This is a genomic window from Bradyrhizobium sp. Unk1 (genome assembly GCF_059512345.1).
Genome location: NZ_JCAMOP010000035.1, coordinates 1 through 56,424 on the forward strand (window position 1 = coordinate 1; position 56,424 = coordinate 56,424).

Sequence of the window (56,424 nt, forward strand, 5' to 3'; positions counted from 1 at the left end):
ACGTCCAACTCCACCGCATCGCCCCAACAACGACCGGCGAGGACGCTCCATTTCGAGGTTTTTCAGCAGACTGCTAGGGCTCCCTCCTCCGGTCCGATTCCGGATTCACGTTAACAACAGGGCGGGGCTGGCTTTTTGCCGGCCCGCCATGCATTGTCTTTGGTAAATTTTTCCTTGCTTTCGGAGTTCTGGCCCCATGGTCGAACCGATCATGTACCTGGCGATCGGCTTCCTGCTCTCGATGCTGTGCGGGCTTGCCATCGTGCCGCTGGTGCATAACCGCGCGGTCCGCCTGACCACGCGCCGGCTCGAGGCCGCCACGCCGCTCTCGATGGCCGAGATCCAGGCCGACAAGGACCAGCTACGGGCCGAATTCGCCATGTCGGCGCGGCGGCTCGAGATGAGCGTCGACCAGCTCAAGAACAAGACCACGAGCCAGCTCGCCGAGCTCGGCAAGAAGAGCGACGCCATCAACCGCATGAAGATCGAGCTCGGCGAGAAGAACGCCACGATCTTCGCGCTGGAGGCGCGCGAGAAGGCGGTGAAGGAGCAGCTCCGCGCCACCGAAGAGGAATTCAACGCCAAGACCGAGGCCCTGCGCGCCGCCGAGAACGCGCTGACCGACAAGCAGGGCGAGCTCGCAAAAATCAATTCCGAGCTGTCCGACCGCTCGATGATGGCGGAGAGTCGCCAGGTCGAGCTGGTCGTGGTGCGCGCGCAGATCGAGGAACTGAAAAATCGTGTCGGCGATGCCGAGAAGGAATTTGCCGCCACGCAGGTGCGGCTGACGCAGGAGCGCTCTGACTCGGAGACCGCCTCGCGCGAGCTCGGCGACGCACGCGGCCGTGTCGAGAATCTGAGCCAGCGCGTCACCGAGCTCGATCGCCAGCTGATCGTGCAGGTCAAGGAGGCCGAGATGCTGTCCGGCCGCGTCGCCGACCTCGAAGGCCGCCTCGCCACGCAGGGCAAGCTGCTCGCCGAGCGCGACTACGAGAACAACCAGCTCCGTCAGGCCAACGAGGGCAACGATCGTACCGTCAAGGAGCTGCGCGTCGAGGTCGCGGCACTGAGCGGCGGCAAGTCGTCGGCGGCGTTCGAATCGCTCCGCGCGGAAAAGACCGCGCTGGAGGAGCAGCTGCGCACCGCGCGCGACGAGCGCGCCAAGCTCCAGCGCGACATCAACGCGATCCAGCAGCAGGCGGAGAGTTCCTGGGCGACCGAGCGCATGGAGAATGCGTTGCTGCGCGAACGCATCAACGACATCGCGGCCGAGGTCGCGAAGCTCGCGATGCAGCTCGAAGGCCCGAACTCGCCGATCGAGGCCCTGCTGGCGGCCGAGGCCGGCCAGACGGCGAAACCGGCGCCGCGCCCGGCCAACGACGCCGCCGGCAATGGCGCGGCCGCAGCCATCCTGCCCGAAGGCGGCGGAACGCTCGCCGAGCGCATCCGGGCGCTGCAGGCCCACGCCTCCCGCGCCCGCCAGCAGGGCGCATAAGCGGCCCAAACCACGGTTTCGCGTGCGAATTGCGTGATTGACGGAAGGTTTTCCGGCCTCAACGCGCCTGGAAACTTGACACCTTTGGCCGGCACTTCTAAATCGCGGGCTCCGATGTGCCGGCCGGCCGAAAGTCCGGCCGTCGGCATGATGGTCCCGGGCGCATAGCTCAGCGGGAGAGCGTTCCCTTCACACGGGAGAGGTCCAAGGTTCGATCCCTTGTGCGCCCACCATCCATCTTCCCAAGCCATACTGGTTGCGGACGATCACCCCGGCCTGACGGCTGTCGGGGCCGTCTGATCAAAAAAACGAAAACAACCCCATGCACAGTAGCCGGCGTCAGTCGGATCAATGAGTTACGACTTTTCCGAAATTAGATTGACGCGTCGGGCAACACACGGGCATGATGGCATCATGACGTGGAACGCTTCCGATGGGAGAGCCCTGCGGCGCTCGCGCCGGGCAAGCATGCCGTCGCGTTTGATTTCAAGTATGACGGTCCCGGTTTCGGCAAAGGCGGCACAGGCGTCCTGTCGGTGGACGGCATGGAAGTCGCCAAGAGGACGATCCCGCACACCATTCCATTCGTCGAGACGATCTACGAGACCTTCGATGTCGGTGTCGACACGCGCACGGGCGTGGACGACAACGACTACCAGCCGCCATTCCGGTTCACCGGCAAGATCGACAAGCTAACGGTCAAGCTGGTCCCGATGAAGGCTGCGGTGGAAAAGCTCCACCAGCAAAAGGTCCAGGAAACGATAAACAAGGCGCAGTAAGTCGCTCCGCCGAGGTTGCCTGGCACTTGGCTTTGAACTCGACATTGCGACGGTCAAGTAAAAGGGATCACTTCCGCAGACTGAGATGCCGGGGCCGTTTGGAGGTTACCTTGGCGGTAATGGGGTCGCCCAGGTGGTCACGAGCATAGGAAAAACCGGCAATCAGTTCTGTCCACTTGTGCCCAAAGCGGTATAGTTCCAGATCGGGAACGGAACCGATCGCAATGAAAGACATGCAGGCTCAGTTGGAAAAGCTCCGCACGGATCCTGCCGAGTGCGCCTTGATCCGCGATCTGGCAACTGAACCCAAGAAGCGAGAACTGTTCACCAAGCTGGCCGAGCATCTAAAAATCCTGGCCGACGAGGTTGAACGAGCCATTGCGGCGGCGGGACCTGAGCTGAAGCGGAAGGAATGACCGAACGAGGCTGGGGTCGGCGTTTCGAGGATCCGATCAGGATCGGAGATAGCGTACTGGTGACGCTGCTCGACCCTGGCGAATACATCACTGCTTTGCCGAAGAAGGAGCACAACGCGCCCGAATGGCAAGCCGCGATGGAGGCCTTGATCCTGGTGGCGGAAGGTGGCGGCCCGACGATGTTTGCCCGCATCGGAGTCATGCGAGCATTGAACCGCCATTACGTCCCGAAGCTTAACCCCAAGGGAAAAGAACCGCATTGGGGCCGGCGCAGGCTGAAGAGAGATCAATAAGAGGCCGCGTCAGTTCGCGGCCTCAAAGCTTGAACAATAAGATTGCCACTAGGACGACGGGTAAAAGCCCGACCAAGCAAATGAAAAACCGGAATACCCATTCCTCACGCATCACCTAGCGTAACTGGGGCTATTTTCTTTGGCATGTGCAGTCTGTGCCACTGGCCGCCAACCCAGTGCGGCCACCCCGGAGTCAAACTGAGGCGGAGGGCTCCATGCCGCACGTTGAGAAGGTCAAGCACGTCGTTCAGATCGAACGTTGGCGTTTCGACTACATGTTCGGTATCGATGAAACGAGCCACCGAACCGGTCCTTATTACGATATCCGACACATTCAGTTTGCAGGGCCTATTCTCGAACCGAAGGGCGTGTTGAAGGCCACTCACGGCGAGGTCATCTGCTTCCCTGACAACCGTCTGATTGGAGCGTCAGAGCAGCCTATCCGAAAGTTTGGGGACAGGCTCGGCTCGCCGAAGCCGCAGGAAAAGATTCGACCCGCTGGGCGCGTCTCGTACCGCGGCAAGAACTACTCCGCTCATCTGGACTTCCCGAGCGACATGCTCCACCCGATCCTCACGATGCTGTCGGCCGGCAGATACCGCTACGTGATCTTCGAGGCTGCCAAGGGTTCGCGGGATGCGGAGATCTACAACTTCTATTTTTCCGATCGTAAGGACGAAGACGATTCCGCGGCCGGTTGGGATGATGTCTGAAGCCCAGAATTGCGCCGCGGAAGGCGCGCTTTGAACTTTCGGAAATTTCCGACACCACGATAACGCCCCCTAGATTGATTTGCCCCGGTTCCTGGGGAATGATGCCGGCTCCTTGGGCAGTCACCAGGTTTTCGCGTGCTGTCCGTATTTAACCACCAGATGTCCTAATTGATTGAATGACGTGAAATAGGCCGCTAATTTATTTTATAGGAGGAGCCCCGCATGTGGACCCTGGTTTTCATCACGGCTTTGGTGGGAATCCCCCCGACCAACGGAGTTCACTCTACGGTCACAACCTTCAAGTTCGACACGCAAGAACAATGCGATGTTGCGGCTAAACAATTGAACATCCCGAAGCCGTATCTGACTCAGCGGTCTGCGGCGATCATCGTGTCGACTGAGTGCATTGTGGGCGCGAAGTAGGACACTCCACGATTCAGCTTGGAATGCTGACGCCTAAATACGGACAGCACCTATGGGAAGCGCCAGCTAGGCGATCTCAAGCGGCTTACGAACCGCCTCGACCAGCGCATATCCCGCGGCCGTCAGATGAATGCCGTCAGGGAGGAAATAGGCACGGATCGGGATGATGCGGGCTTTGAATGGTGTCGAGCCGGGGTCGACTATGGTGAAGGTGCCGCCGAAGCTGATTAGAACATCGCGATCGAACCGTAGAAGTACCGAGTTGCTTGCGCGGCGCAACTTGGAGTAGCCATAAGCTTTGCTCGGGATATTTCAGCTTATGCCTTTGGAAAAAGTCATCTACGCAGCATGCGTTGTGGCGATTGCGGCGGCGCTCTGGTACATCGTCCGGCCGCTAAACGCAGAGGAAGACGAGCGGATCGCAAAGCTCAGCCGGTTTCAACGATGGAAAGAGCACGTCGATAACTGGTGGAACAGACAGTATTAGGCCGCTAGAATCTTCGCCTGATCGATCGCAGGAAAAGCAAGCATGGACGCATCCCACATCTCTTCTGCCCTCATGAGCGATAATTTCTATTGCCCATCGGTTTGGGACCAAGCCGCCAAATCTGCTTATACAGAGTGGCTTGCTCGGCAGCCGGAGTCGCACCCGTCGAAGAGAGATCCGACTCCCTGGAACCGAGAGCAAACGCGCTAGAACATTCGCAGATTGAACGCGATCACATCCCCGGTCGTGGTCGACCCGCTGAACGTAGCGCTCGTGGTCGTATAAGCGGTCTGCAAATGAGCGTTGGCAGGCGTAGTCTTGTCGAACGCCGACCCGACGTAGCCGTTCTCAGCGATGATATTGGACGTGCCGAACGGCGTCACGACCACAGTGCATGTGCCAGTGACATTCGAGGTATAGGTGCCGATATCGCCGTTCCCGGTGGGAGTGGTGCCGTTGCCGGAGATCGACGGCGCCGGCATGCCTTTATTGCCCTGGAAGATGCCAGTGATGGTGCCGAGCGCACTCACGCCAGCGCTGGCATTACCGGTGAAGTCGTTGTCAGCAACGAGCGCGCCGGTGACGGCGACGCCACTGGCGATCTGCAACCCAAACTGCTGCATCCCGGTGCCGTTATCATAGCAGCGATTGCCGCTGATGATGGCGCCGGTCTGAGGCGTTGCAAAGAGAATACCAGCGCGATTGCCGCCGACCGTTCCATTGTTGAAACAGGTGTTGTTCTGGATGGTCCAGTTTGTATTGGCCGTGGCAGGTCCGAGGGTGGAGCAGATGCCAGCGCCAGCATTGCCGAAACAGACGTTGTTTCGGATGTTGACGTTGTTCATCGCGCGGCTGGTGCCGTCCGCGTTGTTGTTGATCGCGATACCGCCCGTTGTCGACCTGCCCCCCTGCGTCACGAAGTTACCGTCAACTATGATGTCTTTGGAGCCGGCCGTCAGCAGGTAGATGGGGGTACCCATGCCGATGACGGTATTGTCGGCGATGCGCAGCGTCTGGCCGCCGCCAGTGTTGAAGGTGGTCTTGTCGCCCGCCGCCATGCCGATGCCGACGAACTGCGTCGTGTTGGCCGATGGCCCCTTGATCACGTTGCCGATGATCTGCGAGCCCCAGCCGCCCGCGTCTTGGATGCCGTAAACCATGGTATTGTTGGGCTGGAAGGCGTCATAGTAGATGTAGTTGCCGATAACGATCGCGTTGTCATCGCTGATCGTCGGGTTGGCTGACGTGGTGAAGAAATTTTCCCACATAACGCCGAAGCAGCCGGAATTGAAAATCTGATTGTTCGAAACGATGAAGCTTTCCGGGTCGCGCACATTCTCATTGAGCAAGAGCGCGATTGAGCCGCCCCCAGTCACACCGAGCCGTGCGCAATTCTCGAAAAGACAGCCAGTGATCAGCAGCCGCTGCGGATTGTCTACGCCAAGGCAGGTTGCCGGCGTGCCTACGAACTTGACGTCCCTGATGGTGACGTTGCGATTCATCACCAATCGCATCGCAGTGCCATTGTAGTTGTACGGACTGTCGATCGCCGCGCCCATGTCGATGGCGAATTTCTCGAAATTGCAGTCGTGCAGCGCCGCGGAATGAGCGCCATGGATGGAGTAGATCACGGCCCGGTTACCGGCGGTATCTGCCATCGAATTCGGCGAGGCCCAGCGAAGAACGCTGGCGGAACGGCTCTGTCCGGTCAGGCTGACATTGGACGGCCAGTTGCCGCTATTGTAAGCGACCGGGTTGATCTGGGTCGTGATCATGCTGGTGCCGTTACCGAGAACAACCAGGCCGCCGCCGTTCGTGCCGGCCGCGACGACAGCAGCGCCGATAGCCGCGGAGTCATCCGTGCCATAATACGCCCGCGTTGCCGTTACCGTGGTTGAAGCAGCTACGTTTAGCGTGGCCGTGCCCGCCCCTGCGCTCAAGATCGATGTGGGGACCTGATTGATGAAGGTCAGCGAGACGTTACCCGTGCCGCTTGCTTCCACCTCTTGGTTGAAGAACACGCGAGCGTTGGTCGTATCGACCGCAACAACGTAGGCACCAGCCGGAACGTTGGTACCCACCACGCTCTGCAAGGGCGCAATGCCCGTGGTACTGGCAAGGCCGGTGATCACTCGGCTTCCGCTGGCCGTATTGCCCGTCGTGGTCACGCTGGTGCCGATGTAGGCGTTGATGACTTTGCCGACGTCAGCGGCCGTAAAGCTTGAGCTGGTCACGTTCGCGCTGCCGTTCGTGGCGCCGAGATCGGTGACAGTCTTACCGTCGACTTTGGCGCCGTAGTCCTTGACGTTGAAAACGTCGGCAAAGCGGTCGCCAAGGGTGCGGGTGGTCGGGCTTCCAGTGGCCTTGATCGAGGCTAGTGCGAGATTAGTTGCCATTGTTTAATGCCCCGAGTCGTCGGTGAAAGATGTCACACCATTGTCGTCAACAAACGACGTGACGCTGTTGTCGTCGATGAAGTTTCCGTTGCCACTCCCTGGCCCTGTCTCAAGGACAGCGCGGCTGGTGAGTGAAAGACCGAGCCCCGGCATCTCAGTACAGAGCCCAAACGTCGGCCGCGCTGCCGAAGGTGACTTTCGTAACGCGCAACGGGTTGTAGCCTGCCTGCAACGGGATATTAGTGGCCGTATTCCCCTCGGAATCGATCACGGTAGCCGTGCCTGCGGTGCCGACTAAGAGGCAGCGGCAAGGGCCGGCCGGAAGGTCGACGTCGCTCGATACCTGAGCGACTTTTACGGCCGGCGAATCCAAGCCATTGCCGTATCCAGCAAAGCGATCAGCCATTGTCAGTTCTCCTTCAGGTCATGCCGCCAGGCAGGAAGCAACGAACGGCCCGGTGGCCGATCAGGTAGATCAGCCATTTTGCGGCCGGTTGTCCTCATTCATTCGACCGAAACCCGCGCGGTGCCACCCATGCCGATCGCGTTCACCCCTGCCCGTCCGAGGTCCACACAGCGGCCTTTGACGAACGGGCTAACTTGCTCCGTCGGGCAAAACAGGGGCATGATGGCATCGCTCAATCGCCTTGGCGCGTCAGCTTCTTGTTTTGCGCATGATCTCTCGTCGTCATTGCGAGCGCAGCGAAGCAATCCAGAGTCTTTCCGCGGAGGCAGTCTGGATTGCTTCGCTGCGCTCGCAATGACGGAGCGAGGGGCGAGACCGCACCGGCTGACGCGCGCGCCACATCCACCAAGGCTGGACCGTAGCCACGACGTCCGAGGCACGAGAGGCAAATGAGCTGTGCTCTGGTCGGAAAACCGCTTCGCACTCTTCCGGAGCAAGCCTTAAGCGACCCGGTCCGGCCGCCAGGCCGCGTAGAGGCAGTGCTGAGCGATTGGCCGTGGCGACTTCAAAAATTTGATGCAACGCGTTTGCCGCCGCCGAGCCGAGAAGTGCTGTGTGCGTCATCGATCTTCTAGAGGCTTTCCGGGAAGACGTAGTTTTTCCAGCTGCGCATACGCAGAAGGATTTTTCGCAGCAACGAAAGCTCATGAAAATGTTCAGTATAGATGGCGGCTTCGGCTGCCGAACCGAGTGGCAGCTGATAACCTGAGGTGTCATCGACGAGGTCAAAAACGACCAAAGCCCGATCTGCGGGCACCTCCGCCCCCCCAGGATTCAGTAGCGTGCCCGTGGTTTGAAGCTGGCCACCGGCAATCGCATCAATCACAAGGCGGACCTTGGCCTTGAAGACGCGACCGGGTATGGCCTTGAACAGAACCTCGGCCTCATCGCCAGCACGAACGCGCTGCAAAGCGTTTTGCTGAAACGCGGCCGCCAAAGACTGATCCTTCTGGCTGTCGTTAACGAAAATCGCCGCTGGACGGAATGGCGCCGGAACCACATACACGCCGGGCCGCAGTGCCAGCTCGGTGACAAAGCCGCTGGTGGGTGCGCGAACAACGGTCTGGTCCAGATCGTATTGCGCATCGGCAAGCTCATTGCGCAAACGCACGATGGCTGAGTGTTCACCGTCAACTGTCGCGCCATACGCTTGCCGGGCACGATCTTCCGCAGCAACAACCTCGGCCGTGGCTTGTTTTGACGCATCCAGATTGCGTGTCGCGGTGTCGAGCGTGGCCTGCGCGACAACGTTCTGCTTAAACAAGTAAGACTGCCGGTCGTAGTTTTCCTGGGCAAGCTGCAGTTGGGCCTTTGCCTTCGCGGTCGCCGCTGAGGCTTGATCAACTGACGCCTTGAGCTGGGCAACACTGGCCTCCGCGTCCGCCAGCCCCGCCCGCTTTTGCTCGACGATATATTCGTAAGGCTTGGGATCGATCTTGAAGAGAACTTCTCCGGCTTCGAGGTGCTCGTTGGTACGGTTCGCGACCGACACTTCGACCACCCGGCCTTTAACGGACGGTAATATCGGCACAGTGGTGAAATAAATTCGCCCGTTGGTTGAAAACGGGTGGTTGTAGGCCATCGTGATGAACAGCAGCGAAAGCCCGAAGATGCCACCGAGCGCAGCCGTCACAAGCGTCCATTGATTGACCGGGATTCTGAAAATCTTGAAGATGGCAACGCAGATCGCCACGTAGGTCAAGGTGAGCAAGATTTCCATTGGTGGCCTCCCGCTCCAAGCTTCGAGAGCACGTCAGTTATCGTCGGCCGCCTCGGCTCTCCAAAGCTACCGCATCTGTCGCAGGAGCGCTCCCCTCGGCAGCCGAGATCGCTGGTCCCGATTGCCCCACCGTAGGCCGAGGCTGTTCTTTGTTCGATTGAGCTGCTGGATCCCTGTTCTCTAGCCTTGCTTCGATCTCCGTCATTCGGCGCCTGAGCGCCTCGAGCTCGGCCACCGCCTCCTGCGGTGAGGCCGGCTCACCCGGCTTTTGACCGAAGCCCCAGCCTCGATCCGGCCGATACATCATTGCCCAAATCCAGAGGAACGGCCACAGCAGGTGCAGCATGAACAGGCTGATCCAGCCTGCGGCGTGGATCGCGTCCTGATGCGGATGATGACGCGCGTGAGCGATCCGAGCCGGAATGTCGTGGATCGCGATGATGCCGTAGACCAGCACGATCACCACGAAAAACAGCAAGCCAAGTGCGAAATAGTTCAGGAATGGATCTTCCATGCTATTCTCACATTTGGACCGATCAGCAACTCCGGCGCAATGTGCCCCTCTAGCAAGACTTCTCCCGAAATTCCCGGCATCCCTTGATCTAGATCAAGAATCGCCCTTGCCGATGCCGAAGGAAGCGGCGTGGGTGGACGCCATCAGCAGCCATTGCGCGTTATCGGCTTCATGCTCAGGCGCCTTTGACGGCGACAATCTCTCCCTTTCGCACCGCAGCCTTGAGCGCGGCATGATCGCGCTCCGCCTGGTCCGCATAAGCCAGCGCGAATTGTCCCATGGCTATTTCGAATGCATCGTTTGAAGATCCGAGATAGCCGCTGATCGTCGCCGATATCTCGCTGGCCTTCGCATGCGCGCGAGCGAGTACCCAGCCGCACGCCTGCGCATAGGCGTCCAACATCCCGGCATTGAACGTCTCTACCAAGGGCTTGATCTTGGCATCGTGCAATTGGCGGACATAGAACTGTCGTCCGTTGGGCGCGGTGACCCAGCCGAGAAAAATGTCCGAGGCCGGCTGCATCAGACGTTGTCCTATCACAACGCGCTGCCCATGATGGCCGAATGTGCTTTTTCCGGCGTAAGGCTCGAGCACAGAGCTCACCGCTTCCTTGAATTGCAAGAACAGAGGGTGGTTTCCCTCGGACATCAGCAGGGCGATCCAGCATCTGCGGCCCACGCTGCCCACGCCAACCACCTTGATGGCCACATCAACGAGCCGATAGCGATCGAGCAGCATCCGCCGATCATCAGCCAGCGATTGTCGGTAAGCGTGAAGGAGCTGTTCAAGTGTCGCTTCAGCTTCGGGGGCACTGATCGATCCCGGATGAAAAATCAATGGCGGTTGATCCGTAATGCGGATCTGCCCGGCAACGGAGCCCGCGAGCTTGGGAAGGTCAAATTCCGAACCGCTTCGGCCCGCCGCCTTCTCGATCCGCTTCCTGACGCTCCGTTGCAATGCCTTTGGCAAGGAGTCGATGAAGTCGGACGCTTTGGTTTCGGCATACCAGACTGCAAGCGGGTCCATGTCGGCGAATTCACGCATATGTTCGCGATATCTGCGCGCGCAATTGACGGCACAGTCGCAGCCACGAGCATCGGACAATCCGTTCGATCTGGCAGCAAGCACGATCGATGCGACAAGCCTCTTGACGTCCCACTCCCACGGCCCCCGGGAAGTCTCATCGAAGTCGTTGATGTCGAAGATGATGCTTCGTTCAGGTGTGGCGAATCCGCCAAAATTGAGAAGGTGACAATCGCCGCACGCTTGTACCTCTAATCCAGTGATTGGCGTTCGCGCCAGGTCAGCCGCCATGATGCCGGCCGAGCCCCGATAGAAGGCAAACGGCGATTGCAGCATTCGGCCATACCGGATCGGTATGAGCTTTTTCAACCGATCATCGTCTGACTTGCGCAGAAGCTCGATCGGGTCCGCTCGTCCCTTAATGCCATTCCAGTGCCCGTGCTGCTCGCGCGGGACCTTGTCGCGCAACGCCTTGCCGGCTGCTATCCGCTCGTCGGGCGAGACGATATGCAAAGCATGCGCGGCGCCAGGAGAGGGCGTAGGTTCGACGATGTGTCTTGTACGTTCCATGTCAGGTGGCTTCAGTTCAACGGTTATGTCCTCTCATGGCGCACTAACCAACGTCAGCTTGCTGCTGCCAGGCGCGCACGCCATCTGTGGCGCGATCATAAAAATTCCCCGGTCCCACAATTGCCTCGACCCCAGCACGCTTCATGCCATCTCGAACAGCATCGCGCATCCGGACAAAGCCGACGCTAATGCCCATCTTCTGCAGCTCGTTGATGAGACCGAGCAGTTCATCTCCTCCACTGACGTCGATGAAGTTGACCGCGGCGCAATCCAGAAGCACGCGTTTGACGTCTGGCCGCGCGGCCAGTGCGGCTTTCAAAGCCGTGCTGATGTGGCCGATGCTCGCAAAAAAGAGGTCGCCGCCCGCTCCCCAGATCATTAGCCCGGGAAATGTTACTGCCTCGGGATGGCGTTGCACGCTGCGATAGGCCTCGGTGCCCGGAAGTTGTCCGAGCTCCGCTCCCCTTGGATGGCTCGCAAGATAGATCAACGTCAGCAGCGACAGCACGACTCCCAGGGCAATGCCCTGGAGCACCCCCAGAGTCAGCTCGCCGAGGATGACAATCACACAATTTGCAAACGACCAGCGGCTTCGAACGAACAGCTCGCGCAGGTAGCTGGGCTTGGTCAGATGCAACATCGCTGCAATGACGATGGCCGCGAGCGCCGGCTGCGGCATGTTTCGGAACAGAGGGGTCAAAAAGATGAGCGTAAGGAAGCTAAAGACCGCCGCGACCAGGTTCGCGAGCTGGCTGCGTGCGCCCGCGGACGTGGCTACAGAAGTCTTCGACAGGCTGCCTACAACGAGAAATCCGCCGAAAAGCCCGCTCAGAATGTTGGCAGGTCCGTGCGCAACCAGCTCCTGGTTTGGATCGATCTTGCCGCCGCTCTGCAGGGCGGCAGCCTTGGCAGCGCCGAGTGCCTCGGCGTAGCCGACCAGCACGATGGCGAGTGCGCCTGGCACAAGTTCGGTCAATGTCGAGATCTCCAGATTCGGCGCCGTCAAATGAGGCAAGCCGGATGGGAGATGGCCGGCCACGTGCACACCTGTGGCCTCTCCGCCGAGCAGTCCGATCACGATTGTCGCCGTGACCATGACGACTAGAGCCGCCGGCACCGCAGGCGCCATGTGGCGGAGCACCAGCATAGCGACGAGCGACAGGATGCCGGTTACCACAGCCGCAACTGAAGCGTCCGGCAAGTGCTGCAAGACATGCCAAAGCTTCGTGAAAAAGTTGCCCGATGCGCCGCTGATGCCGAGCAAATGCGGCACCTGCCCGATGATGGTGACGTACACGAGCCCTTCGATAAAGCCACGCATCACCGGTGTGGGAATGAAGCTCGCGACCCACCCCATGCGCATGATTCCAAAAGAGAGGAAGAAGAATCCGATCAGGACGGCGAGCGTGGAGGTCAGCGAGTTGAATTCCGCCGTTCCCTGCGTGGCGATCGCGCCGATAGTCACTGCGGAGATCAGGCCTGTTGCGGTGTCCGGTCCCACCACGAGCTGCCGCGACGTACCGAGCAGCGCATAGGCGAGTAGCGCCGGCACGATCGTATAGAGGCCCATGATCGGCGGCACGCCGACAATGCCGGCATAAGCCATGCCCTCGGGCACCATGACGGCCCAAAGCGCGAGGCCGGCGAGAACATCGGGCAACAGCCAATCGCGTCGATAGCCGGGTGCCCAATCCAGGATCGGCAGTAACCTGTGAGCTACAGATGCAGCGCTGGAGTTGGCCATAGTGTCCGACCTGCCGCGCATGAGGTGCTCTATTGCATTTGCTCCCCGAACCGGAACGTTGATTGAGATCAAGACTGCTGGCTCGATTTCTAGACCAGCCCCGACCGCTGCAATTGGATAATTGGTTAAGATCGCTGACCAATCTCGATCGTGAAAGCAGGCGGGCGGCGTGGCCACGACAAGTCACCGACATAACCGCGAACAGCCGCAAACGGCTAAGGCCGATGTCAGCCGTAGCGGGCGATAGCCAGGTTCAGACTGACAGTCTTGCACGGGGTGAAATACAGCGGGAGAAACTGTGATGTTCCGTCAACTGCTGATAGGCACTGTCGTGAGTGCCTGTAACATTACGATCCATGCATTGATAATGGTTATGCTGGTTCAGATCGCGCAAAGGACGCGCACGATGTCCCCCTCGCGACCGTCGTTGCGCTTGATCGCAGTCATGATCGCGACCGTTTCGATCTTGATGGCTTCTCACGCTTCGGAAGTCATCGTCTGGTCGCTGGCCTATGAAAGACTCGATGCCGCGCCGACTGGTACCGATCTTACGTACTTCGCATTTGTGAACTACACGACGCTCGGATATGGCGACGTGGTACCAGTTGAGCATTGGCGGCTGCTCGGACCGCTTACCGCAATGAACGGCGTACTGCTGTTTGGCTGGTCAACAGCCGTCATTTTCGAGGTTATGCGTCGAACGATGCATCGCGACTTTGAAGATGTAGCGGTCGAGTGACGGCTTCGCCTGCCTTGGATCGAACCGAGCCCATCTGCTATGGACCAAGTGAGCTTGGGGGCGTTCACTGGTACAAGACGCAGGCGCCTCCCTGCCATCGCACACACCTGCGGACGGCGCGGCGGGTCTGGCGGATGGTGGTTCTTGCCACGCACACACCGTTCACCATTGTCCTGCCCGGACCGCAGCCGACGGCAATTTGCGAAATCATGCCGTCCGGCCGAGGAATCGGCGCGGGCGTCATAGCCTGCGCGAATGTCGCGACCGACAAGGCGAAGCCAGTCGCTCTGGCCGGCAACCTCGATCATGCGAATGGCTTAGGGACCGAGCGGCGTGAGGGCGCTGCGCAGTGGCGCGCTGGAAATCTGCATCAAACCCGCAAATGGCTGACCCAGTTCCAGGACCAGGTAGATCGCCCCGGCGGCCGACAGTGCAAAAACGAACAGCGAGCCGAAAACGGTTGCGCTGGGTTTGGCAAACAGGCCGAAGCTTCCAAAGATGATGGTGAGCCAGAAAATCAGCACCACCAGGAACGGCATAGGGATCGAGTTGTTCGTCTGTGCGAACAGCAGCAGGCGGATCTGCGCAATGTCGGTGGCGACCTGTATGGCCCTGGCTTGCACGGAGCGCTGGGAATCGTTTTGCGGCGAAAGCTGCTGAAGCTTCGCATAGAATGCGTCGCTTGCGGCGCTCGCCTCGAAGGGGTTCGCCTTGGCAACCTCGGAACTTTTCTCGCGCCACATTCGATCGGCTAAAACAACGATGGTGCGCCGTAACAGATTGCGTTCGTCGTTCGTCTCCGGTCCGTACTGCGCCAGCAGATTGTCGAGCAGGACAACACTACTCGTCATCTGCGTGACTTGAGTGCTCTGCGTATCGTAGGAGCCCTTCGCCGAGGCGATCAGCAGGCCGAGGACAAGCGCGGCTATCGTCCCGATGAGGCCCGTGCCCAGCCTGACCACATCCTTGTCATCCGTGCTCAGGTGATGCCCAGGAAGGAACATACCGAGCAGGGCACCGCCTGAGATGCATAGAAACGTGACGCACGATAGCGCGATTGCATTCATGGTTCACCAGTGTGTTGCGAGGCGTGACGTGACTTAGCGCTGTGTCGCCTTCGCCGCGGAGGCAACCGCGGGTCCCCTGGCGATCAATGTGCGTCGGTCGTGAATCAAGTTCTCCAGCCGGTGGGCTGCCACGTTCAATGTGGCATCATCCACCGCGCTCTCGTCTCCAGCAGCGGATTTGGCGCGCTCCGCTTTTAGAATGCCGTCGATTTCGTCTTCGATATCCGAAAGTTCAGCCTCTGTATCGACCTTCCGAATCCGGCGCGCCAGGGCGTAGAGAGAATCGAGCGGACCTTCGGCTGCGCGGCTGCCGACGCCCAGGAATTTCCACGCCGCCGCAAGCATGGTGGCAGCGCCACCCAGTATCATCGGCGTCAAATAGATCCAGTTGCCGTACTCATCCATGAAGCTTTGCGTGGTGCTGTTGTAGACGGCTGCCGCGCCAGGGTGCAGCGGAAGGTAGGCATCCTGGTCGGTGCTGGGCGCGGTGATCTGCGCGAAAATCGGCTGCTCGCGCAGCAGATTCCTGCGCGCGCTCATGATCGCCTCCGTGAGGTCGGTTACCAGATCAGTGCCAAGCTTCTTTTGCGCAACCAGGTATAGCGAGGTCCTCAGGGTCGTCAGGTCATCTTCCGGGACCGGCGGCGATCCCCGCAGTGTGCCCTTCGGGACGTCGAAGCTTTCAAAAGCGCGCTCATTCTCTGCAATTGCCCCTGCGGACTCGATCGAGATCAGTACCGGGGTCTTTTTACGGTCGAGCTGAAAAAATCCGCGAACGAGCGAGAGGTATTTTTCGGCGAGCGGGATCACGACAAGTAGGGCACCGACTTGTTTCGACTGGATGGCTTGCCGGACATCCGTCAAAGCAAGGTTCTTGAAGACAACTTTTGCGCCCGCCAGATCGTATCCCTTGGTCAACACATCGACAATTTTGGCGTTCACTGCTCCGCCGACCACGCCGACCGTGCGTCCCTTCAGGTTAGCTATGCTGTCGATGGACGATCCCGGCGGCGCGATGATCAGTACGACCATATGGCTGACGACGACGACGGCTTGCGCCTGCGACAAGTCGCCGACATCGCCGCGAACCACAGCGAGATCGACCTTGCCCGCGGAGAAAGCCGCAGCGGCCTCGAGCGCTGTGCCGGTGTCGAGGACCTTGAGCCGGACCGGCGCGTTCGCTGAAACGAACTCGCCTGCCATCGCTGACATTGCCTTGGCTGCCTCGCCGTCGAGCGACCCGACCGCCACAGTCAGCGTTACCGGGCGGCTGTAGTACCGATAGGCAATAAGACCTGCGCCTGCTGCAAAGGCGGCGACGCCGACGAGCAGGAAAAAGCGAAGCCACAGCGGCAATTTCATCGACATCATGCTCGCCACCTGTGGGTTCGCCACGTCCTTGCCGCTGTATTTCTGCACACCTGCGATGCCCGCAAACGTCCGCGGCCAGAATAGCTGCCAGCCGCCGCTCTACGTGCTCGCTGCTACGGCAGATGAAGGCGTTGATCTATATCAAGCTTACCCACCGCTGAAGGTCTACGGGAAACGGCCGGCAAATCGGGCTGTTTGGCGCGCCCTATGCGGCGGCTCATTCCCTCTCCTCGATCAGGGGTGATCGTCATGCAATCCTCTTGGCCTAACGAGCCCAGTCGTCGCCTGGTTCTAGGCGCACTTGCGGCGCTCCCAGCATTCTCCATGCCGGTCGTTGCCAACGCGCAGGCCCAAACAACAACCGCGCAAGCACCCGTTTCCATTGGGGGCGGCTTTTCATTCGCTGCGGTCGGCGATACCCGACCGATGATGTACCTCCCGTTGAAAGAGGGACAACCGGACCTCAGCAAGTTCTTCGTCGAGATGTTCGGATTGGTCATGCCGGAGAAGGTCGCCGAGGCCGTCGTGGCGAAGGATGTGAGGATGATCTTCGATCCGGTCACAAAGGACCTGGTCAAGGTCGTCATGCCGTTCGCATCCAAGACGGAAGTGATGACCCTGACGGTCGATAAAGGTTGGGTCACCGAGGCTTCCGTTGAAGACGTGAAACTGCTTCCCGGAGTGCATCGAACCATGTTCCGGCTTCAGGGCGGCGAATGGGTGACGCGCGAAATCGTCAAGGACGTTCAGTCCGGTCGCGCCAAATTCGTGGTCAATAGTGGTGACGCCGTGTGGTGGGGCAATCAGGGCTTGACCGTGAGTGACAGCCCATACTGGAAGCGCGTGAACGAAACAATGTTGAAGAAGCTACCGGCGCCGGACGACGAGATGCGCGCGGCCGGTCTGGATGGGCGCTTTTTCATGAGTGTAGGTAATCATGAGGTGTGGGCCGACCCAAGGATTGAGGGCGTACTTTCGGCTGTGCCGTATCTGAAAAAATTCGGCGTCACCCCGGAAAACCTCATCTACAAATTCGACTTCAAGGGCACCCGCTTCATCTATCTCTGGAGTGGCAAGTACGATTACCGTTCGCCGTCGCTGTGGGACGCTGATCGGCCAAAATATGCCGAGCAGATGACCCAGCTTCAAAAGTGGATGGACGAGGCGAAGGCCAATGGCATTCGGAAGACGTTCATCGTCTTCCACTATCCCGTGTTTGCGCGGTCAGGCTTAGGCCCGATCCCCGCTCCCGATAACCCGCACAAGGTGATTGCATCGTATGCCAAGGACATGGAGGTGATCGTGTTGAACGGGCACGTCCACACCACGGAAATCTACGATGTAGATGGGGTCAAGTATCTGATGTTGGGCGGCGGTGGCGCAGAACAAGACCCAATCCTACCGGGGCGAACCAGCATCAAGGTGCCCGCCGACTACCCGCGGGACCTTTACTGGAAGGGCCAGCCTCCGCAAGAGGAGTACAACTACGTGCTGGTGGACGTTGAACCCGGCCAGAAGACAAAGTTCACCCTCAATCGCTTCCGGCCGTGGTCGGCGGAGCCATTCGGGACTGAGGAACTCTTCACGTGACAGCAGCGGGCAATAGGCCGGGAGTGAGGTTCTGGCGACAGTACTCCTGATTATTCACGGCTTGGTCGCCGTTGCACTGCTTGGCGCGATTACGCACCAGACCTTGGCGACGTGGGCGACTGTGGGAACGCGCCCCAGTTCGTTTTTCGGCCGCTTTCGCTCCGTGCCATCGGCCCGATTCGCCGACGCCGTCGTCGTCTTGTATGCCATCTCCATCCTGCTTGGTGGGATCATCTATCTGTATTTTCGCGTCGACATCAGGCCAGAGTTAGAGCGCGCCGGTCATTGGCCAGCCCTGGGCTTCTTCGACCTCAAGGAGCACTTCGCCGCTATCGGTTTTGCGTTGCTACCAGCCTACTGGGTTTGCTGGCGACGGCCGCGTGCCGACGAGCCTGCTCAGACGCGCACGATGCTCACCTCGATCCTCGCCTTTGTCATCTGGTGGGGCTTCCTAACTGGCCACGTCGTAAACAACATCAGGGGTTTCGGCGCATGACGTTATCAGCTGCGTTCCGCCGCTTTGCCTTCGCGTTCGGGACGACATTTGGCTTCCTCTACGTGGTTGCACTCGCGAAGGACCTTGCTCTTTTCACCGTTTTCCCGTCGCTCGGCATCGTGCTGCCGGGCACGCATCATTCGCGAGACGTTGCTGACCCTGCGATGGGATTTCTAGCTCCAGCGATGTACTGGTACGGGTGGGCCGCGACGGCCGCGCTCGGGGCACTGATCGTCGCCCTCGTTGCTGCGTCGTTACCCGGACGTTCAGTGCGAAACTTCTGGTCGGGATGGGTGTGGGTAATTCCCATCCTCTCAATGATCGCTTGCGTCTATCTCACCCTGCCTTGGTTCAGGCTCTGACTTGGGTGCTTCCGCACATGGATCATGACCGACCAAGCTCAAAGCGAGCTCTCTGGTCGGAAAACCGCTTCGCGCTGTTCCGGATCAAGCTTCAAGCAGCCCGATCCGGCCGCAAGGCCGCGTAGAGACCGACGAGGGTTCCGATGGCGACCAGGCCTGCCGCCAGCAGAACCTGCAATTCCCCATCATCGGTGGCGCCTGCGGACGACACCAGCCTGGTCACGACGACGAACAGAATGCCCACGGAAGCCGCCGCCCCCACGCAAAGATGGGCAAGCTCTCGCGTCAGGTTCCGGCCGAGAAGTCCGAGTGCCGTAAAATACATCGCGCAAGCATTGGGATGAATGAACAAGGCAACGCGCGCATAAGGACCGTAGGAGTCGAGAAGGGACTCACATCGGTTCAGTGCCGCCTTCGAGGCAACCCGCTGCAACATCGGTCTGAAAAAGCGAGCCTGCCCGTAACTCAGAACGGCGCCCACCATGATGGCCAGCCACGCCACGACAAAAACGGAAACATCCGCGGGCTTCGGATTGAGCGCCACGGACATCAGGATGAGGGCGGTTCCGGGAAAATAGCCGAAATACGGAAAGACCGACTCCAGGAGCACGCAAGCGAACATGAAGACCGGAAACCATGCCGAACCGGTCGCATCCTGGACGATCGCGTTCAAGTCGAACAGGTTCGTCTTGTACAGCACGAGGTACATGCACATGGCCAATCCGGCCAGCGCATAGAACGGCAACGCGCCCGACAGAAACCGTCTCATCCAGCCGCCGCGCTTTGTTTCGCGGACACGGCGGAGACCTTCGATATCGGGACAAGACGACGGAAACGCATGGTTGATGTTTTAGGCGAATGACATTGCCCCTGTCGATAGCAATCCTCGCCCCAGCTGCGCGGGCCATTCGCCGCATTGAAACGCCCGCCGATCAGGAAGGCGCAGTTAATCACAGACCCAGTGTGACTTCAGCCCAGTGCATCGCCGTGCTGCCGCCCAGAAACTCGATCACGCGGGGTTCGATGGTCTCCGGCCGATCGTGGCCAATGACGGCGGTCGCCGCGATCATGTCGCAACGCTCGTTGTAGACGACCGACACCAGCGTTTTGCCGGGAGCACCACGTGAGTTGAGCGTGTAGGCGCGGCTGCGACCTTTCATCGACGCAATCGTGATGGGATGGCCGGAACCGCGTGGAGAGACTTCGCCGACGAGAACGGTATCGCCCATACGATCGAGGTCATCATCATCGGCGACGCCCGTCGCGCAATTGCAGAAACCTATCTTGGCGCGCAGGTACAGCATCACCTCGACACCGCAGTCGGAAGCCCTGCAGCGGAACGCCTTTCCCTTGCCCCATTGGTCCATCGAGAACGGCCAGGTCACCTCCTGCCACACCGGCGTGGCGGAATTCGCGGCGGCATGCCGTGGCACATGGAGCCACAAAAGCGATGCCGCCAGCGCGCTTCCCAGCGAGATTGCTGCGACGGCGGTGGCGGCTGCCCTTCTCATGATTCCACCGTTCTCGTTCCGGCTCAGTTGCTGGCGAGGTATTGCTTCGCCGCCGCGACCTCGGGGCGTTCCGAATCGGCACTGGCGGTCAGCGTCACGAGCTGCTGACAGTTCTGTCGTGCCGCTTCCCTGTCACCAAGGGCTTCGGCCGCCTTGGCCGCCCCCGCGAAAGCGTGCAGGCGGTTCGGCTCTTTCGCCTTGGTTGCCTCGAATGCAGCAAGCGCCTCCTTGGCCATGCCGCGATCGAGCAGCATGAAGCCGTAAAGTTCGCGCGCCGGCGCCAGCGGCCCGGGCGTGATCACGTGCTTTTCCGTCTTGTCCTCCGCATCCGCCGCGGCACTCATCGCATTGAGCGCCTCGTCATACTTGCCCTCGGCGTAAAGCACCCAGGCGACGGCGACCTGACGCTGGATGTCGACGATTCCGGCCCAATAATTGTCTTTGGCGTCCTGCAGCTTGTCGCGCAATTCCGCCAGCTTCTGGACGTCGGCCTTGGCGGCCTCCGGTTTGCCGGAGCGTGCCGCGCCGAGCGCCCGGGCGAAGTGCGATACTGCCATCGCAAAATTGAGGTTGCTCGGCCTGACCGGCAGCTGCGAGGCACCCTCCCAATCGCCACGGTCGATCGCATAACGCGCCGGCGAAGCCGCCAGCGCGTAATCTGCCGCCGCGACTGTCGCCTTGAAGTCGGTCTCCTTGATCATGTCGTCGATGACGGCGCGCGCCTGCTTGTCCTGGCCGAGCTGCAGGTAAGCATAGACCATGTAGTCTTGCGCGTGCAGATAGTTGCCGACCGACTTTTCGGCCATCGCGGCTTTCACGGAAGCTGTGTTGGAGTCGATCGATTCCTTCCAATAGCCGACGCGTGTGTAGATGTGGGAGGGCATGTGCTGGGCGTGCGGCGCGGCCGGTGCGATCTTGGCGTAACGATTGGCGGCATCGAGCCCTTTCTGCGCCAGCGCCGGATAGTCGTAGAGATGGATCAGATAATGCGTCACGCCCGGATGCAGCGGCAGCCGCCTGGAGATCGGTTCGAGGATCGCCGCACCCTTGATTTGCTGCGCGTAGGTCTTGTCGTTCAGATCCGCCGACGTATTGAGCGTGATGGCGTAGGCGATCTGGGCTTCGTCGTCGTCCGGATATTTTGCCGCGACCCGCGCCTGCGCGTCACGCAGCATGCGCATCCGCTGGACGTGAGGGATCTTGTCGTAATCGGCATACATCACCATCAACGCATCGATGTAGTCGCGTTCGCGCTCCGTCGCGGCGCCGATCTCCTTGGCCTTCATGATCGCGGCGAGGCCCGGCGCCAGGTTCGGCTTTGGAATCGCATTGTGCGGATTGTCCATGTAGGTGAGCGCAATGCCCCAATAGGCCATGCTGCATGTCGGGTCAGCCTTGATGGCTTCGTCGAAGATCTCCTTGGCGTTGGCGTACCAGTAGGAATGCTGATAGCGCATCCCGCGATCGAAACGACGCTGGGCCACATCGTTGCAAGAGGTCTGGAAATGAACGCTGCCGAGCTGCTGATCCACATCGTCTTGCGCGACCAGAGCCTGCGGTCCTGATAGGCCGAGAGCGGCTGCGATGACGAGGAACAGGGACTTCCGCATGGATCCCTCCCTTTGCCTGACACGCAATGAATTGGTCTTGGTATTGGTCTTGATAGCCCTCACTATATGACGTTCGCGGTTTTTGCTGAACAGCTAAGTCGCGGCAGCGCAACTGACCCAGCGCCGCCTCGAAGTTGGCGAAACCAATCCGGAGCCAGTGCTGTCGGAATTCGATCCTTACGCGCCCGCCATTCAGGCCTCGGATCACATCCCTATGCGATCGACAGAATCTCGATCTCTTGCGCGCCTGAACCCACGACATCGCCCACCGCCTTCCCGATCAGCGACTTCGCAACCGGTGCCACGAACGAGATCGATCCGGCCTTTGGATCCGCTTCGTCCTCGCCGACGATGCGATAGGTCTGCACGCGGCCGTCGCTGCGGCTGAAGGTCACGGTGCTGCCGAAGGCGACGACATCGGTCGACGCCGGATGGGGAATGACCTGCGCCGTGCGCAGCCGTTCAGTCAGATAGCGAGCGTCGCGCAAGGGCACCGCCGACTGCCGGCGCTTTTCGTTGACGTCCTCGATGGCTTGCGCGGCTTCATAGGCCTCGCGCGCCTCGCGAAGCTGCGCCTGGAGCGCCTGCAAGCCTGCTTCCGTCACGAGATTTGGATGCGGCGAGATCGGGCGATCCGGCAGCAGCGTCTCGGACGCGGTTTCGGCGCTTTCTTCCTTGGTAAAGGCGACGCTCAATTCAAAATCCTGTCGAACTGTTTCGGACACCCGCTCGCGCCGCGCCCCGCAGCGGGAATCGCGCCGAACAGCCGCCGGTGATTGTCCCGGACTATATCTCAAGTTCGACGAAACGGCGCAGCTTGAAGACCAGGTCCGGCACGGCCTGGCGGAACCGCGTCGCGTTCTGGAACGTGGTCGAGAACGGCGCGAAGGTGATCATCGCGTTCCAGTGCTTGTAACCGTAGACCGTGACGGAGGCGCCGGTCGCCGGAAAATTCTCCAGCTTGCGCAGCTCGCCAAGCACGAGATCGGCAATCGCCTCGGCAGGAAGCAGCTTCTTGCCATCAGGCGTCGTCGTGATTTTCGCAGGCCGCTCGACCGGCTTCGCGGCAGCCGGAACGGCATCGGGCGCAGCGTCGGGTTCGGCCGGTGCAGGACCGGGGATGGACGGCTCGACCAGGTCGAACCCGTTCGTCGGCGCTGTCGGCGGAATCTCGGTGAGCGGCGGCGGAGCACTGCTGTCTGCGCGCTTGTTGCCTCCCAGGATGCTGCTGATCATGGCCACAAGGCCAGCATCCTTCACGTCGTCGCTCATTTCTCCCCCCGGGGCTTCGGCCTACTCTAGCACCGCTCTCGCAGACCGCCACTGGGGATGTATGGCCGGATTCCGCTTGGTTAAGGCCGTTACGACAAGGCCGTCACACGATGGCACCGGCGGCCCGACGTCGGATCACGTCGCGCCGCCGTGAGATCCGTCACTGCTTATCGAACGGAATGTACCGTTGGTACTGCTTGGGCACAGAGCTGCGGTAGCGCGCGGGCACGGTGCCGCTGTCGACCGAATGATCGATTTCCTGCTGCCGCGTCATCTTCTTCTTCGCCGGCTTCTTCGATGCGCTCTTCTTGGAGTCGGCCGGCTGGCTGGAGGTGTCGCCGGTCGCGGCCGGCGTTGTCGTCGTCGTTGCCGGCGCAGTGGTTGTCGCGGCAGGCGCTGCGGTTCCACTGGCGGCCGGCGCACTCTGGGCCAGCGCGAGCGGAGTTTGCATGAGAAGCGCCAGCGCTGCTGTCGCAGCCAGCAAGTATGACCTTTGCATTAGAACCTCCAAAATACCTGATCCGCAAAATACCTGATCCGGATCAGACAAGCCTAGTTTTCCAGGATCGACGCGCGCAAGTCTTCTCACGATAGGCCCGGACCCCCACCGCGAACTGTGGCGTAGATCACATTGCTGGCCGCCGGCTGCGTCATGATGTGCCATGTCGCGAACGCACGGCATTCCGCCGACACCAAGATAGGCATGACATGCCTCAGACGAGCCCGGCTCGCTGACGTTCCCGTCCACTCGCTCTCGAAGGAGATTGAAATGCGTCGCATCATCCTCACTCTCGCATCGTTCGCCGCCCTGGTCGCCGTAGCATCCCCGGCCGCCCAGGCACATCCTGCAAACGATCGATATTGCCTGCAGGGACGCATGTGGGGTTATCCCGGCAACTGCCAGTTCGCGAGCTATCAGCAGTGCCTCGCCACCGCCTCCGGCACGTCGGCCTATTGCGGCATCAATCCGCGCTACGCGTTCTCGCAGCAGTATGCCTACTGACGACATCGCGGCGTGCGCGCATGACGCGCACGCCGCCACACTTATTGCGTGAAGACGATCCACTTCGACGACAGTCCGGCGAACTCATTTGCGCGAAGCCGCTTTGCGCATGCCGATGACGAGAATGTTATCCGTCATCGCTCCGGGAAAAATTTGCAAAGCGCGGCCGCAGCTTGTTCGCAACGCTCCCTCCCGGAACAACATCGATGTCGCGCGCTGTGTGAAGCAGATCGCTTGTGGCACCCAATCGCCTGATCTAGCGTGACCTGCATATTCTGTTGCGAACAACTTTAGCTTTATTCGTTGCACGTCGTGACTTTTCAGGGAGGTGTTTTCAATGAGCAGCCGCCACAGCATTGTTCCGCGCGGTCTGAACGCAACGCGTTCGCCGCTTTCCCAGGGCCGCTTCGGACGCATGTTCCGCAAGCTCAGGCCGGCGAAATTCGGTCCGAACGACGCCGACAATGTCGCGAACCTTTCGGCGCTGGCCGACAAGATGGTCGCCGACTTTGATGCTCCGAAGGACGGGCCGGACGCAGAGGAGAGCGGCATTCCCGCGCTCTACACTTATTTCGGCCAGTTCATCGACCACGACATCACCTTCGATCCGGTCAGCTCGCTGACCAAGCAGCAGGACCCCGACGGGCTCGTCGACTTCCGCACGCCGTCGCTCGATCTGGACAATCTCTACGGCCGCGGTCCGAACGATCAGCCCTACATGTATGACGGGATCAAGTTCCGCCTCGGCGAGAAGCTGACCGGCGCGGGCGTGCCCGATGCCAGCGACCTGCCGCGCTTCAAGGGCCGCGCCCTGATCGGTGATCCCCGCAACGACGAGAACAGCATCGTCTCGCAGTTCCAGGCCTTGATGCTGCGCTTTCACAACCGCATGGTCGACGACAATGACAACCTGTCGTTCGAGGACGTGCAGCAGCGCGTCCGCTTCCATTATCAATACGTGGTGCTGAACGACTTCCTGCCGCGCATCGTCCACGCCAGCGTGCTGGACGAGCTGAGGACCGCGGGCCAGTACGACCGCAGCAAGCTCGCCCACTATCACTGGAAGACCTATCCGTTCATGCCGGTCGAATTCTCGGTTGCGGCCTACCGTCTCGGCCATTCCATGATCCGCCCCGGCTATCGGCTGAACGATGCGGACAACATGCTGTTGCAGATTTTCCCCGATCCCCACAATCCCGACAAGAACGCGCTGACCGGCTTCCGCGCCATGGGCCCGGGACGCGCCATGGACTGGGGCCGCTTCATCGATCTGGACACGCGCCCTTACGGTGTCGAGGACGACGACACCAATCCCGACAATAAGCGGCGGCTGCAGTTCGCCTATCGCATCGACGCCTCGCTGGTCGACCCGCTGCGCAAGCTGCCGCCGGAGGTCGCGTCCAATCCGTCGTCGCTGGCGCTGCGCAATCTCGAGCGCAGCTGGCGGCTCGGCCTGCCCTCAGGCCAGGCCGTCGCCAGGGCGATGAACCTGACGCCGCTGACGGACGATCAGATCATCATCGGCAAGGCCGTCGACGAGCCCGGCGCGGGCGATCCGCAAACCGGGATCGCGACCATTGCGAGTGGCGTGTTTGCCGGCAATTGCCCGCTCTGGACCTACATCCTGGCCGAGGCGCGGCAATTCCAGACCGCGGTGACGATCCCGGCCACCGGCGCGCCAACGACCGGAATCAACACGCCGCAGCTCGGCCCCGTCGGCGGTCGCATCGTTGCCGAGGTCTTCCTCGGCATGATGTTCGGCGACAATTCCTCCGTGCTGTCGCTCGACCCGCAATGGACGCCGGTGACCGGCTCTGGCTTCGCGCTGAAGGACCTCGTCGCCTACGCGCTCGGCCAGGGCGATCCGCTGCACTGAGCCTGCGACGGAAGATGATGCAGGGCCGCTCGCGTCACGCGGGCGGCTTTGTACTCACCAGTCGCGTCCGGTCTTCTCTTGGAAGGCGACATTGGAAACGACATGCATCATGTCGGCCTTGGGCCACAACCGGACTCGGCCTTTCCAAGATAACAGACCTTCATCCACCTACTGTTTATTACGGTCCTTGCTTGATCGCCTTGGAGGGACGAGCTCGGGGTGGGCTGAGACAAATGCGGCCTGTAAGCACGTGAGCAGTTCGACGTAACTTTGCATCTCTATCGACGCAGGGCCCTCGCAACGATTGCGAACATCACTGGGACTGGTGGCCCACAAAGTGCTTATTTGTTGTTGCGCCTGCTTTTCGTCTTTCATGCAGTCCGAGAAAATCTGAACGGCGGTCAGTCCCAGTGCTTTGGCATTCTCTACTGTTGCCTTGCACAGCGCCTCCACATTCAGCACCGGAACCTTATCAGCGACCGGTATCGGGACCGGTTGGCCCACTAGGGCCAGCGATAAGAATGCAATCTTCATTTTCAGTCCCCTGCAAATAGACGTTCCCGCTTCGCGAGCTCCGCAGGTCCAGAAAATCACCTTTGATCCGGCGCAAGGCTTCGCAGCTTCCATGCCTGGAGCGGTGAAGCGAAGGAGGGGTTACGACCTTGGCGGCGTCAGGTAATGCCCGCTTAGGGTCAACATCAGAGGAACCCTGGTTGACCCTGGTTGAGTATATCGAGCCCACTTCACTCCAAAGAGTGGACTCTAGCGGACATACCGGGTCGGCCGGTTGGAGTCACAAGCTGACATCACCTTTAGCAGGTAACTCCCGTTGCGCAGCGGCGCACCGCCCGTCGATCCGTTCTCCGCGCAACGCCAGCGACGCTCGTTGCAGTTGCCGGTCTTCCTACTCGGGCGTAAGCATTGTCCGACGATACGGACAACCCCTTCTCTTGCGACCACTGAACCGAAATCGGGGCGGCGCACAATATCGTCGCTCCCACCAAAATTGCGCCAAACATGCTCATCTTTTTCATGAGATTGTCCTCGCCAATAGTGATAGCTGCGGGTTCTGCATGCGAGATTTCCAGGTCTTCGTACTTGATCCAAATCAAGCGATTCAAATTGCTTGACCTGTCAAGGCGCGACCGCCCCGACGCAGGTGAGACGTCAAGGCCATCCGCTTGGTAGTTGACCACTTCCGAACGCAAAAGCCTTCGTTTCACCAGTTCCAGCCGCCGTAGTAGCGTGGAATCAGCGTCGGTCGTCCGGTGACGTAACTGCGGTTGGCGTAGCCGCCGTAATAGTCGGCAGGGTAGCCGCCAGCGGCATAGGCGTCGCCGTAGTAGCGCGGAATTAGCGTTGGCCGTCCGGTGACGTAACTGCGGTTGGCGTACCCGTCGTAATAGCCGGCAGGGGAGCCGCCAGCTGCATAGCTGCTGCCGTAGTAGCGCGGAAACAGCGTTGGCCGCCCAGTGACGTAGCTGCGATTGGCGTAGCCGTCGTAGTAGCCAGGACTGGCGTAATAACTGCCATAATAATTGCTAGGGGCGCCCCACCCGGTGTCTACATGAGGGCCGCCACGATAGTACCCAAAAGGTGAGGTGGCCGCTATCGCGCCCGTCCCAATCGCGCCGGCCGCCAAGCCAGCACCGACCACACCAGCACCGTAGCCGTACGCAGCCCGCCGGTAATGGCGACGCGCAACGCCGGCACCGCTAAGGGGTGTCAATGGGCGACCAATCCGCGCCTGCGCGCTCTCAACTGACAGCGAGACACCGCGCTGTTCAGACCAGCTGAACGAGAACAACGTCGCGCACACGAAGGCCGAGGTTGCAATTGCAACTTTGCTCAGACTCATCTGCTTCATGGACGTTCTCCACTATCCACTAAGCCTGCCCCATAGAATGAATGCATGGTCGCTGTTGGAGGGCATTGCGCCAGATCAAGGGACTTCGACGGAGCTGCTCGCTTTAGTTCAGTTAGAAGTGCTGACGCATTGAAGACACCTCTTGCTGGGCGCTTCGGGCACGTCAGCGTCAGCTATGGGTGATAAGCAGTCGATATTGGCGGAGCGAGATGACTTCCGCTTTGTCTCCGAAATCTAACGTTGATGAGCACACGCCCTAATGCGCAGCCCCGAGGTCGGTCTCGGCGAGGCGCGTTGCGAACCAGCGCGACAGCGAGTCTTCCACGACGCCGCTGACATAGACCTCCGAAATCGTCACATGGTGTCTGTCCAGCACCAGCAGCACGCCGATCCAGTAGGCGAACCAGACATGGGCGTCGGTCAGCGCCATCAGCTTGTGCTGGTCGTGCTCGAGCGAGGTGTGATTGCTCGCCTTGCGGATCTCGACGGCGAGCAGATTGTTCGGGATCTCGCGCTGATGGACGACGACGTCGGGGTAGATCGACTTTCCCAGATGATCGTCGGTGGAGACGATGGTGCCGTGCGGCAGGTGCAGCGTGCGCTCGCCGAGGCGATCGTAGTTGCAATCGACTGACCAGCCGGCGAATTGCCGCTCCAGATAGACGGCGAAGCGGTGCGTCACCGCCCGCTCGCCGACGTCCTTCTCGAACAAGAAGCCTTCGTGGGCGTAGAGGTCCCGGAGCGCCGCGATCACCTTGTTCAGCTCGGTCTGCATCGTGCCCCCCGGCCCTCGGCGCTGCCTGATGCTGCGCCCTACATCTGGACTTCGATCAGCCGCGGCCCGGGCTCGGCGACGGCTTCGGCGAGAGCCTTGTTGAACTCTTCGGCATTGGTGACCGCGCGGCCGGGGACGCCCATGCCCTTCGCCAGCCCGACGAAATCCAGCGTCGGACGGTCGAGCCGCAGCATGTCGTTGGCGCGCTGGCCGGGCTCGCCGGCGCCGACATTGTCGAACTCGCCGCGCAGGATCTGGTAGATGCGGTTGGCGAACACGATGGTGACGATGTTGAGGTTCTCGCGGGCCTGCGTCCACAGCGACTGGATCGTGTACATCGCGCTGCCGTCGCCGACCATGGTGATCACCTTGCGATCCGGACAGGCGATCGCGGCGCCGATCGACAGCGGCGTGGAGAAGCCGATCGAGCCGCCCATGTTCTGGAGCCAGTCGTGCGGAGCGGCCGCCGCCGTCGGCGGGAAGAAGCCGCGGCCGGTGGTCAGCGATTCGTCGACCATGATCGCGTTCTCGGGGATGGCGCATGCGATCGCCTGCGCGATCGAGGCGAAGGTCAGCGCGCCGGTCGGCTGCACCAGCTCAGCCAAGGCCTGCGGCTTGACGTCCTTCGCGCTCGCCCTCACCGCGCCGGCCAGCGCTTCGAGTGCCGCGACCGAATTCTCGCCCCAGGTGGTCATGCGGTGCACCTCGCAGCCCTCGGGCTTGAGCATGCTCGGCTTGTTCGGATAGGCGAAGAACGCCACGGGATCATCGGACTCGATCAGCACGATGTGGCGGAACTTCTCCAGCATCGGCAGCGCGTTCTCGATCACGTAATGGATGCGGTCGATCGAGAAGCGGCCGCGGCCGCGCGCCATCTTCGGGCGGAAGGTCGGCCCCATCACGGTGCAGCCGGTCTTGCCGGCGATGCGCTCGGCCAGCGCCAGGCCCTTTTCGCTCAGCGCGCTGCCGGTCATCAGCAGCAGCGTGCGCTCGCCGTCGCCGTGCAGGATTTTTGCGGCCTGCTCGACCGCCTGCGGCGAATAGCTCGCGCGCTGCTGCTCGGCCGGCACCTCGGCGATGCCGTCGGCCTCGTTCCAGGCGGTGTCGGCGGGCAGGATCAGGGTCGCGATCTGCGGCGGCGCGCTTTTGGCGGCGGCGATCGCGGCGGCGCCGTCGGCGGCGACCGATTTGGAATCCGGCGAGGTGCGGACCCAGGACGACATCGGCCGGGCCAGGCCCTCGATGTCGGAGGTCAGCGGCGCGTTGTAGCCGATGTGGTACACCGCGTGCTGGCCGACGATGTTGACGATGCCGGAATTCGCCTTCTTGGCGTTGTGCAGATTGGCAAGGCCGTTGGCGAGGCCGGGGCCGAGATGCAGCAGCGTCGAGGCCGGCGTGCCCTTCATGCGGAAATAGCCGTCGGCGGCGCCGGTCACCACGCCTTCGAACAGGCCGAGCACGCAGCGCATGCCCGGCACGCGGTCGAGCGCCGCGACAAAATGCATCTCGGAGGTGCCCGGATTGGTGAAGCAGACGTCCACCCCACCCTTGACCATCGTCCGCACCAGGCTTTCCGCACCGTTCATTCTTCAGCTCCCGCGACCGGCAATGTCCAATAATCCGTCCGATCAATCATTGTTCGCTCGTCTCGTCAAAGCAATAGCCGGCATCGCGGCCCTGCCCCGCGCGACGATGCGCCGGTTTGGCTAATGCCCCGTTCCGATGGAATTGGAACGGGCATTAGATTCTTGTTTTGACGCGTTTTCTTGATGCGAACCGGTATCCACTTCGCTTGAAAACGCTCTAACGCTTTCCGGCAAATTGGCGCGGTTGCCGATTTGGTAACGCCAATCATTAAGTATGGTGTATTTGTAAAGGACCTGCCTCACGGGGCCGTGGCTTGCGAAAAGCCCGCAAATATGGCCTGTAAGTTCAGTTGATCGATTTTTTGCTGGGGGGAAACAATGATCCGGTTTTTTGCCGCACCGATTGCCGCCATCGCATTGCTGTCGACCGCCGCCGGCGGCGCATTCGCCGAGGGGTTCGACTCGCGTGACATCATGGGCTTCGGCCCGAGCTTCTTCCGCGGCGGCTCGAGCCCGATCCCCCGCACCACGGTCTACTATAACGGCAATTACGCACCCGGCACGGTCGTGGTGAACACCAGCGAGCGCCGCCTCTATCTGGTACTCCAGAACGGCCAGGCGCTGCGCTATGGCATCGGCGTCGGCCGCGACGGCTTCCGCTGGGGCGGGGTGCACAAAATCACCGCCAAGAAGGAATGGCCGGACTGGACGCCGCCGTCGCAGATGCTGGCCCGCCGGCCCGACCTGCCGCGCCACATGAAGGGCGGCATCGAGAATCCGCTCGGCGCGCGCGCGATGTATCTGGGCTCGACGCTGTACCGCATCCACGGCTCCAACGAGCCGGAGACGATCGGCCAGGCCGTGTCCTCGGGCTGCTTCCGCATGACCAACGAGGACGTCAGCGATCTCTACAGCCGCGTCTCGGTCGGCACCAAGGTGGTCGTGCTCAACAACTAGCCGCCGGCGAACTGCGGGAACCCGCAGGGCGCGTGAATATGCGGTCTTGTGCGTCGCTTCCGAATACGGCAGCGTCGGGACGCAATGAGCGCATTGGCCCCGCCTTCGTCAGGCTTTCGCATCGCCCTGCTGGCGCTCGCCACTTTCGCGTTCGTCCCTGACACCGCTACCATCGCCGTCGCGGGCGAATTGCCCGCGATCGCCTCGCGCCAGCGCGCCGAGAAGAAGAGCTTCACCGACGGCGAGATCGTCGAAGGCTTCCTGAAGACGGCGTTCGGCGCCGAATACCACCTCGCCGGCCGCGTCGACCGCATCCGGAAGTTCGACGGGCCGGTGCGCGTCTACGCCGAGAGCGAGCGCGCCGACCGCAAGACGCAGCTCGCCAAGGTCGTGGCCGACATCGGCAGGCGCGTGCAGCATCTCGACATCGCCATGATCGACACCAGCGAGGCCGCGAATGTGCGGGTGAAGCTGGTTCGCGACCGCGACCTGTTTCGGACGATTTCCAGCTTCTACGGCGCGGAGAAGGCGCGCGAGATCCGCACCTCGCTCGATCCGCAATGCCTGTCGGGTTTCCGCAAGAACGACAATTTCGAGATCGAGCATTCCGACGTGATCCTCACCGTCGACAACGGCGATTTCACCTTCCTCGACTGCGCCTATGAGGAATTGTTGCAATCGCTCGGCCCGATCAACGACACCGCGAGCGTGCCGTGGACCATGTTCAACGACAATGTGTCGATGGGCTATTTCGACGTCTACGACCAGTACATCCTCAACCTGCTCTACGATCCCCGCATCAAGGCCGGCATGACCGTGCAGGAGGTCAGGGCGGTGCTGCCCCAGGTGCTCGCCGATGTGCGCGCCTGGGTGAAGCGCGTGAATGACCTGAAGGAGTAGGTGCTGTTACCCTCCCCTCGAGGGGGAGGGTCGGCTCGCATTTGAGCGAAGCGAAAATGTGAGACGGGGTGGGGTGACAGTCTCTCCACCGAAGCGCTGCCCGTGTGGAGAGATCACCCCACCCCGCTCGCGCTGCGCGCGATCGACCCTCCCCCTCCAGGGAGGGTAAGCAAGGCCCCGCGACGCACTTCCTACCACCCATTGATCCGCGGCCAGACCGCGCTGACTCCGCCTTCACCATCCAGCACCTGATAGCGATCATATTGTGCGCCGGTCGCGCAGGCGTGGTTGGTGAGGATGCGGATGCGGGAGCCAATGGGCAGGTCGGGCAGCGCGGCATTCGAGCCTTTTCGAAGCGCTATGATGCCGTGCTCCTGGTTGGCATCGGTGACGATGAGGTCCGGGTACGGTTTTCCGGCGAGATCGCAGACCACGCCATAACCCTGGTCGAGCGCCTGTTTCGCCGTGCTGCGGTCGCGCGACAGCGCCATCCAGCCGGCATCAGCGATGATCCAGCCTTTTGCCGTCTGGTGGCCGATGACGGTGGCAAGCACGGAGAGCACGAGATCGTCCATTGCCACCGAGCTGACGCCGGCCTGATAGAGGTCGCCGAACATGAAGACGCCGGCGCGCACCTCGGTAATGCCTGTCAGGTCGCGCACATAACGCGCGGTCGGTGTCGCGCCGACGCTGACGACGGGACAAGGCAGACCTGCGCTGCGCAAGGCGTTCGCCGCAGTCACGGCGGCGATGCGTTCCGCTTCTGCCGCATCCGCGATGGCTGCGGGATCGTTCAGTGCGTAGCTGTCGCCAGCGTGCAGCAACACGCCGCGCAAGGTCGCGCCACCTGCGACCAGACGCCTGCCGATGGCGACCAGCGTTGCCGCGTCGGTCGGAGCGACGCCGGAGCGATGGCCGTCCGCGTCAACCTCGACCAGCGCCGGAACCGCGTCGCCGGTGCTCGCGGTATGTGCGGCGACGGCGTCAGCTTGTTCGATGCTATCGAGGATCACGGCGAGATCGGCGCCGGTGGCGCGGATGGCGGAGACGCGATCGAGCTTCGCGGGTGCGATGCCGACGGCGTAGATCATGTCGCGCACGCCGCCGGCCGCGAAATATTCGGCCTCGCGCAGCGTCGAGACCGTTGCCGGCCCAGCGGCCGAGGTCATCGCGATGCGGGCGACGTCGAGCGATTTTGCGGTCTTCAGATGCGGGCGGAAGGCCACGCCGAGAGGCGCGAGATGCGCCTTCATCCGCGCGACATTGGCGCGGAGCCGCTGCTCGTCGAGCAGCAGACAGGGCGTTTCGAGGTCCAACAGATTAGCGGGCATCGGCATACACCGTGGCACGCGACACCCCGAGATGGGCCGCGATGATGTCCGAGGATCGACGTACCTGCATGCAGCCGGCGTCCCGCAATTCGTGCAGCAGTGCGCGGCGATCTTCGGTGGTGAGCGCGCGGGGCGTGGTGGCGCGGCGCGCGGCGAACTGGTCGATATGAGCGCGGATGGCGTCCGCGCCCACGGGGATGAGCTGCTCGCGCGGGCTGTTGTTCGCATCGACGCTGACGAACTGGCCGATGGCGCTCTGCAAGCCCTGGAACAGCGTCAGGTCGACGTTGAGGCAGAGCGCAGCAACGTAAGAACCGTCCGCCCCCTTGATACCGATGGAGGTGCTCTTGGCCTGCCTTCCGTCGGCGAAGCTGTTGGCGTAGTTCGAAATCACCTGCGCATAGTCGGGGTCGGCAATGCGTGCGAGGCCAAGCTCGGTCGCGCCCTGGCCGACCTTGCGGCCCGAGAGGTTGTTGTGAATCGCGACGATCGCCTGCCGGGGATCAGTGAGATCGTGCAGCACGACCTCGCAGAACGGCGCGAAGGTCTCGCCCAGCCCTTGCGCGATCTGCTGCAGCTGATCGAACAGCAGTTTGCGCTCGGCGTTGGTTTTGCTCGATATGGCGGTCTTGCTGCGGCTCATCGCCTGACCTTATTGCACGAGATCGGCGACGGTGGTCGCGGCTTTCAGGCCGGTGCCGGTGAGCACCGCGACCGTGGTCTCCTTCGCCTTGATCGATCCGGCAGCGGAGAGTTTTTCCAATGCGGCGGCCGCGCTGGCGCTGGTCGGCTCCGCGAACAGGCCCTGCCGCGCAAGACGCCGCAAGGCTGCGACGATCTCGTCCTCGGTCAGTGCAACGGTGCCACCGCCGCTCTCGCGCAAGGCAGCGACGATCTCGCGCAGGCGCAGCGGATTCTTGATCGCGGTGCCCTCGGCGATGGTCTTGCTCACCTCGCGCGCGACGGGCGTATCGACGCCGGCCTTGAAGCTTGCGTCGATCGGCGAGCAGTTTTGCGGCTGCGCCGCGAACAGCCGCGGCAGCTTGGCGATCTGGCCGGCCTTGAGCAGCTCACGGAAACCGAAGGCGCACCCCAAGAGGCTGCTGCCGGCACCGACCGGAACGATGACGTTGTCGGGCGCGCGGAAACCAAACTCCTCCCAGATTTCATAGGCGAGCGATTTTGTGCCTTCGAGAAAAAACGGCTGCCAGTTGTGGCTGGCGTAAAAGGTCTGGCTCGACTGGCGAATGGCCTCGGCTTCCGACTCCTCGCGCGGGCCCTCGACGAGCTGCACCGTCGCGCCATAGGCGCGCACCTGCGCGATCTTGGCCGGCGACGTCGACGCGGGCGCCAGGATCTTCACGCGCATGCCGCCGGCAGCACCCAACCCGGCCATCGACGAGCCACCATTGCCGGAAGAGTCTTCGAGGATCGCGTCGACGCCGATCTGGCGCAGGAACGACAGCATCACCGCCGAGCCGCGGTCCTTGAAGCTGCCGGTCGGGTTGAACCATTCGAGCTTGAAGAACGGGCGCAGGTCGCCCCAGTCCTGCTGAACCAGCGGCGTGCAACCTTCGCCGAGCGTGATCGGACTGTTGATCTCCACCGGCAGCGCCGCCCGGTAGCGCCACAGGGACCGCGTGCGGCTGTCGATGTCTTCGCGCGAGATCCCTGCCCCCGGCGTCACCAGCAGCGGCGTGCGCTCGTCCGAGCACCAGCGCGGCTGCTCCAGCGCGTAAAGCTTTCCATTGCGGGGGTCGATGTAGCTGGCGGCGGGCATGGCGGACTCCAGGGCGAGGCGACCTAAACGTTTTGTCTGATTATGTACGTTTTGTCCAGTCTCGGCGCACGGCCACCACGCCGTCCTCTTGAAAACATAAAAAATATAACTACTTCAAATCCTTAGACCTATCGCGCGGATCGAATAGCAAGATTCGTCCAGAGCGAAAGTGCGGCCTTCGGGCGAGCCGGACCTGCCCGTCGGTGACGGCAATTTGGCCAGGGTCGCCTGCCCGGCGTAGCACCATTAACTTGTCTGTCGTCGTCAGCCGCTACAATATGTTGGATTGAGCTCGCGTCGCCGGTGTTCGGCACCGGCAACGCAAGTGAGCCAGGCCCGTCCGAGCGGCGGGCCGTCGGCTTTTTGGGAGCCTGGACATGAGCCGCGCGAACCGTACCGATCACATCCGCCTTACCTCCCATCCGGAGCCGGGCAAAAAGGCCGCGTTTCCGATTCACTGGGGCGCAGCCGACGCGCGCACCCGGGGGCCGATCATCGGCACGGTATCGCGCGCTGGGGATCGCAACGTGATCGGCAGCCATGGCGGCTCCTACGCGATGTACCGGGCGCTCGCGGTGTCCGCCGGCGCGCTCGATCCGATCCGCCGGCCCGACCTCACCAACACCTTTCCGGCCGCGACCATCGGGCCATTTGAGCAATGGCGCGATCCCGACAAGATCGTCGCGCTCGATCCCTGGGGGCATCTCGTCGCTGAGAATTTCGGCAAGGACATCGCCGAGGGCGTCGATATCCGTCCAAGCATCGCGGTGACGCGTGCGCGGCTCGACCTGCCTGAGATCCGCGAGGCGCTGGCCGCAAAACGGCTGCGCGCCGACGGCGAGGTCGTGCACGCCAATGGCAGCGTCTCCGTGGTGAAGATCGCGATCGATCCGGTCTGGTACCTGCCGGGCCTTGCGACGCGCTTCGGCACCGGCGAGACCGAGCTGCGGCGCACGCTGTTCGAGCAGACCGCCGGCATGTTCCCCGAGCTGGTCACGCGTCCGGACATGAAGGTGTTTCTGCCGCCGATCGGCGGCACCACCGTCTACATGTTCGGCGATGTGACAAAACTGCCGGACCACCGCACCAAGATCACCTGCCGCGTGCATGACGAGTGCAACGGCTCCGACGTGTTCGGCTCCGACATCTGCACCTGTCGGCCCTATCTCATCCACGGCATCGAGGAATCCGCGCGCGGCGCGCAGGAGGGCGGGCTCGGGCTCGTCATCTACAACCGCAAGGAAGGCCGCGCGCTCGGCGAGGTCACCAAATTCCTGGTCTACAATGCGCGCAAGCGCCAGGAGGACGGCGACGCGGCGGCCGCCTATTTCGAGCGCACCGAATGCGTCGCCGGCGTCCAGGACGCGCGCTTCCAGCAATTGATGCCGGATACGATCCACTGGCTCGGCCTGAAGCGCATCGATCGCTTCCTGTCGATGAGCGACATGAAATACGACGCGCTGACCTCGCAAGGCATCGACATCGTCGAGCGCGTGCCGATCCCGCTGGAGCTGATCCCGGCCGACGCCCATGTCGAGATCGCCGCGAAGAAGGCCGCCGGCTACTACACCACCGACATCGCGCCGGAGAAGGACGTGGACGGCGTGGTCGGGCGCTCGCTGGAAAAGTACTGATCGCGCGATGGCGGAGGCTTTGGAACAACAGGCCCGCTCCCTGCTCAGCGCAGGAGCGGTTCGCGCGCGTGCCGCAAAAATGCTCGAGATCGGCCTCGCCGGCGGGCTCCGGCACTTCACGATAGACCTCGACCGCATGGATGGCGTGGCGGAGGCCGTGATCGCGGTCACGCGCAAGGCCTATCCGACGCTGGACATCCCCTTCCATGCCCGCTGGCGGCATTTCGTGCTCGGCGGCGTCGATCGCTGGGCGGGCCTTGCCGACAAAGTATCGTGGCCGGATCGCGCGGCGCGTGCGCGCGCGGAGTTCGACCTCGCCATCGTCAGCGTGCTGCTCGACGCAGGTGCGGGAGCCACGTGGCGCTATCGCGACGCCGGGACCGGCGAAAGTATCGGCCGATCGGAGGGGCTCGCCATCGCAAGCCTCGACATGTTTGCAGGCGGCCTGTTCTCCGGCGATGCGCGTACACCGTTCAGGGCCGATGCAGACGTGCTGGCGAAACTACCGCTCGCCTCCCTCACCTCCGCCTTTCAGGTGAGCGATGCCAATCCGCTGCTCGGTCTCGACGGACGCACTGACCTGCTGCGGCGTCTGGGCAAGCTGGTTGCTGAGCGTGCGGAGATTTTCGGCCTGCACGATACGCCGCGGCCAGGCGGCCTGTTCGATCACATCGCGGCGCAGGCTGTGGGCGGCGCGGTCGCCGCGCCCGCCATCCTGTCCGCAGTGCTGAACCAGCTTGGACCGATCTGGCCGTCACGGCTCGAGCTCGCCGGGATTCCGCTCGGTGATTGCTGGCGTCATCCGACCATCAAAGCTGACGACGCAACGGCAGGCCTCGTGCCCCTGCACAAGCTGTCGCAATGGCTGAGCTATTCGTTGATCGAACCGCTGCAGCGCGCCGGCTTTGACGTCACCGACATCGACGGCCTCACCGGGCTTGCCGAGTACCGCAATGGCGGCCTGTTCGTCGATCACGAGGTGCTGCGCCTGCGCGATCCCGCCGATGCCGAGCGCGCGCATGCGGTGGATTCCCTGCTCGTCGTGGAGTGGCGCGCGCTCACCGTCGCGCTGCTCGACCGGCTTGCGGGCAGCATCCGCGCCAGGCTCGGCCGCACGCCCGAGACCTTGCCCCTCGCAAGCATTCTCGAAGGTGGCAGCTGGGCTGCCGGCCGCGCCATCGCCTTCGCGCGCCGGCCCGACGGTTCGCCGCCGCTCAAGGTGATCAGCGACGGTACGGTTTTTTAAACCCTCTCCCCCTGTGGGAGAGGGTGGCTTCGCGAAAGCGAAGCCGGGTGAGGGGTTGTCTCCGCGAAGACATCTCTCACTTGAGTTCGCGGAGAGAACCCCTCATCCGGCGCGCGTTGCGCGCCACCTTCTCCCACAAGGGGAGAAGGAAGAAGCGCCGCCTCGTCGGTCAGGAGCAACATATGGAAGGCGTCACGATCGTCGATCATCCGCTGGTGCAGCACAAGCTGACGCTGGTGCGGGACAAGTCCATCTCGACCAAGTCCTTCCGCGAGCTGATCAAGGAGATCGGCATGCTCCTGTGCTACGAGATCACGCGGGATCTGCCGCTCGCCGATACCGTCATCGAGACGCCGCTGGCGACGATGCATTCGGCCAAGATCGCCGGCAAGAAGCTGGTGTTCGTGCCGATGCTGCGCGCCGGCACGACCTTCGTCGAGGGCATGATGGATCTGGTGCCGACCGCGCGCGTCGCCCATATCGGCATCTACCGCGAGCCGCACAGTTTTGCCGCTGTCGAATATTTCTTCAAATCGCCGTCCGACCTCAGCGAGCGCCTGGCGATCGTGGTGACCCCGGTGGTCGCCACCGCCAACACCGCCGTCGCCGCAATCGACCGGCTGAAGGAGCGCGGCGCCAGGGACATCCGCCTCGCCTGCCTGATCGCGGCCCCTGAAGGGCTCGAACGGCTGCGCGGACTGCACCCCGACGTTCCGATCTGGACGGCTGCGATGGACGAAGGTCTCGACGAGAACGGCTTTATCCTGCCGGGCCTCGGCGATGCCGGCGACCGCGCTTACGGGACGCGGTAGGCGAAAAGGTTAGATCTTCCCGCTGCCGCAAATCAGCTTGAGCGACTGCCATTCCTTGTCCGTCAGCAGCGGCGGGCCGCTGGCGGGACGATCTTCCTTCGTCATGCGCGCGAGGCGGTCTTCGGTGAGCGGGTGGCTCGCCAGGATCGTGGTGAGGCCGGAGCCGCCTTCCTTGCCGGTGATGCGGAACATCAATTCGGCCGCGGGCTTCGGCGAGCGGCCGAGCTTGTGCATGATCTCGATCGCGAACGTATCCGCGGCGGTCTCGGCCTCGCGCGAATAGGAGGCTTCGACCACGCTGCGCGAGGCGAAGATCACGGCGCTCGAGCCGGTGACGTCGCCGAACAACAGGCCGATCAGGAACGAGGTGCCGCCGTTGTAGATCAGCCCGCGCATGTTGTCGTAATGCTTGAGATGGCCGAGCTCATGGGCAAGGATGCCGGCGAGCTCGTCGGGGTTTTCGGCCTTGTCGACCAAGCCCCTCAGCACGTACACCTTGCCGCCGGGCAGCGCGAATGCATTCGGCACCGAGGTCGGCAGCACGCCGGCCGTCATGGAATCGTCGTCGAGGCCGGCGGCATCGCGCAGACGGTTGACCAGTTTTGTGAACGCGGCCTTGCCCGCGGGGTCTTCGCACGCCTTGCGGCCGAAGATGGTTTTCACCTGGACTTCGGAGGCGTCGCCGATGCGCCGTTCGATCGGCTTGGGCACCAGCGGCGCGAGCCGGTCGGCAGCGAGCGGCACACCGAACAGCACGACGCAAACGATGGAGACGGCGGCGGCCACCGACCAGCCGACGATCTTTGCGACACCGCGACGCGAGGTCTGGTGCTCGTCGAGACGCATGCAGCGGGCGGTCACGTCCGCGGCGAGCGCGGCGTCGCGAATTTCAAGCCGCGCCAGCGGCGGCGCGGATGTCGAGGCCAGGCGTAATATCCCGGCCGGACTGTCGGCGCGGCGAATGTCGGCATAGGCCCAGCGAACCGGCGCGCCGCCCTCCTCGACGATATCGAGCGCATCACCGAGCGCCAGCGACACCTCCCGCCTGCGGCTCGACACGCCGTCGAAGAAGATCGTCGGCTTGGCGGACTGCGCCGGAACCTCGGTGGACAACTCACTCACAGATCAGAATCCCGCGACATCGAGCCCATCGGCAAAGCCTTCGCCGAGCGCGCTAGCAAGCTCACCGCTGCCGCGCACATCCGCCGCGGCTCCGATGTTGTGCACCTCGACGGTTTCCAGCACCTTGGCCCAGAGATCGCGTTGCAGATAGACACGCATGACGATGTTGATCGCAAGCGCCACGGCGAAATAGCCGATGACCATCATGACCAGCATCGGGATGCTCTTGCCCGCATTTCCGGGGCCGAAGACCTGATCAGCCGGAACGCCACTCAGCTGGACGACGAGGAAGGCGCCACCGCCCATATAGGCGGCGAAAATGGTCGAAAGCAGCATCCACCAGCCGATCACTTTCCAGTACAGGCCGTAGAACGCGTTATGCGGCAACTCCGAGGACAGGCTGACGCCGCCGATGCGGATGCCGTCGAGCCACCAGCGCCATTCACGCGCCTTGAACTCGGCATAGAAGAACGGGGCGAGCGGGAAGATCACGAGCGCGATCGGGCTCAAGAGCCACAGCCACCAGCCGCGCTTGAAGAAGGTCCAGCCGTCGCCTTCGAAATCGCCGGGGAGATCGCCGTAATGAGTGTGCCGCATCTTGTAGCGTTCGAGCGACGCCTCGCGCCAGGGCAGCGCCAGGCCGAGGGTGAGGAACACCAGCAGCCCCCACGCCATGGCGCGGAACGAATAAGCCCAGCCCGAGCCGTCCATCCAGAACCGGACGCCGCGCCAGACTGTGCGCGTCAGGCGATAGCGCCGCGCGCGAAAAATCGCGAACTGGCCGAAGGCATAGAAGCTGATGAACAGCGGCGTCGAGGCAAAGCCCTGCCAGCGCTCGAACTCGATGCCGATGAGAAAATAAGCGAGGTAGATCGGCACCAGGATCGCGAGCGCGAACAGGAAGCCGATCAGCAGCTCCTTGGCCCGGCCGGTGTATTCGGCCGCATCGCCGTCGACCGCGGTGTTCGTCCACAAATGACGGCGGATGTCGGTGACCAGCCAGAACCGGTAGAAGCCGAAGGTGACGAGCTCAAGCATGGCACCCTTGGTGACCATTTTGCGGAACTCGGAGCGGTTGCCGGTGAAATCGACCCGCGTGGGCGGCAGCGGCGGCGGTAAGGGTTCGGAGCCGATGGGGGCCCATTGCATGTCGTTCACGGCGGCAACCTCGGGGTGCGGACCTGGTACGGTCAAACTATAGATCAGAGATTGGTCGATCCCCAAGATGGCTGGGTTCGATTTACCTCGATTTCTCGGATGATTCCGCAGGCGCGGGGTGCGGGAGATCACGTTGACACATCTGCGTGACGGTTGCTGATCCGTAGCCCGGATGGAGCGGAGCGTAATCCGGGACAGCGCCAATGGCGGCCCGAATCCCGGATTTCGCTCCGCTCCATCCGGGCTACGCATCTAGCCACCTCTCGCAAAGGTTGGCTGTGGCAAAACTCTCCCTTGCTCCGACGCAGACAACCGGCTGTAATTGCAAATCAAATACCGCAGCGCAGAATTCAACGAGAACGCGCGGTTCATGTCAGGGAGAGCGGTCATGCATGGGACCATCGAGAGCGCGGCGAAGCTCGACGAGCTGCGCGCGCGCGCCACGTCACTGCCGCTGGAGCAGTTCGATCCGGGCGATCCCGAATTGTTCAGGACCGATACGTTCTGGCCGTATTTCGATCGTCTGCGCCGCGAAGATCCCGTGCACTATTGCAAGGATTCGATGTTCGGGCCGTACTGGTCGGTGACGCGCTACAACGACATCATGGAGATCGAGACCAACCACTCGGTGTTCTCCTCGGCCTCCGCGCTCGGCGGCATCACTATCCGCGACATCGACCCGGACCTGCGCCGCGAGAGTTTCATCTCGATGGATCCGCCGCGCCACGCGGCGCAGCGCAAGACCGTGGCGCCGATGTTCACACCGACGCATCTGGACAATCTCGCGCTCAGCATCCGCGAGCGCTCCGCCGAGTGCCTCGACAATCTGCCGCGCGGCGAGGTGTTCGACTGGGTCGACAAGGTCTCGATCGAGCTCACCACGCAGATGCTCGCGGTGCTGTTCGACTTTCCCTGGGAGGACCGCCGCAAGCTGACGCGCTGGTCCGATATCGCCACCACCATTCCCGGGCCGGACGGCCTCGTCGCCACCGAAGACGAACGGCAGGCCGAGCTGACGGAATGCGCGGGCTATTTCGCGCGGCTGTGGAAGGAGCGTATCGAGCAGCCGCCGAAGAGCGACCTGCTCTCGATGATGGCGCATGGCGCCGCGACGCGCGACATGGATGCCAAAAACTTCCTCGGCAATCTCATCCTTTTGATCGTCGGCGGCAACGACACCACCCGCAACACGATGTCGGGATCGATCTACGCGCTGAGCCAGCATCCGGAGCAGTATCGCAAGCTGCGCGCGAACCCCGGCCTGCTCGACAGTTTCGTGCCAGAGGTGATCCGCTGGCAGACGCCGCTGGCGCATATGCGGCGCACCGCGCTTACCGACTTCGAGTTCCGCGGCAAGCAGATCAAGCAAGGTGACAAGGTCGTGATGTGGTACGTCTCGGGCAACCGCGACGAGGAAGCGATCGAAAAGCCCTACGATTTCATCATCGACCGCGCCCGCCCACGCACGCACCTCTCCTTCGGCTTCGGCATTCACCGTTGCGTCGGCTTGCGGCTTGCCGAACTTCAGCTCAAGATTATCTGGGAAGAGATCCTCAAGCGCTTCGACCATATCGACGTGGTCGGCGAACCCAAACGGGTCTATTCGAGTTTCGTAAAGGGTCTTGAAACCTTGCCGGTCAAGATTACGGCGTGAGAGAGCTCCCTCGCCCCGCCTTCGCCAAGGCTTCGGCCGACAGGCGCGGGGAGAGGCAAAGCAAGAACCAACTGGAGCCACGACCATGAACATCCAAACTCCGGTCAAAACCGACAACGCCGAACGCATGCGCAGGGCCCGCGAGGAAGCCTATGCGACCCCGCTGGCGCAGTTTCACCCCGGCGCGCCCCGGCTGTTCCAGGACGACACCTTGTGGCCGTGGTTCGAGCGGTTGCGCAAGGAAGAGCCGGTGCATTACTGCACCAATGCGCCGATCGAGCCGTACTGGTCGGTGGTGAAGTACAACGACATCATGCATGTCGACACCAGTCACGGCATCTTCTCCTCGGACTCGACGCTCGGCGGCATCGGGATCCGCGACGTGCCGCAGGGCTACGACTGGCCGAGCTTCATCGCCATGGACCAGCCGCAGCATTCGGCGCAGCGCAAGACGGTGTCGCCGATGTTCACGCCGACGCATCTGGACGAGCTGGCAAAACTGATCCGCCAGCGCTCGCAGACCGTGCTCGACAATCTGCCGCGCAACGAGACCTTCAATTTCGTCGAGCGCGTCTCGATCGAGCTGACGACGCAGATGCTGGCGACCTTGTTCGACTTCCCCTGGGACGAGCGGCGCAAGCTGACGCGCTGGTCGGATGTCGCGACCGCGCTGCCCAAGAGCGGCATCGTCGCCTCGGCCGAAGAGCGCCGCCGCGAGATGGACGAGTGCTACGCCTACATGTCCAAGCTCTGGAACGAGCGTGTCAACTCCGCGCCGCGCAACGATTTGCTGTCGCTGATGGCACATAACGACGCGACGCGCTTCATGGACCCCGACAATCTCATGGGCAACATCATCCTGCTCATCGTCGGCGGCAACGACACGACGCGCAACACTATGAGCGGCTCGGTGCTGGCGCTGAGCGAGAACCCGGACCAGTTCGACAGACTGCGCACCAACCCGGAGCTGATCGATTCCATGGTGCCCGAGGTGATCCGCTGGCAGACACCGCTGGCGCATATGCGGCGCACCGCGCTTGCCGACACCGAAATCGGCGGCAAGCATATCAAGAAAGGCGACCGCGTCGTGATGTGGTACGTCTCGGGCAACCGCGACGAGGAGATGTTCGAGAAGCCGAACGATTTCATCATCGACCGCCCGCGGCCGCGCACCCACCTCTCCTTTGGCTTCGGCATCCACCGCTGCGTCGGCATGCGCCTGGCCGAACTGCAGCTGCGGATCATCTGGGAGGAGATGCTGAAGCGCTTCGACCGGATCGAGGTCGTCGGCGAGCCCAAGCGGATCTATTCGAGCTTCATCAAGGGCTATGAGTCGTTGCCGGTGAGGATTCCGGGGTAGGCGTGCTCTAGGGACTACCTTAACAAGCGGCCTCGCCAATCTCTGCTGTCATGCCCCGCGCAGGCGGGGCATCCAGTACGCCGCGGCTCCTCGATTCTAGCCGCGCCGTCTCTGGAATACTGGATTGCCCGCCTTCGCGGGCAATGACACCGAGTGTGGGACGAAGAGTGTGCTCCTAACGCTCGAGGAGGGCACTGCCCGGCTATAAAATTCCGGCATGACAGCTCGCTCAATATGCGAAGGGCCAGCTGCGGGCTTGTGTCCTAAATCCTCCTGAGAATTCAGCGCCGGCGCTCAACTCAACTTGATGTCCCACAGGCCTTCCTTGCGGCAGGCCGCGACTTCCTCGCGCAATAGCGTCGTGATGGCGAGCGACGCCGTTGAGGCCGGACGGTCGATCGGAGAGGCGAAAATGAGCTCGCGCGTCATCGGCTTGGATACGGGCGCGGTCTCCAGCCGCCCGTCCGCGACCTCGCCGTGGACCGACGAGGGCGGCAGCAGCGCGAACCCGAGGCCTTCCTCGACGAGGCTCGTCAGCACGCGGAACGAATCCGCCTCGAGCTGGACGTTGAGCTTGATCTTGCGCTGGGCGGCCGCATGTTCGATCAGCGCGCGGAGACCGTGGGAATGACTGGGCAGCACCAGCCGCTGGCGCAGCAGCCAGCCGACATCCACGCTCTTCTTGCGCGCGAGGCCGCAGCCGCGCGGGCCAACCGCGACGATGTTGTCGCGGCCGAGGCTCTCCACGTTGAGATGCAGATCGGCGGAGCGACCGTAGAGAATGGCCAGATCCATCTCGCCGCGATGCAGCCATTCGACGAGATGGCCGCTATAGCTCTCGACGATGCGCAACGAAATGCCGGGAAATTTTTCGACGCAGCGCCGCGCGAAGCGCGCCGACAGCACGCAGCTCACGGTCGGAACCAGGCCGAGCACGACCTGGCCGGACGGCGGCCCCTTGGTCGACTGGATATCGTCGCGGATCTGGTCGATCTGCCGCACGATGCCGGAGGTGCGTGCCAGCAGGAGACGGCCGGCTTCCGTCAACACCATGCCGCGGCCATTGCGTGTGAACAGCTCCGTGCGCAGCTCGTGTTCCAGGAGCTTGATCTGCCGGCTCAGCGCCGGCTGCGCCACGCGCAACGTGTCGGAGGCCTTCGAGAGACTGCCGAGCTCCGCCACGCAACTGAAGGTCCTGAGCTGCCGGAAATCCATGCTTGCCAATCCTGGAAGGCTACTTCATACGCTATAGCAAATGAGCATAGGGGGCTGGCGATGTTTTCACAACGCCAGAGGATCGGCCGGCGTTATCTTGATTGCCGCTATCGATGGAAAACGCCATGAGTGAAGAACACCACACCGAAGATCACGCCGACATCCGCGAGGCCGTCGCAAAGCTCTGCGCGCAGTTTCCCGGCGAATACTGGCGCAAGCTCGATCGCGAGATGGCCTATCCCAAGGCCTTCGTCGATGCGCTGACGCAGGCCGGCTATCTCTCGGTGCTGATCCCCGAGGAATATGGCGGCGCGGGCCTGAAGCTTTCCGCTGCGGCCGCGATCCTCGAAGAGATCCAGCGCGCGGGCTGCAACGGCGGCGGCTGCCATGCCCAGATGTACACGATGGGCACCGTGCTGCGGCACGGCAATGACGAGCAGAAGGCGAAGTATCTGCCGAAGATCGCGAGCGGAGAATTGCGGCTGCAGGCGTTCGGCGTCACCGAGCCGACCAGCGGCACCGACACCTCCTCGCTGAAGACGTTTGCGCGCAAGGAAGGCAACGACAGCTACATCGTCAACGGCCAGAAGATCTGGACCAGCCGCGCCGAGCATTCCGACCTGATGGTGCTGCTGGCGCGCACCACGCCGAAGGAGCAGAGCAAGAAGCGCACGGATGGTCTCTCGGTCTTCATCGTCGACATGCGCGAGGCCAAGAACAACGGGCTCGAGATCCGCCCGATCCGCACCATGATGAACCACGCCACCACCGAAGTGTTCTTTACCGACATGAAGGTGCCGGCGGAGAATCTGATTGGCGAGGAAGGCAAGGGTTTCCGCTACATCCTCTCCGGCATGAACGCCGAGCGCATCCTGATCGCCGCCGAATGCGTGGGTGATGCAAAGTGGTTCATCGCGAAGGCCACGAACTACGCCAAGGAGCGCGCGGTGTTCGGCCGGCCGATCGGCCAAAATCAAGGCATCCAGTTCCCGATAGCAAAAGCTTACGCCTCGATGCGCGCGGCCGAGCTGATGGTGAAGGAAGCCACGCGCAAATACGAAGCCGGGCTCGACTGCGGCGCGGAGGCCAACATGGCCAAGATGCTGGCGGCCGATGCGTCCTGGGAAGCGGCAAACGCCTGCATCCAGACCCATGGCGGCTTCGGCTTCGCCGAGGAGTACGACGTCGAGCGCAAATTCCGCGAGACGCGGCTCTACCAGGTGGCGCCGATCTCGACCAACCTCGTGCTGTCCTACGTCGCCGAGCACGTGCTCGGCATGCCCCGCTCGTACTGAGGTCGCGCCATGGGAGCATTGGACGGGATCAGGGTGATTGCGGTCGAGCAGGCGGTCGCGGCGCCGTTCTGCTCGTCGCGACTGGCGGACGCCGGCGCGGAAGTGATCAAGATCGAGCGGCCCGAAGGCGATTTCGCTCGCGGCTATGACGCGGCGGCCAAGGGCCAGAGCAGCTATTTCGTCTGGCTCAACCGCGGCAAGCAATCGGCGGTGGTCGATCTCGCAACGAAAGAAGGCTGCGCCGAGTTGGAGAAGCTGATCGCGAGCGCCGACGTGCTGATCCAGAACCTCAAGCCGGGCTCGATGGACAAGCTCGGCTTCTCGCGCGAACGGCTGCTGAAGGACTATCCGAAGCTGATCTCGTGCACGATCACCGGCTATGGCGACGAGGGCCCCTACGCCCACCGCAAGGCCTATGATCTGCTGATCCAGGCCGAGAGCGGACTTGCTTCCATCACCGGCAACCCCGACGGCGCCTCGCGCGTCGGCATGTCGATCGTCGACGTCGCGACCGGCGCCACCGCGCATGCGGCGATCCTGGAAGCGCTGATCGGGCGCGGGCGCACCGGCAAGGGAGCCGACATCCGCATCTCCATGTTCGACGTGATGGCGGACTGGTGCACCGTGCCGCTGCTCAATTCCGAAGCCGGCAATCCGCCGAAGCGGATGGGTCTGCGCCATCCATCGATCGCGCCCTACGGCGTGTTCACCTCGAAGGATGGCAAGGACATCCTGATCTCGATCCAGAGCGAGCGCGAGTGGAAGACGCTCTGCGTCAAGGTGCTCGACCAGCCCGACCTGCCGGCCGATCCCCGCGTCGCCAACATGGTCGAGCGCGTGCGCAACCGGGACTTCACCGACACGACGGTCGCAGATATCTTCGGCAAGATGACGCGCGACGAACTGTTGAAGCGGCTGTCGGACGCCGACATCGCGTTTGCCGAGGTCAACACCATGGCCGACCTCACCAATCATCCGCATCTGCGCCGCATCGAGGTCGACACGCCGCAGGGACGTGTCAGCTATCCCGCGCCGGCGCCGATCATCGTCGGCGAGACCCGCGCTTACGGCGCTGTGCCCGCGATCGGCGAGCGGCCATCCAAGAAATAACAAGAGCGAGGCGTCATGACCGAGAAGCTCGACATCGATCACTTGCGGCAATGGATCGGCCGCAGCACCGAGGCCACCGACATCGTCACCGCGCAGCTCGTCAAGGGTCTGCGCGCGACGCTGTTCCAGGAGGTCGGCGAGCCCCAAGCGGGCGATGCCGCGCCGTTCACGGTGCACTGGTGCCTGGCACAACCGGTGTTTCCGATGTCGATGCTCGGCCCCGACGGCCATCCGACCCGCGGTGGTTTTCTGCCGCCGGTGCCGCTGCCGCGCCGGATGTGGGCCGGCGGCGAGATCGAATTCCTGCAGCCCTTGCGCGTCGGCGATGAATCGACGCGGACCTCGCGCATCGCCGACGTCCAGGTGAAATCGGGCTCGACCGGCACGCTGTGCTTCGTCTCGGTGGAGCACAGCATCTCCTCGCCGCGGGGCGTTGCCATCCGCGAGCGGCAGGACATCGTCTATCGGGAGATGACGACCACCGCGCCCGCCACGGCAAAGGCCCCGCCGCCGAAAGCGCAGCACCGCGAGACGCACGTGTCCGATCCCGTGCTGCTGTTTCGTTATTCCGCACTGACCTTCAACGGCCACCGCATCCATTACGATCGCGACTACGTCACCAAAGTCGAGGGTTATCCGGGCCTGATCTTCCACGGCCCACTGCAGGCAGCGCTCATCGTCGAGATGGCGGCGAAGCTGCACGACGGCAAGGCGCCGAAGACATTCACCTATCGCGGCTTGCAGCCGCTGTTCGAGGGCACGGAGTTCTCCATCAACGCCAACGCGACCGAGGCGGGCATGGAGCTGTGGACCGCGAATGCGGAGGGACAGCCGACGATGAAGGGCACGGCGGTGTGGTAGCGGCGACACCGTCATTGCGAGCGGCGACGCGACGATCTAGACCCTCACCCTGAGGAGCGCGCTCTTTGCGCGCGTCTCGAAGGGCGAGGCCACCAGCCGGGCCTTCATCCTTCGAGACGCGCATGCCGCGCTCCTCAGGATGAGGAATTAACAGGGACGGAAACCATGGCCAAGAACGGCAAGAGCGGCAGCAAGTCCGTCACCGTGAAGCAGGCGACGCTGGACCTGCTGCGCTCGCTGGGCATCGACAGGATGTTCGGCAATCCTGGCTCGACCGAGCTGCCGTTCCTGAGCGACTGGCCCGACGACATCGACTACGTGCTGGCGTTGCAGGAAGCCTCCGCCGTCGGCATGGCCGATGGTTACGCGCAGGCGACGCGCAATGCCGGCTTCGTCAATCTGCATTCGGCGGCCGGCGTCGGCAACGCGCTCGGCAATATCTACACCGCGCACCGCAACCAGACCCCGCTCGTGATCACCGCGGGCCAGCAGGCACGCTCGATCCTGCCCCTACAGGCGTTCCTCTATGCCGAGCGTGCCTCGGAATTCCCACGGCCTTACGTGAAGTACAGCGTCGAGCCGGCCCGGCCCGAGGACGTTCCGGCGGCGATCGCGCGGGCCTATTACACCGCAATGCAGCCGCCCTGCGGGCCGACCTTCGTGTCGATCCCGATCGACGACTGGGCGCACGCGACCGCACCGGTCGAGGCGCGCAAGGTCAGCCGCGAGATCGGGCCCGAGCCTGACGCGATGAAGGCGCTGGTCGCCGCGCTCGGCTCTGCAAAGCACCCTGCGCTCGTGGTCGGCCCCGGCGTCGACCGCGCCGGCGCGGTGGACCTCATGGTGCGCGTGGCCGAGAAGGCGAAGGCCAGCGTCTGGGTCAGCCCGTTCTCGGCGCGCTGCTCGTTCCCCGAGCGGCATCCGCAGTTCGCGGGCTTCCTGCACGCCTCGCCGGCGCAGCTGTCCGACGCGCTGCGCGAGCACGATGTTGTTGTGATCATCGGCGCGCCGGTGTTCACCTTCCATGTCGAGGGCCATGCCGCGATCTTCGATGGCGGCGCGACGATCTTCCAGATCACCGACGATCCGGACGCGGCGGCGGTGACGCCGGTCGGCACCAGCATCGTCGCGACCATGAAGCCGGCGCTGAGCCTGCTGCTCGACCTCCTGCCGGAGAGCAAACGCGCGACGCCAAAGGGCCGCACGCTGCCGCCGGCACCGCAGGCCGCCGATCCGTTGCCGGTCGAATTTTTGCTGCATTCGCTGTCGCATGCGATGCCGGACGACGCGTCACTCGTCGAGGAGGTGCCCTCGCACCGGCCGGCGATGCAGAAGTTCATGCCGATGCGCGGCCAGGACAGTTTCTACACCATGTCGAGCGGCGGCCTCGGTTACTCGCTACCCGCCGCCGTCGGCATGGCGCTCGGCAAGCCGAAGCAACGCACGGTGTGCCTGATCGGCGATGGCTCGGCGATGTATTCGATCCAGGCGCTGTGGACCGCCGCGCAACGAAAGCTGCCGCTGACCATCGTCGTCATCAACAATTCCGGCTACGGCGCGATGCGCTCGTTCAGCCAGGTGATGCAGGTGAGGAATGTGCCGGGGCTGGAATTGCCGGGGATCGATTTCGTCAGGCTCGCCGAGGGCATGGGGTGCCATGCGGTGCGGGTGAGCAAGGCCGCGGAGCTGGGCGAGGCGCTCAAGCGCGGAATGGCGTTCGAGGGGACGAGCCTCGTCGAGGTCGTCGTGGATTCGGCGGTGCCGGTGCTGTACGGGCAGAAGCATTAGGGGGGCGCGTAGCCCGGATGGAGCGAAACAAAATCCGGGAATCGTGCCACAAGCAAGTCGGCCCCGGATTACGCTGCGCTCCATCCGGGCTACGAAGCCAGGAATCCCCCGTCCGCCGCCAGCACGTGCCCGACGACATAGGATGACGCGTCGGACGACAGCCACACCACGGCCTCCGCCACTTCCTCAGGGCTCCCCATCCGCCGCAGCGGCAGGCCTGCACTGACGGTTGCGACATCGCCGACGCCGGCGCGCAGCATCATGTCGGTGACGACGCGGCCGGGCGCGATGGCGTTGATGCGGATGCCGCGCGGGGCATTCTCCATCGCGGCCGAGCGCGTCAGCGAGATCGCGGCGGCCTTCGAGGCCGAGTAGAGCGAGAAGCCGGGATTGGGATTGCGCACGCCGCTGACGGAGGCATTGACGACGATGCTGCCGCGGCCCTGCGCCAGCATCGCCGGCAATTGATGGCGCAGGCACAGAAACAGCGCCCGGACATTGGTGTCGAACACCGTGTCGTAGATCTCCGTGCCCTGCTCTTCCAGCGGCGCGCGGCGCTCCTGGAATCCGGCATTGTTGAAGGCGACATCGAGCCGGCCGCAGCGCTCGACCGCCGTGCGAACCAGACGTTCGACGTCGTCTTCTCGCGTGATGTCCGTCTTGATCGGGATGGCCTTCGCGCCGAGCTCCCGGCACGTGACAGCGGTGGCTTCGATTTCGGCTTCGCGCCGTCCCGCAACGACAATCGCCTCGGCGCCTTCCGACGCCATCCGCAGCGCCGTGGCGCGGCCGATGCCGCTGCCGCCGCCCGTGACGAGGCAGACCTTGCCTCTCATCCGCATCCCGGCCGGCAAAGTTCCGCTCATGGCTCACTCCAAAACGCTTGCGCGCAACGTTGCGCGCATATAGTTGTATGGTACAACTATATGCGCGGAGTCAAGCATGACCGGGCCTTCGCTGATCGACGACATCCGCGCCGCCTCGCGGTTGATGGTGCGGGAGCTCGGCTTCATGGATGCAACGGTCGCGGCCTCGGACTACCCGCCCTCGGCGGTGCACACGATCCTGGAGATCGGGATCCGCGGCCCGATGAATTCGGGCGAGCTCGGTGATTTCCTGCGGCTGGAGAAATCCAGCGTCAGCCGCCTGGTGCGCAAGCTGATCGATTGCGGCGAGTTGCGCGAGACGCCCGACGAGGCGGATGCGCGCAGCAAGCTGCTGTCGCTGACCGCGAAGGGCCGGCGCACACTGGAGGCATTGCACGCCTTCGGACGCCAGCAGGTGCGCGGCGCGCTGGCCGCGCTGACAGAGGCCGAGCAGCGCACGGTGCGCGAGGGCATGATGCTCTATGCGCGGGCGCTGCGGCAGAGCCGGATGGACGACGAGGCGGAGTCGGCGGCGTAGCCCCGCTCTCGGTGTCATCGCCCGCGAAGGCGGGCGATCCAGTACTCCGAGACGGTTGTGGTTGAACCGACAGGCCGCGGCGTACTGGATGCCCCGCCTTCGCGGGGCATGACAGCGCCAAGTGTGGCGGCTACTTCCCGAACTCCTCGCGCATCTTGGCCTGGATCTTGGCCATGCCGCCGATCCAGCGGTCGTAATTCTCGGTCTTCTTGCGCATGTAGCCGAGCACCTGGGGGTGCGGCAGGATCAGGAATGTCTCCTGCGCGAGGCCGGCGAGCACGTCTTTCGCGACCTGCTCCGGCGTGAGATCGCCGTCGCCGGATTGCGGGCCCTTCGGGATCGAGCGAAGCATGTTGGTGTCGACGCCCTGCGGGCAGAGGATCGAGACCTTGATATTGTCCGCCTTGTGCGAGATGGCGAGATTCTCGGCAAAACCCACCGCGGCGTGCTTGGTCGTGGAGTAAGCGGGGCTTCCGACCTGCGACAGCAGGCCCGCGGCCGAGATCGTATTGAGAAAATATCCGCCGCCGCGCGCCTTCATGCGGGGAATGAGATACCGCGCCGCATAGACATGGGCCATGACATGGATCGCCCAGCTCCGCTGCCACGGCTCGTCGGAGGCGCCGCCGGCATTGACCGACATCGGATCGAAGCCGCCGCCGATGCCGGCATTGGAGCAGAACAGTTCGATCGGCCCGAACTGCCGTTCAGTCTCCTCGATGACGTGGGCGATCTCTTTTTCCTGCGCGACGTCGCATCTGAAGGCCGCGCCTTCCACCGTGGCGGCGACGGCTCTTGCATTGGCGGCGTCCATGTCCGCGACGACGACCTTGGCGGCACCCGCCTTGTGGAAGGTCTCGCACAGCGCCTTGCCGATGCCGTTTGCGCCGCCCGTGACGACCACGACCTTGCCGGTCACCTGCATGCGACGTCTCCTCTTTGTCTTATAGCGCTTCTCTTTTCGGATAGCGCTTCGCTATCTTATACCGCTTTGCTTATTCCGCTTCGCGGATCTTGCTCAGCTCAACACGAGGTCGAGCACCGCGGTATAATGGCACGCCGCGCCGGCCAAGACAAAGCCGTGCCAGATCGCATTCTGGAAGCGCAGCCGCCGCCAGGCATGGAAGATCACGCCAAAGCTGTAGAGCAGGCCGCCCGCAAGGATGAAGCCCAGCACCAGCGCAGGCAGCGCCTTGACCACGGCGTCGTAGACCATCACGCCGCTCCAGCCCATCGCGAGATAGATTCCGACCGCGACGCGGTCGAACCGGCCGGGGTAGAGAAGTTTCAGCACGATACCGAGGATCGCGACGCACCAGACGCCGCCGAGCAGCACCAGCGCGAACACGCTGTCCCTCACCTCGAGGATGAACGGCGTATAGGTCGCCGCGATCAGCAGATAGATCGCGCAATGGTCGAACCGCCGCAGCAGCCATTTGGCCGGCGAGACCGGCCAGAGATTATAGGTCGCCGACAGCACCAGCATCGAGACCAGGCCGGCGACATAGATCGAGACCCCGACGATGTTGGTGGCGTCGGCATAAACCGCCGTCAGCACCACCAGGACCGTGGCGGCGACGATGCCGCAGAACACGCCGATCGCGTGGATCACGCCGTCCGCGATCAATTCGGCACGGTCGTAGTTCCAGCCGACCGCGTCGGCCGCGGCGTGGACGGAGCTGGATGCGAGCTGTTTCAGCTGGAAGACGGTCATGGCAATCCGCAAAGGCTAAGACAATGCCCTCTTGTAGGGTCTTTCGCGATCGGCGCATCGTTCAAACGGCTGATTTGCCGACAAAGGCGGTGGAAGTATGAAGCTTGATTTTCCCTACGCAATTGCCACTTTTGTGAACGGCTTCACTGTTCCGCCCGCCCGAGATCAATCACGTTCATATGGCATTCAGTTTCCAGGATATGGTCGAAGAAGCGCGCCTGTCGGCCAGGGCGCTGATCGACTATGGCGAGCACTTCTTCAACCCGACGGTGCGGCTCGGGGTCACCGGCCTGTCACGGGCCGGTAAGACCGTATTCATCACGGCGCTGATCCACGGCCTCACCCGCGGCGGCCGCTTTCCGGTGTTCGAGGCCTATGCCTCGGGCCGGATCGCGCGGGCGCATCTGGCGCCGCAGCCGGACGACGCCGTGCCGCGCTTTGCCTATGAGAACCATTTGCGCGCGCTGCTCGAGGAGCGGCGCTGGCCGAACTCGACCGTCGACATCAGCGAACTCAGGCTCGTCATCGACTATCAGCGCCAGAACGGCGCCGACCGCACATTGACGCTCGACATCGTCGATTATCCCGGCGAATGGTTGCTCGACCTGCCGCTGCTCCAGAAGACCTATGAGCAATGGTCGACCGAAAGCCTCGCGCTGTCGCGCGAGGCGCCGCGCGCGCATCTTGCGGCGGATTGGCACGCGCATCTCGCAACGCTCAAGGGAGAGGCGCGCGAGGACGAGCAGGCGACGCTGACGGCGGCAAAGCTCTTCACCGGCTATTTGCGCGCCTGCCGCGACGAGCGCTTCGCGATGAGTCTGCTGCCGCCCGGCCGCTTCCTGATGCCCGGCAATCTCGCCGACACGCCGGCGCTGACCTTTGCACCGCTCGACGTGCCCGTTGGCGGCCAGGCGCCCGAGGGATCGCTGTGGGCGATGATGGTCCGCCGCTTCGAGGCCTACAAGGACGTCGTGGTGCGGCCGTTCTTCCATGATCATTTTGCCCGGCTCGATCGCCAAATCGTGCTGGCCGATGCGCTCGCCGCGTTCAACTCCGGCCCCGAAGCGTTGCACGATCTCGAAGCCGCGCTTGCCGGAATTCTCGACTGCTTCCGCATCGGCCGCAGCACCTTCCTCTCCAGCCTGTTCCGGCCGCGTATCGACCGCATCCTGTTCGCGGCGACCAAGGCCGACCATCTGCATCATTCCAGTCACGACCGGCTCGAGGCGGTGCTGCGCCGCGCCGTCACCCGCGCGGTGGTGCGCGCGGAAGATACCGGCGCGGAGATCGACGTGGTGGCGCTCGCCGCCGTTCGCGCCACGCGCGAGGCGCAGGTCGCGCATGGCCGCGACAAATTGCCGTCGATCCTGGGAACGCCGGCGGCCGGCGAAAGCGCAGGCGGCGAGTTCTTCGACGGCAACACGGAGGTTGCGACCTTTCCGGGTGACCTGCCGCTGGACCCCGAGCCGCTGTTCAACGGCACCGACGCATTCCGCGGCCTCGCGACCGAGGCCGCCGAGAAAAGCGATTTTCGCTTCCTGCGCTTCCGTCCGCCAAAACTCGAACGCGAGGGCAATGACGAGCCGGCGCTGCCACACATCCGCCTCGACCGTGCCCTGCAGTTCCTGATCGGAGACAAGCTGTCATGAACGATCGATCCAAGCCGCGGCGGCCGGCGACGTTCCGGCTCGACGATCCCGGCGTCGTCGTCACCGAAGCCGACGAAGCGGCGCGGCTTGGCCGCACCACGATCCAGATCACGCCCGAGCACGATCCGCAGGCATTGCCGGTGCCGATCGAGGCCGCGCTCCCGGCGCGTCGCGGCTTTCCCTGGGGCACGCTGTTCTGGTCCGGACTCGGCGGGCTGACGCTGCTCGGCACCGGGCTCGGCGTGGTCCGTCTGATCGAGGATTTGTTTGCGCGCAGCGAAAGCCTCGGCTTCGTCGGCCTTGCCTTCGCCTTCGTCACCGCGCTCGCGCTCGCGGTGGTGATCGGGCGCGAGGCATTCGGGCTGGCGCGCCTCGCCACCATCGAGAAGCTGCATGCGCGCGCTGCCGCGGTCCTTGCCAGTGACGACCGCAAGGAGAGCCGCGTCATCGTGCAGGACCTGCTCAAGATCGCGCACCAGAACCCGCAGCTTGCGCGCGCCCGCGCCACGCTGGAGAGCCACGCCGGCGAGATCATCGACGGCGCCGACATGATCCGGCTTGCCGAGCGCGAATTGATGTCGCCACTGGACGCGGAAGCGCGGCGGCTGGTGTCGTCGGCCGCGCAAAAGGTCTCGATCGTGACCGCCGTTTCGCCGCGCGCGGCGATCGACGTGTTGTTCGTGTTCGTGGCCGCGTTGCGCCTGATCCGTCAGCTCGCTTTTCTCTATGGCGGCCGCCCCGGCGCGCTCGGCATGATCCGCCTGCTCCGCCACGTGATCGCCCATCTCGCCATCACCGGCGGCATGGCCGCGAGCGACAGCCTGGTGCAGCAGATGCTCGGCCATGGGATCGCGGCAAAGCTGTCGCAGCGGCTCGGCGAAGGCGTGCTGAACGGATTGCTGACCGCACGGCTGGGCCTGGCCGCGATCGACGTGACGCGCCCGCTGCCGTTCGCGGCGCTGCCGCCGCCAAAGCTCTCTGATCTCGCAACGGATCTGTTGCGGAAAAAGGACGACGAGTAGCGGCGCTATTCGCGCCATTCGCCGCACCGAGCCGGCATGGCGGCCCAGTTCGGCGGCTATCTTCGATACGCCAACGCCCCGCCGGGCGAGCCTGACCAAACGTCGGACTTCCTGCTCGGCCCATTGCTTTGGCTTCGGTGCTTTCATAGCGCGGCGCTCCAGACCTGCCGATCACTTGACCGGCGCGCCTAATTGCCAACACTTCGGAAATTTACGAGGGTGCCTGCAACCACGAGGCTCAGCGGTA

General features: G+C 63.0%; 54 protein-coding genes and 1 tRNA gene. 27 read left to right on the forward strand and 28 right to left on the reverse strand.

What is annotated here, in order from left to right; genetic code table 11:
• Positions 1-196 precede the first annotated feature (196 nt).
• The 7 genes from AC5ZFO_RS34410 (at position 197) to AC5ZFO_RS34440 (ending at position 4,119) form a co-directional block, all read left to right on the forward strand.
• Positions 197-1,495 (forward strand): coiled-coil domain-containing protein, encoded by a 1,299-nt coding sequence (locus AC5ZFO_RS34410; protein ID WP_282523358.1) that lies wholly within the window; start codon positions 197-199, stop codon positions 1,493-1,495.
• Between the two features lie 158 nt (positions 1,496-1,653).
• Positions 1,654-1,728, forward strand: a tRNA-Val gene (locus tag AC5ZFO_RS34415).
• Positions 1,729-1,914: 186 nt separating this feature from the next.
• Positions 1,915-2,274, forward strand: coding sequence for a hypothetical protein (locus tag AC5ZFO_RS34420; protein WP_496123193.1), 360 nt, complete (start codon positions 1,915-1,917; stop codon positions 2,272-2,274).
• A gap of 224 nt (positions 2,275-2,498) precedes the next feature.
• A complete protein-coding gene (locus AC5ZFO_RS34425; RefSeq protein ID WP_496123194.1) occupies positions 2,499-2,690 on the forward strand; it encodes a hypothetical protein in 192 nt (63 codons plus the stop codon).
• Positions 2,687-2,983: a hypothetical protein gene (locus AC5ZFO_RS34430; RefSeq protein WP_282523356.1), complete on the forward strand. Its 297-nt coding sequence runs from the start codon at positions 2,687-2,689 to the stop codon at positions 2,981-2,983. Before AC5ZFO_RS34425 ends, AC5ZFO_RS34430 begins: the two co-directional genes overlap by 4 nt.
• Positions 2,984-3,198: 215 nt before the next feature.
• Positions 3,199-3,696 (forward strand): hypothetical protein, encoded by a 498-nt coding sequence (locus AC5ZFO_RS34435; RefSeq protein WP_282523355.1) that lies wholly within the window; start codon positions 3,199-3,201, stop codon positions 3,694-3,696.
• A 222-nt stretch (positions 3,697-3,918) separates the two neighbouring features.
• Entirely contained in the window at positions 3,919-4,119 is a 201-nt protein-coding gene (locus AC5ZFO_RS34440) for a hypothetical protein (protein ID WP_282523354.1), read from the forward strand.
• Between the two features lie 66 nt (positions 4,120-4,185).
• On the opposite strand, the gene AC5ZFO_RS34445 is transcribed toward AC5ZFO_RS34440, so the two are convergent.
• The 7 genes from AC5ZFO_RS34445 to AC5ZFO_RS34475 all read right to left on the reverse strand — a co-directional run bounded on the left by AC5ZFO_RS34445 (position 4,186) and on the right by AC5ZFO_RS34475 (position 13,217).
• Complete coding sequence (locus AC5ZFO_RS34445) at positions 4,186-4,398, reverse strand: hypothetical protein (RefSeq protein WP_282523353.1); 213 nt, start codon at positions 4,396-4,398, stop codon at positions 4,186-4,188.
• Positions 4,399-4,812: 414 nt separating this feature from the next.
• Positions 4,813-7,002 carry a hypothetical protein gene (locus AC5ZFO_RS34450; protein WP_282523352.1) on the reverse strand — a complete coding sequence of 730 codons (2,190 nt, stop codon included), beginning with the start codon at positions 7,000-7,002 and terminating at the stop codon, positions 4,813-4,815.
• Positions 7,003-7,156: 154 nt separating this feature from the next.
• Positions 7,157-7,408, reverse strand: coding sequence for a spike base protein, RCAP_Rcc01079 family (locus tag AC5ZFO_RS34455; protein WP_282523351.1), 252 nt, complete (start codon positions 7,406-7,408; stop codon positions 7,157-7,159).
• 631 nt (positions 7,409-8,039) lie between these two features.
• Positions 8,040-9,188 carry an HlyD family secretion protein gene (locus tag AC5ZFO_RS34460; protein ID WP_282523350.1) on the reverse strand — a complete coding sequence of 383 codons (1,149 nt, stop codon included), beginning with the start codon at positions 9,186-9,188 and terminating at the stop codon, positions 8,040-8,042.
• Positions 9,189-9,225: 37 nt separating this feature from the next.
• Positions 9,226-9,702, reverse strand: a complete 477-nt coding sequence (locus tag AC5ZFO_RS34465) for a DUF3302 domain-containing protein (protein WP_404979836.1) — start codon at positions 9,700-9,702, stop codon at positions 9,226-9,228.
• A gap of 175 nt (positions 9,703-9,877) precedes the next feature.
• Positions 9,878-11,296 (reverse strand): DUF2252 domain-containing protein, encoded by a 1,419-nt coding sequence (locus AC5ZFO_RS34470; protein WP_282523349.1) that lies wholly within the window; start codon positions 11,294-11,296, stop codon positions 9,878-9,880.
• 43 nt (positions 11,297-11,339) lie between these two features.
• Positions 11,340-13,217 (reverse strand): SulP family inorganic anion transporter, encoded by a 1,878-nt coding sequence (locus tag AC5ZFO_RS34475; RefSeq protein ID WP_282523348.1) that lies wholly within the window; start codon positions 13,215-13,217, stop codon positions 11,340-11,342.
• 124 nt (positions 13,218-13,341) lie between these two features.
• Here AC5ZFO_RS34475 and AC5ZFO_RS34480 point away from each other — a divergent pair, with 124 nt between their 5' ends.
• On the forward strand, positions 13,342-13,779 hold the full coding sequence (locus AC5ZFO_RS34480) for a potassium channel family protein (protein ID WP_282523347.1): 438 nt from the start codon (positions 13,342-13,344) through the stop codon (positions 13,777-13,779).
• Positions 13,780-14,096: 317 nt separating this feature from the next.
• On the opposite strand, the gene AC5ZFO_RS34485 is transcribed toward AC5ZFO_RS34480, so the two are convergent.
• Positions 14,097-14,846 carry a bestrophin-like domain gene (locus tag AC5ZFO_RS34485; RefSeq protein WP_282523346.1) on the reverse strand — a complete coding sequence of 250 codons (750 nt, stop codon included), beginning with the start codon at positions 14,844-14,846 and terminating at the stop codon, positions 14,097-14,099.
• Positions 14,847-14,879: 33 nt separating this feature from the next.
• Positions 14,880-16,217: a TAXI family TRAP transporter solute-binding subunit gene (locus AC5ZFO_RS34490; RefSeq protein WP_496123208.1), complete on the reverse strand. Its 1,338-nt coding sequence runs from the start codon at positions 16,215-16,217 to the stop codon at positions 14,880-14,882.
• A 324-nt stretch (positions 16,218-16,541) separates the two neighbouring features.
• Here AC5ZFO_RS34490 and AC5ZFO_RS34495 point away from each other — a divergent pair, with 324 nt between their 5' ends.
• The 3 genes from AC5ZFO_RS34495 to AC5ZFO_RS34505 all read left to right on the forward strand — a co-directional run bounded on the left by AC5ZFO_RS34495 (position 16,542) and on the right by AC5ZFO_RS34505 (position 18,665).
• Positions 16,542-17,807, forward strand: a complete 1,266-nt coding sequence (locus AC5ZFO_RS34495) for a metallophosphoesterase family protein (protein WP_496123195.1) — start codon at positions 16,542-16,544, stop codon at positions 17,805-17,807.
• A 61-nt stretch (positions 17,808-17,868) separates the two neighbouring features.
• Positions 17,869-18,303 carry a hypothetical protein gene (locus AC5ZFO_RS34500; RefSeq protein WP_085398740.1) on the forward strand — a complete coding sequence of 145 codons (435 nt, stop codon included), beginning with the start codon at positions 17,869-17,871 and terminating at the stop codon, positions 18,301-18,303.
• A complete protein-coding gene (locus tag AC5ZFO_RS34505) occupies positions 18,300-18,665 on the forward strand; it encodes a hypothetical protein (RefSeq protein WP_282523344.1) in 366 nt (121 codons plus the stop codon). The genes AC5ZFO_RS34500 and AC5ZFO_RS34505 overlap by 4 nt, the downstream gene beginning before the upstream one ends.
• Before the next feature lie 91 nt (positions 18,666-18,756).
• Here AC5ZFO_RS34505 and AC5ZFO_RS34510 read toward each other — a convergent pair whose 3' ends face one another.
• The 6 genes from AC5ZFO_RS34510 to AC5ZFO_RS34535 all read right to left on the reverse strand — a co-directional run bounded on the left by AC5ZFO_RS34510 (position 18,757) and on the right by AC5ZFO_RS34535 (position 23,557).
• A complete protein-coding gene (locus tag AC5ZFO_RS34510; protein ID WP_282523343.1) occupies positions 18,757-19,434 on the reverse strand; it encodes a hypothetical protein in 678 nt (225 codons plus the stop codon).
• Positions 19,435-19,615: 181 nt separating this feature from the next.
• Positions 19,616-20,050, reverse strand: coding sequence for a hypothetical protein (locus tag AC5ZFO_RS34515; protein WP_496123196.1), 435 nt, complete (start codon positions 20,048-20,050; stop codon positions 19,616-19,618).
• Positions 20,051-20,199: 149 nt separating this feature from the next.
• A complete protein-coding gene (locus AC5ZFO_RS34520; protein WP_282523341.1) occupies positions 20,200-21,786 on the reverse strand; it encodes a tetratricopeptide repeat protein in 1,587 nt (528 codons plus the stop codon).
• 212 nt (positions 21,787-21,998) lie between these two features.
• Positions 21,999-22,481 carry a transcription elongation factor GreA gene (gene greA / locus AC5ZFO_RS34525; RefSeq protein WP_496123197.1) on the reverse strand — a complete coding sequence of 161 codons (483 nt, stop codon included), beginning with the start codon at positions 22,479-22,481 and terminating at the stop codon, positions 21,999-22,001.
• Between the two features lie 91 nt (positions 22,482-22,572).
• The gene (locus AC5ZFO_RS34530; RefSeq protein WP_282523339.1) at positions 22,573-23,058 is read right to left on the reverse strand and encodes a hypothetical protein; all 486 of its coding nucleotides are present in this window, start codon (positions 23,056-23,058) and stop codon (positions 22,573-22,575) included.
• Positions 23,059-23,218: 160 nt separating this feature from the next.
• Positions 23,219-23,557 (reverse strand): hypothetical protein, encoded by a 339-nt coding sequence (locus AC5ZFO_RS34535; protein WP_282523367.1) that lies wholly within the window; start codon positions 23,555-23,557, stop codon positions 23,219-23,221.
• A 270-nt stretch (positions 23,558-23,827) separates the two neighbouring features.
• Between AC5ZFO_RS34535 and AC5ZFO_RS34540 the strand changes: the two genes are divergently transcribed.
• Both AC5ZFO_RS34540 and AC5ZFO_RS34545 read left to right on the forward strand, forming a co-directional pair.
• Positions 23,828-24,061, forward strand: a complete 234-nt coding sequence (locus AC5ZFO_RS34540) for a DUF3551 domain-containing protein (protein WP_282523338.1) — start codon at positions 23,828-23,830, stop codon at positions 24,059-24,061.
• 337 nt (positions 24,062-24,398) lie between these two features.
• A complete protein-coding gene (locus AC5ZFO_RS34545) occupies positions 24,399-25,937 on the forward strand; it encodes a peroxidase family protein (protein WP_282523337.1) in 1,539 nt (512 codons plus the stop codon).
• 168 nt (positions 25,938-26,105) lie between these two features.
• On the opposite strand, the gene AC5ZFO_RS34550 is transcribed toward AC5ZFO_RS34545, so the two are convergent.
• The 4 genes from AC5ZFO_RS34550 to AC5ZFO_RS34565 form a co-directional block, all read right to left on the reverse strand.
• Positions 26,106-26,471 (reverse strand): hypothetical protein, encoded by a 366-nt coding sequence (locus AC5ZFO_RS34550; RefSeq protein ID WP_282523336.1) that lies wholly within the window; start codon positions 26,469-26,471, stop codon positions 26,106-26,108.
• Positions 26,472-27,156: 685 nt separating this feature from the next.
• Complete coding sequence (locus tag AC5ZFO_RS34555) at positions 27,157-27,804, reverse strand: hypothetical protein (RefSeq protein WP_282523335.1); 648 nt, start codon at positions 27,802-27,804, stop codon at positions 27,157-27,159.
• A 256-nt stretch (positions 27,805-28,060) separates the two neighbouring features.
• On the reverse strand, positions 28,061-28,579 hold the full coding sequence (locus tag AC5ZFO_RS34560) for a hypothetical protein (protein ID WP_282523334.1): 519 nt from the start codon (positions 28,577-28,579) through the stop codon (positions 28,061-28,063).
• Between the two features lie 38 nt (positions 28,580-28,617).
• On the reverse strand, positions 28,618-30,165 hold the full coding sequence (locus tag AC5ZFO_RS34565) for an acetolactate synthase large subunit (RefSeq protein WP_282523333.1): 1,548 nt from the start codon (positions 30,163-30,165) through the stop codon (positions 28,618-28,620).
• Positions 30,166-30,543: 378 nt separating this feature from the next.
• Here AC5ZFO_RS34565 and AC5ZFO_RS34570 point away from each other — a divergent pair, with 378 nt between their 5' ends.
• Both AC5ZFO_RS34570 and AC5ZFO_RS34575 read left to right on the forward strand, forming a co-directional pair.
• Positions 30,544-31,122, forward strand: coding sequence for a L,D-transpeptidase (locus AC5ZFO_RS34570; RefSeq protein ID WP_282523332.1), 579 nt, complete (start codon positions 30,544-30,546; stop codon positions 31,120-31,122).
• An 84-nt stretch (positions 31,123-31,206) separates the two neighbouring features.
• The gene (locus AC5ZFO_RS34575) at positions 31,207-32,022 is read left to right on the forward strand and encodes a DUF2927 domain-containing protein (RefSeq protein ID WP_282523331.1); all 816 of its coding nucleotides are present in this window, start codon (positions 31,207-31,209) and stop codon (positions 32,020-32,022) included.
• A gap of 191 nt (positions 32,023-32,213) precedes the next feature.
• Here AC5ZFO_RS34575 and AC5ZFO_RS34580 read toward each other — a convergent pair whose 3' ends face one another.
• Genes AC5ZFO_RS34580 through AC5ZFO_RS34590 form a run of 3 tightly spaced genes read right to left on the reverse strand, consistent with a single transcriptional unit; the run spans position 32,214 to position 35,133 of the window.
• Positions 32,214-33,353, reverse strand: a complete 1,140-nt coding sequence (locus AC5ZFO_RS34580; RefSeq protein WP_496123199.1) for an alanine racemase — start codon at positions 33,351-33,353, stop codon at positions 32,214-32,216.
• Positions 33,343-33,996 (reverse strand): helix-turn-helix transcriptional regulator, encoded by a 654-nt coding sequence (locus AC5ZFO_RS34585; RefSeq protein WP_282523329.1) that lies wholly within the window; start codon positions 33,994-33,996, stop codon positions 33,343-33,345. The genes AC5ZFO_RS34580 and AC5ZFO_RS34585 overlap by 11 nt, the downstream gene beginning before the upstream one ends.
• Positions 33,997-34,005: 9 nt before the next feature.
• Complete coding sequence (locus tag AC5ZFO_RS34590) at positions 34,006-35,133, reverse strand: threonine synthase (RefSeq protein ID WP_282523328.1); 1,128 nt, start codon at positions 35,131-35,133, stop codon at positions 34,006-34,008.
• A gap of 377 nt (positions 35,134-35,510) precedes the next feature.
• Here AC5ZFO_RS34590 and AC5ZFO_RS34595 point away from each other — a divergent pair, with 377 nt between their 5' ends.
• From AC5ZFO_RS34595 to upp, 3 genes are all read left to right on the forward strand, one after another.
• Positions 35,511-36,767 (forward strand): GTP cyclohydrolase II, encoded by a 1,257-nt coding sequence (locus tag AC5ZFO_RS34595; RefSeq protein ID WP_282523327.1) that lies wholly within the window; start codon positions 35,511-35,513, stop codon positions 36,765-36,767.
• A gap of 7 nt (positions 36,768-36,774) precedes the next feature.
• Entirely contained in the window at positions 36,775-38,013 is a 1,239-nt protein-coding gene (locus tag AC5ZFO_RS34600) for a URC4/urg3 family protein (RefSeq protein ID WP_282523326.1), read from the forward strand.
• Positions 38,014-38,195: 182 nt separating this feature from the next.
• Positions 38,196-38,825, forward strand: coding sequence for a uracil phosphoribosyltransferase (gene upp, locus AC5ZFO_RS34605; protein ID WP_282523325.1), 630 nt, complete (start codon positions 38,196-38,198; stop codon positions 38,823-38,825).
• A 9-nt stretch (positions 38,826-38,834) separates the two neighbouring features.
• Here the strand turns inward: upp and AC5ZFO_RS34610 are convergent, their stop codons facing one another.
• Both AC5ZFO_RS34610 and AC5ZFO_RS34615 read right to left on the reverse strand, forming a co-directional pair.
• Positions 38,835-39,947, reverse strand: a complete 1,113-nt coding sequence (locus tag AC5ZFO_RS34610; protein ID WP_282523324.1) for a M48 family metallopeptidase — start codon at positions 39,945-39,947, stop codon at positions 38,835-38,837.
• Positions 39,948-39,950: 3 nt separating this feature from the next.
• Positions 39,951-41,105 (reverse strand): YjgN family protein, encoded by a 1,155-nt coding sequence (locus AC5ZFO_RS34615; RefSeq protein WP_404979835.1) that lies wholly within the window; start codon positions 41,103-41,105, stop codon positions 39,951-39,953.
• Positions 41,106-41,493: 388 nt separating this feature from the next.
• Between AC5ZFO_RS34615 and AC5ZFO_RS34620 the strand changes: the two genes are divergently transcribed.
• The gene (locus AC5ZFO_RS34620; protein WP_282523323.1) at positions 41,494-42,759 is read left to right on the forward strand and encodes a cytochrome P450; all 1,266 of its coding nucleotides are present in this window, start codon (positions 41,494-41,496) and stop codon (positions 42,757-42,759) included.
• Positions 42,760-42,844: 85 nt separating this feature from the next.
• A complete protein-coding gene (locus AC5ZFO_RS34625) occupies positions 42,845-44,119 on the forward strand; it encodes a cytochrome P450 (RefSeq protein ID WP_282523322.1) in 1,275 nt (424 codons plus the stop codon).
• 294 nt (positions 44,120-44,413) lie between these two features.
• Here the strand turns inward: AC5ZFO_RS34625 and AC5ZFO_RS34630 are convergent, their stop codons facing one another.
• On the reverse strand, positions 44,414-45,334 hold the full coding sequence (locus AC5ZFO_RS34630) for a LysR substrate-binding domain-containing protein (RefSeq protein WP_063985424.1): 921 nt from the start codon (positions 45,332-45,334) through the stop codon (positions 44,414-44,416).
• A 125-nt stretch (positions 45,335-45,459) separates the two neighbouring features.
• Here AC5ZFO_RS34630 and AC5ZFO_RS34635 point away from each other — a divergent pair, with 125 nt between their 5' ends.
• The 4 genes from AC5ZFO_RS34635 (at position 45,460) to mdlC (ending at position 50,388) form a co-directional block, all read left to right on the forward strand.
• Complete coding sequence (locus tag AC5ZFO_RS34635; protein WP_063985425.1) at positions 45,460-46,629, forward strand: acyl-CoA dehydrogenase family protein; 1,170 nt, start codon at positions 45,460-45,462, stop codon at positions 46,627-46,629.
• Between the two features lie 9 nt (positions 46,630-46,638).
• The gene (locus AC5ZFO_RS34640) at positions 46,639-47,739 is read left to right on the forward strand and encodes a CaiB/BaiF CoA transferase family protein (protein ID WP_282523321.1); all 1,101 of its coding nucleotides are present in this window, start codon (positions 46,639-46,641) and stop codon (positions 47,737-47,739) included.
• Positions 47,740-47,754: 15 nt separating this feature from the next.
• Entirely contained in the window at positions 47,755-48,600 is an 846-nt protein-coding gene (locus AC5ZFO_RS34645) for an HTD2 family dehydratase (RefSeq protein WP_282523320.1), read from the forward strand.
• Positions 48,601-48,765: 165 nt separating this feature from the next.
• Positions 48,766-50,388: a benzoylformate decarboxylase gene (gene mdlC / locus AC5ZFO_RS34650; RefSeq protein ID WP_282523319.1), complete on the forward strand. Its 1,623-nt coding sequence runs from the start codon at positions 48,766-48,768 to the stop codon at positions 50,386-50,388.
• A gap of 89 nt (positions 50,389-50,477) precedes the next feature.
• Here the strand turns inward: mdlC and AC5ZFO_RS34655 are convergent, their stop codons facing one another.
• A complete protein-coding gene (locus AC5ZFO_RS34655; RefSeq protein WP_282523318.1) occupies positions 50,478-51,254 on the reverse strand; it encodes an SDR family NAD(P)-dependent oxidoreductase in 777 nt (258 codons plus the stop codon).
• 76 nt (positions 51,255-51,330) lie between these two features.
• Between AC5ZFO_RS34655 and AC5ZFO_RS34660 the strand changes: the two genes are divergently transcribed.
• Positions 51,331-51,792, forward strand: coding sequence for a MarR family winged helix-turn-helix transcriptional regulator (locus AC5ZFO_RS34660; protein WP_282523317.1), 462 nt, complete (start codon positions 51,331-51,333; stop codon positions 51,790-51,792).
• Between the two features lie 130 nt (positions 51,793-51,922).
• Here AC5ZFO_RS34660 and AC5ZFO_RS34665 read toward each other — a convergent pair whose 3' ends face one another.
• Positions 51,923-52,717: an SDR family oxidoreductase gene (locus AC5ZFO_RS34665; protein WP_282523316.1), complete on the reverse strand. Its 795-nt coding sequence runs from the start codon at positions 52,715-52,717 to the stop codon at positions 51,923-51,925.
• Positions 52,718-52,810: 93 nt separating this feature from the next.
• A complete protein-coding gene (gene trhA / locus AC5ZFO_RS34670; protein WP_282523315.1) occupies positions 52,811-53,506 on the reverse strand; it encodes a PAQR family membrane homeostasis protein TrhA in 696 nt (231 codons plus the stop codon).
• Between the two features lie 179 nt (positions 53,507-53,685).
• Between trhA and AC5ZFO_RS34675 the strand changes: the two genes are divergently transcribed.
• Together AC5ZFO_RS34675 and AC5ZFO_RS34680 are read left to right on the forward strand one after the other, a co-directional pair.
• Positions 53,686-55,155 (forward strand): YcjX family GTP-binding protein, encoded by a 1,470-nt coding sequence (locus AC5ZFO_RS34675; protein WP_282523314.1) that lies wholly within the window; start codon positions 53,686-53,688, stop codon positions 55,153-55,155.
• A complete protein-coding gene (locus AC5ZFO_RS34680; protein ID WP_282523313.1) occupies positions 55,152-56,177 on the forward strand; it encodes a YcjF family protein in 1,026 nt (341 codons plus the stop codon). The genes AC5ZFO_RS34675 and AC5ZFO_RS34680 overlap by 4 nt, the downstream gene beginning before the upstream one ends.
• Positions 56,178-56,424: the final 247 nt, after the last annotated feature.

Coding starts and splice junctions, on each gene's coding strand:
- AC5ZFO_RS34430 (WP_282523356.1), top strand. CDS start 2,687: ATGACCGAACGAGGCTGGGGTCGGCGTTTCGAGGATCCGATCAGGATC.
- AC5ZFO_RS34545 (WP_282523337.1), top strand. CDS start 24,399: ATGAGCAGCCGCCACAGCATTGTTCCGCGCGGTCTGAACGCAACGCGT.
- AC5ZFO_RS34595 (WP_282523327.1), top strand. CDS start 35,511: ATGAGCCGCGCGAACCGTACCGATCACATCCGCCTTACCTCCCATCCG.
- AC5ZFO_RS34600 (WP_282523326.1), top strand. CDS start 36,775: ATGGCGGAGGCTTTGGAACAACAGGCCCGCTCCCTGCTCAGCGCAGGA.
- AC5ZFO_RS34565 (WP_282523333.1), bottom strand. CDS start 30,165: ATGAACGGTGCGGAAAGCCTGGTGCGGACGATGGTCAAGGGTGGGGTG.
- AC5ZFO_RS34425 (WP_496123194.1), top strand. CDS start 2,499: ATGAAAGACATGCAGGCTCAGTTGGAAAAGCTCCGCACGGATCCTGCC.
- AC5ZFO_RS34635 (WP_063985425.1), top strand. CDS start 45,460: ATGAGTGAAGAACACCACACCGAAGATCACGCCGACATCCGCGAGGCC.
- AC5ZFO_RS34495 (WP_496123195.1), top strand. CDS start 16,542: ATGCCGGTCGTTGCCAACGCGCAGGCCCAAACAACAACCGCGCAAGCA.
- AC5ZFO_RS34460 (WP_282523350.1), bottom strand. CDS start 9,188: ATGGAAATCTTGCTCACCTTGACCTACGTGGCGATCTGCGTTGCCATC.
- AC5ZFO_RS34575 (WP_282523331.1), top strand. CDS start 31,207: ATGAGCGCATTGGCCCCGCCTTCGTCAGGCTTTCGCATCGCCCTGCTG.
- AC5ZFO_RS34485 (WP_282523346.1), bottom strand. CDS start 14,846: ATGAATGCAATCGCGCTATCGTGCGTCACGTTTCTATGCATCTCAGGC.
- AC5ZFO_RS34470 (WP_282523349.1), bottom strand. CDS start 11,296: ATGGAACGTACAAGACACATCGTCGAACCTACGCCCTCTCCTGGCGCC.
- AC5ZFO_RS34585 (WP_282523329.1), bottom strand. CDS start 33,996: ATGAGCCGCAGCAAGACCGCCATATCGAGCAAAACCAACGCCGAGCGC.
- AC5ZFO_RS34410 (WP_282523358.1), top strand. CDS start 197: ATGGTCGAACCGATCATGTACCTGGCGATCGGCTTCCTGCTCTCGATG.
- AC5ZFO_RS34640 (WP_282523321.1), top strand. CDS start 46,639: ATGGGAGCATTGGACGGGATCAGGGTGATTGCGGTCGAGCAGGCGGTC.
- AC5ZFO_RS34625 (WP_282523322.1), top strand. CDS start 42,845: ATGAACATCCAAACTCCGGTCAAAACCGACAACGCCGAACGCATGCGC.
- AC5ZFO_RS34510 (WP_282523343.1), bottom strand. CDS start 19,434: ATGAGACGGTTTCTGTCGGGCGCGTTGCCGTTCTATGCGCTGGCCGGA.
- AC5ZFO_RS34465 (WP_404979836.1), bottom strand. CDS start 9,702: ATGGAAGATCCATTCCTGAACTATTTCGCACTTGGCTTGCTGTTTTTC.
- mdlC (WP_282523319.1), top strand. CDS start 48,766: ATGGCCAAGAACGGCAAGAGCGGCAGCAAGTCCGTCACCGTGAAGCAG.
- AC5ZFO_RS34535 (WP_282523367.1), bottom strand. CDS start 23,557: ATGCAAAGGTCATACTTGCTGGCTGCGACAGCAGCGCTGGCGCTTCTC.
- AC5ZFO_RS34450 (WP_282523352.1), bottom strand. CDS start 7,002: ATGGCAACTAATCTCGCACTAGCCTCGATCAAGGCCACTGGAAGCCCG.
- AC5ZFO_RS34630 (WP_063985424.1), bottom strand. CDS start 45,334: ATGGATTTCCGGCAGCTCAGGACCTTCAGTTGCGTGGCGGAGCTCGGC.
- AC5ZFO_RS34480 (WP_282523347.1), top strand. CDS start 13,342: ATGTTCCGTCAACTGCTGATAGGCACTGTCGTGAGTGCCTGTAACATT.
- AC5ZFO_RS34665 (WP_282523316.1), bottom strand. CDS start 52,717: ATGCAGGTGACCGGCAAGGTCGTGGTCGTCACGGGCGGCGCAAACGGC.
- AC5ZFO_RS34560 (WP_282523334.1), bottom strand. CDS start 28,579: ATGCAGACCGAGCTGAACAAGGTGATCGCGGCGCTCCGGGACCTCTAC.
- AC5ZFO_RS34580 (WP_496123199.1), bottom strand. CDS start 33,353: ATGCCCGCTAATCTGTTGGACCTCGAAACGCCCTGTCTGCTGCTCGAC.
- AC5ZFO_RS34620 (WP_282523323.1), top strand. CDS start 41,494: ATGCATGGGACCATCGAGAGCGCGGCGAAGCTCGACGAGCTGCGCGCG.
- AC5ZFO_RS34540 (WP_282523338.1), top strand. CDS start 23,828: ATGCGTCGCATCATCCTCACTCTCGCATCGTTCGCCGCCCTGGTCGCC.
- AC5ZFO_RS34680 (WP_282523313.1), top strand. CDS start 55,152: ATGAACGATCGATCCAAGCCGCGGCGGCCGGCGACGTTCCGGCTCGAC.
- AC5ZFO_RS34555 (WP_282523335.1), bottom strand. CDS start 27,804: ATGAAGCAGATGAGTCTGAGCAAAGTTGCAATTGCAACCTCGGCCTTC.
- AC5ZFO_RS34655 (WP_282523318.1), bottom strand. CDS start 51,254: ATGAGCGGAACTTTGCCGGCCGGGATGCGGATGAGAGGCAAGGTCTGC.
- AC5ZFO_RS34645 (WP_282523320.1), top strand. CDS start 47,755: ATGACCGAGAAGCTCGACATCGATCACTTGCGGCAATGGATCGGCCGC.
- AC5ZFO_RS34520 (WP_282523341.1), bottom strand. CDS start 21,786: ATGCGGAAGTCCCTGTTCCTCGTCATCGCAGCCGCTCTCGGCCTATCA.
- AC5ZFO_RS34435 (WP_282523355.1), top strand. CDS start 3,199: ATGCCGCACGTTGAGAAGGTCAAGCACGTCGTTCAGATCGAACGTTGG.
- upp (WP_282523325.1), top strand. CDS start 38,196: ATGGAAGGCGTCACGATCGTCGATCATCCGCTGGTGCAGCACAAGCTG.
- AC5ZFO_RS34660 (WP_282523317.1), top strand. CDS start 51,331: ATGACCGGGCCTTCGCTGATCGACGACATCCGCGCCGCCTCGCGGTTG.
- trhA (WP_282523315.1), bottom strand. CDS start 53,506: ATGACCGTCTTCCAGCTGAAACAGCTCGCATCCAGCTCCGTCCACGCC.
- AC5ZFO_RS34455 (WP_282523351.1), bottom strand. CDS start 7,408: ATGGCTGATCGCTTTGCTGGATACGGCAATGGCTTGGATTCGCCGGCC.
- AC5ZFO_RS34590 (WP_282523328.1), bottom strand. CDS start 35,133: ATGCCCGCCGCCAGCTACATCGACCCCCGCAATGGAAAGCTTTACGCG.
- AC5ZFO_RS34505 (WP_282523344.1), top strand. CDS start 18,300: ATGACGTTATCAGCTGCGTTCCGCCGCTTTGCCTTCGCGTTCGGGACG.
- AC5ZFO_RS34530 (WP_282523339.1), bottom strand. CDS start 23,058: ATGAGCGACGACGTGAAGGATGCTGGCCTTGTGGCCATGATCAGCAGC.
- AC5ZFO_RS34550 (WP_282523336.1), bottom strand. CDS start 26,471: ATGAAGATTGCATTCTTATCGCTGGCCCTAGTGGGCCAACCGGTCCCG.
- AC5ZFO_RS34675 (WP_282523314.1), top strand. CDS start 53,686: ATGGCATTCAGTTTCCAGGATATGGTCGAAGAAGCGCGCCTGTCGGCC.
- AC5ZFO_RS34490 (WP_496123208.1), bottom strand. CDS start 16,217: ATGATGTCGATGAAATTGCCGCTGTGGCTTCGCTTTTTCCTGCTCGTC.
- AC5ZFO_RS34570 (WP_282523332.1), top strand. CDS start 30,544: ATGATCCGGTTTTTTGCCGCACCGATTGCCGCCATCGCATTGCTGTCG.
- AC5ZFO_RS34440 (WP_282523354.1), top strand. CDS start 3,919: ATGTGGACCCTGGTTTTCATCACGGCTTTGGTGGGAATCCCCCCGACC.